At 37.1% G+C, this 57,671-nt stretch carries 62 protein-coding genes (2 of these 62 cut by a window edge); 29 read left to right on the top strand and 33 right to left on the bottom strand.

Translation table 11 applies throughout. From position 1 onward, the window contains the following. Positions 1-77 carry the 5' portion of an acyl-CoA dehydrogenase family protein gene (locus tag MTO68_RS11420; RefSeq protein ID WP_004821461.1) on the bottom strand. The gene continues 1,162 nt to the left of window position 1, outside the view, so the window shows 77 of its 1,239 coding nt (coding positions 1-77); it begins with the start codon at positions 75-77; the stop codon falls past the left edge of the window. A gap of 106 nt (positions 78-183) precedes the next feature. Here MTO68_RS11420 and MTO68_RS11415 point away from each other — a divergent pair, with 106 nt between their 5' ends. The 3 genes from MTO68_RS11415 to MTO68_RS11405 all read left to right on the top strand — a co-directional run bounded on the left by MTO68_RS11415 (position 184) and on the right by MTO68_RS11405 (position 2,912). After that, positions 184-1,101, top strand: coding sequence for a LysR family transcriptional regulator (locus MTO68_RS11415; protein ID WP_244015928.1), 918 nt, complete (start codon positions 184-186; stop codon positions 1,099-1,101). A 217-nt stretch (positions 1,102-1,318) separates the two neighbouring features. Further along, a complete protein-coding gene (locus MTO68_RS11410) occupies positions 1,319-1,660 on the top strand; it encodes a helix-turn-helix transcriptional regulator (protein ID WP_051065603.1) in 342 nt (113 codons plus the stop codon). 13 nt (positions 1,661-1,673) lie between these two features. Then, entirely contained in the window at positions 1,674-2,912 is a 1,239-nt protein-coding gene (locus MTO68_RS11405; RefSeq protein WP_244015927.1) for a HipA domain-containing protein, read from the top strand. 341 nt (positions 2,913-3,253) lie between these two features. Here MTO68_RS11405 and MTO68_RS11400 read toward each other — a convergent pair whose 3' ends face one another. From MTO68_RS11400 to MTO68_RS11385, 4 genes are all read right to left on the bottom strand, one after another. Further along, entirely contained in the window at positions 3,254-4,147 is an 894-nt protein-coding gene (locus tag MTO68_RS11400; protein WP_004821452.1) for a hypothetical protein, read from the bottom strand. Beyond that, positions 4,144-5,214 carry a GNAT family N-acetyltransferase gene (locus tag MTO68_RS11395; protein ID WP_244015971.1) on the bottom strand — a complete coding sequence of 357 codons (1,071 nt, stop codon included), beginning with the start codon at positions 5,212-5,214 and terminating at the stop codon, positions 4,144-4,146. Before MTO68_RS11395 ends, MTO68_RS11400 begins: the two co-directional genes overlap by 4 nt. A gap of 23 nt (positions 5,215-5,237) precedes the next feature. Then, entirely contained in the window at positions 5,238-6,671 is a 1,434-nt protein-coding gene (locus MTO68_RS11390) for an aminotransferase class III-fold pyridoxal phosphate-dependent enzyme (RefSeq protein ID WP_004821449.1), read from the bottom strand. Between the two features lie 76 nt (positions 6,672-6,747). Further along, complete coding sequence (locus MTO68_RS11385; protein ID WP_244015926.1) at positions 6,748-7,503, bottom strand: MipA/OmpV family protein; 756 nt, start codon at positions 7,501-7,503, stop codon at positions 6,748-6,750. 367 nt (positions 7,504-7,870) lie between these two features. On the opposite strand from MTO68_RS11385, the gene MTO68_RS11380 reads away from it, so the two are divergent. From MTO68_RS11380 to MTO68_RS11360, 5 genes are read left to right on the top strand one after another with little or no spacing between them, the layout of a single operon-like run. Next, positions 7,871-8,590 carry an MtnX-like HAD-IB family phosphatase gene (locus tag MTO68_RS11380; RefSeq protein WP_244015925.1) on the top strand — a complete coding sequence of 240 codons (720 nt, stop codon included), beginning with the start codon at positions 7,871-7,873 and terminating at the stop codon, positions 8,588-8,590. Further along, positions 8,587-9,477 carry an alpha/beta fold hydrolase gene (locus MTO68_RS11375; RefSeq protein ID WP_244015924.1) on the top strand — a complete coding sequence of 297 codons (891 nt, stop codon included), beginning with the start codon at positions 8,587-8,589 and terminating at the stop codon, positions 9,475-9,477. Before MTO68_RS11380 ends, MTO68_RS11375 begins: the two co-directional genes overlap by 4 nt. After that, positions 9,474-9,833, top strand: coding sequence for an EamA family transporter (locus MTO68_RS11370; protein WP_004821440.1), 360 nt, complete (start codon positions 9,474-9,476; stop codon positions 9,831-9,833). Before MTO68_RS11375 ends, MTO68_RS11370 begins: the two co-directional genes overlap by 4 nt. Continuing rightward, the gene (locus tag MTO68_RS11365; RefSeq protein ID WP_004821438.1) at positions 9,830-10,228 is read left to right on the top strand and encodes an EamA family transporter; all 399 of its coding nucleotides are present in this window, start codon (positions 9,830-9,832) and stop codon (positions 10,226-10,228) included. Before MTO68_RS11370 ends, MTO68_RS11365 begins: the two co-directional genes overlap by 4 nt. A 53-nt stretch (positions 10,229-10,281) precedes the next feature. After that, positions 10,282-11,484: a DegT/DnrJ/EryC1/StrS family aminotransferase gene (locus MTO68_RS11360; protein WP_244015923.1), complete on the top strand. Its 1,203-nt coding sequence runs from the start codon at positions 10,282-10,284 to the stop codon at positions 11,482-11,484. 260 nt (positions 11,485-11,744) lie between these two features. Here MTO68_RS11360 and MTO68_RS11355 read toward each other — a convergent pair whose 3' ends face one another. From MTO68_RS11355 to MTO68_RS11320, 8 genes are all read right to left on the bottom strand, one after another. Next, positions 11,745-11,852: a DUF2474 family protein gene (locus MTO68_RS11355; protein WP_004821434.1), complete on the bottom strand. Its 108-nt coding sequence runs from the start codon at positions 11,850-11,852 to the stop codon at positions 11,745-11,747. Positions 11,853-11,959: 107 nt separating this feature from the next. Beyond that, a complete protein-coding gene (cydB, locus tag MTO68_RS11350; protein ID WP_004821432.1) occupies positions 11,960-12,964 on the bottom strand; it encodes a cytochrome d ubiquinol oxidase subunit II in 1,005 nt (334 codons plus the stop codon). Beyond that, the gene (locus MTO68_RS11345) at positions 12,964-14,400 is read right to left on the bottom strand and encodes a cytochrome ubiquinol oxidase subunit I (RefSeq protein WP_004720575.1); all 1,437 of its coding nucleotides are present in this window, start codon (positions 14,398-14,400) and stop codon (positions 12,964-12,966) included. Before MTO68_RS11345 ends, cydB begins: the two co-directional genes overlap by 1 nt. Continuing rightward, positions 14,391-14,555 carry a hypothetical protein gene (locus MTO68_RS11340; RefSeq protein WP_244015922.1) on the bottom strand — a complete coding sequence of 55 codons (165 nt, stop codon included), beginning with the start codon at positions 14,553-14,555 and terminating at the stop codon, positions 14,391-14,393. Before MTO68_RS11340 ends, MTO68_RS11345 begins: the two co-directional genes overlap by 10 nt. A 135-nt stretch (positions 14,556-14,690) precedes the next feature. Next, entirely contained in the window at positions 14,691-15,131 is a 441-nt protein-coding gene (locus tag MTO68_RS11335) for a DUF2946 domain-containing protein (RefSeq protein WP_244015970.1), read from the bottom strand. Between the two features lie 500 nt (positions 15,132-15,631). Then, entirely contained in the window at positions 15,632-16,234 is a 603-nt protein-coding gene (locus tag MTO68_RS11330) for a nitroreductase family protein (protein WP_244015921.1), read from the bottom strand. A 945-nt stretch (positions 16,235-17,179) separates the two neighbouring features. Continuing rightward, positions 17,180-17,671, bottom strand: a complete 492-nt coding sequence (locus tag MTO68_RS11325) for a hypothetical protein (RefSeq protein ID WP_004821426.1) — start codon at positions 17,669-17,671, stop codon at positions 17,180-17,182. Between the two features lie 200 nt (positions 17,672-17,871). After that, positions 17,872-18,768 (bottom strand): LysR substrate-binding domain-containing protein, encoded by an 897-nt coding sequence (locus MTO68_RS11320; RefSeq protein WP_004821424.1) that lies wholly within the window; start codon positions 18,766-18,768, stop codon positions 17,872-17,874. A gap of 129 nt (positions 18,769-18,897) precedes the next feature. Between MTO68_RS11320 and MTO68_RS11315 the strand changes: the two genes are divergently transcribed. Next, positions 18,898-19,578 (top strand): hydrolase, encoded by a 681-nt coding sequence (locus MTO68_RS11315; protein WP_004821422.1) that lies wholly within the window; start codon positions 18,898-18,900, stop codon positions 19,576-19,578. 129 nt (positions 19,579-19,707) lie between these two features. On the opposite strand, the gene cpaB is transcribed toward MTO68_RS11315, so the two are convergent. Both cpaB and cpaA read right to left on the bottom strand, forming a co-directional pair. Next, positions 19,708-20,415 (bottom strand): metalloprotease secretion chaperone CpaB, encoded by a 708-nt coding sequence (cpaB, locus tag MTO68_RS11310; RefSeq protein ID WP_244015920.1) that lies wholly within the window; start codon positions 20,413-20,415, stop codon positions 19,708-19,710. Continuing rightward, positions 20,415-22,211, bottom strand: coding sequence for a metalloendopeptidase CpaA (gene cpaA, locus MTO68_RS11305; protein WP_244015919.1), 1,797 nt, complete (start codon positions 22,209-22,211; stop codon positions 20,415-20,417). The genes cpaB and cpaA overlap by 1 nt, the downstream gene beginning before the upstream one ends. Positions 22,212-22,774: 563 nt before the next feature. Here cpaA and MTO68_RS11300 point away from each other — a divergent pair. Then, positions 22,775-23,698 carry a metal-dependent hydrolase gene (locus MTO68_RS11300; protein ID WP_244015918.1) on the top strand — a complete coding sequence of 308 codons (924 nt, stop codon included), beginning with the start codon at positions 22,775-22,777 and terminating at the stop codon, positions 23,696-23,698. Between the two features lie 164 nt (positions 23,699-23,862). On the opposite strand, the gene fumC is transcribed toward MTO68_RS11300, so the two are convergent. Both fumC and MTO68_RS11290 read right to left on the bottom strand, forming a co-directional pair. Next, positions 23,863-25,257, bottom strand: coding sequence for a class II fumarate hydratase (gene fumC / locus MTO68_RS11295; RefSeq protein WP_004821410.1), 1,395 nt, complete (start codon positions 25,255-25,257; stop codon positions 23,863-23,865). A gap of 156 nt (positions 25,258-25,413) precedes the next feature. Then, complete coding sequence (locus MTO68_RS11290; RefSeq protein ID WP_244015917.1) at positions 25,414-26,418, bottom strand: SDR family NAD(P)-dependent oxidoreductase; 1,005 nt, start codon at positions 26,416-26,418, stop codon at positions 25,414-25,416. Between the two features lie 69 nt (positions 26,419-26,487). On the opposite strand from MTO68_RS11290, the gene tusD reads away from it, so the two are divergent. From tusD to MTO68_RS11270, 4 genes are all read left to right on the top strand, one after another. Continuing rightward, on the top strand, positions 26,488-26,856 hold the full coding sequence (gene tusD / locus MTO68_RS11285; protein ID WP_034610427.1) for a sulfurtransferase complex subunit TusD: 369 nt from the start codon (positions 26,488-26,490) through the stop codon (positions 26,854-26,856). A 43-nt stretch (positions 26,857-26,899) separates the two neighbouring features. Then, positions 26,900-27,250 carry a hypothetical protein gene (locus tag MTO68_RS11280; RefSeq protein WP_096734067.1) on the top strand — a complete coding sequence of 117 codons (351 nt, stop codon included), beginning with the start codon at positions 26,900-26,902 and terminating at the stop codon, positions 27,248-27,250. Between the two features lie 20 nt (positions 27,251-27,270). Continuing rightward, positions 27,271-27,555 (top strand): DsrH/TusB family sulfur relay protein, encoded by a 285-nt coding sequence (locus tag MTO68_RS11275; protein WP_244015916.1) that lies wholly within the window; start codon positions 27,271-27,273, stop codon positions 27,553-27,555. A 101-nt stretch (positions 27,556-27,656) separates the two neighbouring features. Further along, the gene (locus tag MTO68_RS11270) at positions 27,657-27,968 is read left to right on the top strand and encodes a TusE/DsrC/DsvC family sulfur relay protein (protein ID WP_244015915.1); all 312 of its coding nucleotides are present in this window, start codon (positions 27,657-27,659) and stop codon (positions 27,966-27,968) included. Between the two features lie 89 nt (positions 27,969-28,057). Here MTO68_RS11270 and MTO68_RS11265 read toward each other — a convergent pair whose 3' ends face one another. The 3 genes from MTO68_RS11265 to MTO68_RS11255 all read right to left on the bottom strand — a co-directional run bounded on the left by MTO68_RS11265 (position 28,058) and on the right by MTO68_RS11255 (position 31,724). Further along, entirely contained in the window at positions 28,058-29,356 is a 1,299-nt protein-coding gene (locus MTO68_RS11265) for a reprolysin-like metallopeptidase (RefSeq protein WP_244015914.1), read from the bottom strand. A gap of 419 nt (positions 29,357-29,775) precedes the next feature. Then, positions 29,776-30,255: a helix-turn-helix domain-containing protein gene (locus MTO68_RS11260; RefSeq protein ID WP_004821399.1), complete on the bottom strand. Its 480-nt coding sequence runs from the start codon at positions 30,253-30,255 to the stop codon at positions 29,776-29,778. A gap of 251 nt (positions 30,256-30,506) precedes the next feature. After that, positions 30,507-31,724 (bottom strand): alkane 1-monooxygenase, encoded by a 1,218-nt coding sequence (locus MTO68_RS11255; RefSeq protein WP_244015913.1) that lies wholly within the window; start codon positions 31,722-31,724, stop codon positions 30,507-30,509. Between the two features lie 191 nt (positions 31,725-31,915). On the opposite strand from MTO68_RS11255, the gene MTO68_RS11250 reads away from it, so the two are divergent. Then, positions 31,916-32,836: an AraC family transcriptional regulator gene (locus MTO68_RS11250; protein ID WP_244015912.1), complete on the top strand. Its 921-nt coding sequence runs from the start codon at positions 31,916-31,918 to the stop codon at positions 32,834-32,836. A 116-nt stretch (positions 32,837-32,952) separates the two neighbouring features. On the opposite strand, the gene MTO68_RS11245 is transcribed toward MTO68_RS11250, so the two are convergent. From MTO68_RS11245 to MTO68_RS11235, 3 genes are all read right to left on the bottom strand, one after another. After that, positions 32,953-34,827 carry a SurA N-terminal domain-containing protein gene (locus tag MTO68_RS11245; RefSeq protein ID WP_244015911.1) on the bottom strand — a complete coding sequence of 625 codons (1,875 nt, stop codon included), beginning with the start codon at positions 34,825-34,827 and terminating at the stop codon, positions 32,953-32,955. A gap of 129 nt (positions 34,828-34,956) precedes the next feature. Further along, positions 34,957-35,229, bottom strand: a complete 273-nt coding sequence (locus MTO68_RS11240) for an HU family DNA-binding protein (RefSeq protein WP_004720620.1) — start codon at positions 35,227-35,229, stop codon at positions 34,957-34,959. 160 nt (positions 35,230-35,389) lie between these two features. Next, entirely contained in the window at positions 35,390-35,875 is a 486-nt protein-coding gene (locus tag MTO68_RS11235) for a phasin family protein (protein ID WP_004821389.1), read from the bottom strand. Positions 35,876-36,143: 268 nt separating this feature from the next. Here MTO68_RS11235 and MTO68_RS11230 point away from each other — a divergent pair, with 268 nt between their 5' ends. The 8 genes from MTO68_RS11230 to fdx all read left to right on the top strand — a co-directional run bounded on the left by MTO68_RS11230 (position 36,144) and on the right by fdx (position 42,398). Beyond that, positions 36,144-36,797 (top strand): hypothetical protein, encoded by a 654-nt coding sequence (locus MTO68_RS11230; RefSeq protein ID WP_244015910.1) that lies wholly within the window; start codon positions 36,144-36,146, stop codon positions 36,795-36,797. Positions 36,798-36,947: 150 nt separating this feature from the next. After that, complete coding sequence (locus MTO68_RS11225) at positions 36,948-37,421, top strand: Rrf2 family transcriptional regulator (RefSeq protein WP_004720625.1); 474 nt, start codon at positions 36,948-36,950, stop codon at positions 37,419-37,421. A gap of 1 nt (position 37,422) precedes the next feature. Beyond that, positions 37,423-38,640 carry an IscS subfamily cysteine desulfurase gene (locus MTO68_RS11220; protein ID WP_004720627.1) on the top strand — a complete coding sequence of 406 codons (1,218 nt, stop codon included), beginning with the start codon at positions 37,423-37,425 and terminating at the stop codon, positions 38,638-38,640. 110 nt (positions 38,641-38,750) lie between these two features. Further along, a complete protein-coding gene (iscU, locus tag MTO68_RS11215; protein ID WP_004720629.1) occupies positions 38,751-39,137 on the top strand; it encodes a Fe-S cluster assembly scaffold IscU in 387 nt (128 codons plus the stop codon). A 45-nt stretch (positions 39,138-39,182) separates the two neighbouring features. Then, positions 39,183-39,503, top strand: coding sequence for an iron-sulfur cluster assembly protein IscA (gene iscA, locus MTO68_RS11210; RefSeq protein WP_034610390.1), 321 nt, complete (start codon positions 39,183-39,185; stop codon positions 39,501-39,503). Positions 39,504-39,603: 100 nt separating this feature from the next. Next, the gene (gene hscB, locus MTO68_RS11205; RefSeq protein WP_004720634.1) at positions 39,604-40,119 is read left to right on the top strand and encodes a Fe-S protein assembly co-chaperone HscB; all 516 of its coding nucleotides are present in this window, start codon (positions 39,604-39,606) and stop codon (positions 40,117-40,119) included. 65 nt (positions 40,120-40,184) lie between these two features. Continuing rightward, on the top strand, positions 40,185-42,044 hold the full coding sequence (gene hscA / locus MTO68_RS11200; protein ID WP_244015909.1) for a Fe-S protein assembly chaperone HscA: 1,860 nt from the start codon (positions 40,185-40,187) through the stop codon (positions 42,042-42,044). Between the two features lie 15 nt (positions 42,045-42,059). Then, on the top strand, positions 42,060-42,398 hold the full coding sequence (gene fdx / locus MTO68_RS11195) for an ISC system 2Fe-2S type ferredoxin (RefSeq protein ID WP_004821379.1): 339 nt from the start codon (positions 42,060-42,062) through the stop codon (positions 42,396-42,398). A gap of 101 nt (positions 42,399-42,499) precedes the next feature. Here the strand turns inward: fdx and MTO68_RS11190 are convergent, their stop codons facing one another. From MTO68_RS11190 to MTO68_RS11150, 9 genes are all read right to left on the bottom strand, one after another. Next, a complete protein-coding gene (locus MTO68_RS11190) occupies positions 42,500-43,948 on the bottom strand; it encodes an adenylate/guanylate cyclase domain-containing protein (protein ID WP_004720640.1) in 1,449 nt (482 codons plus the stop codon). Positions 43,949-44,002: 54 nt separating this feature from the next. Beyond that, entirely contained in the window at positions 44,003-44,437 is a 435-nt protein-coding gene (locus MTO68_RS11185) for an HIT domain-containing protein (protein WP_004720642.1), read from the bottom strand. Positions 44,438-44,666: 229 nt separating this feature from the next. Then, positions 44,667-48,128, bottom strand: a complete 3,462-nt coding sequence (gene mfd, locus MTO68_RS11180; protein WP_154129758.1) for a transcription-repair coupling factor — start codon at positions 48,126-48,128, stop codon at positions 44,667-44,669. 296 nt (positions 48,129-48,424) lie between these two features. After that, entirely contained in the window at positions 48,425-48,781 is a 357-nt protein-coding gene (locus tag MTO68_RS11175) for a hypothetical protein (RefSeq protein ID WP_244015908.1), read from the bottom strand. Positions 48,782-48,890: 109 nt separating this feature from the next. Beyond that, positions 48,891-49,832 carry a Dyp-type peroxidase gene (locus tag MTO68_RS11170; protein WP_244015907.1) on the bottom strand — a complete coding sequence of 314 codons (942 nt, stop codon included), beginning with the start codon at positions 49,830-49,832 and terminating at the stop codon, positions 48,891-48,893. A 182-nt stretch (positions 49,833-50,014) separates the two neighbouring features. Continuing rightward, positions 50,015-50,398, bottom strand: coding sequence for a DUF6678 family protein (locus tag MTO68_RS11165; protein ID WP_347814813.1), 384 nt, complete (start codon positions 50,396-50,398; stop codon positions 50,015-50,017). A 150-nt stretch (positions 50,399-50,548) separates the two neighbouring features. Further along, complete coding sequence (locus MTO68_RS11160; protein WP_244015905.1) at positions 50,549-51,334, bottom strand: glutathione S-transferase N-terminal domain-containing protein; 786 nt, start codon at positions 51,332-51,334, stop codon at positions 50,549-50,551. Positions 51,335-51,376: 42 nt separating this feature from the next. Continuing rightward, complete coding sequence (gene rraA / locus MTO68_RS11155) at positions 51,377-51,889, bottom strand: ribonuclease E activity regulator RraA (RefSeq protein ID WP_004720654.1); 513 nt, start codon at positions 51,887-51,889, stop codon at positions 51,377-51,379. A 12-nt stretch (positions 51,890-51,901) separates the two neighbouring features. After that, positions 51,902-52,567 (bottom strand): nucleoside-diphosphate sugar epimerase, encoded by a 666-nt coding sequence (locus MTO68_RS11150; RefSeq protein ID WP_244015904.1) that lies wholly within the window; start codon positions 52,565-52,567, stop codon positions 51,902-51,904. A gap of 213 nt (positions 52,568-52,780) precedes the next feature. Between MTO68_RS11150 and rpsT the strand changes: the two genes are divergently transcribed. After that, entirely contained in the window at positions 52,781-53,047 is a 267-nt protein-coding gene (gene rpsT, locus MTO68_RS11145; RefSeq protein ID WP_004720657.1) for a 30S ribosomal protein S20, read from the top strand. Positions 53,048-53,200: 153 nt separating this feature from the next. Here rpsT and ispF read toward each other — a convergent pair whose 3' ends face one another. Further along, positions 53,201-53,692, bottom strand: coding sequence for a 2-C-methyl-D-erythritol 2,4-cyclodiphosphate synthase (gene ispF, locus MTO68_RS11140; RefSeq protein WP_004720660.1), 492 nt, complete (start codon positions 53,690-53,692; stop codon positions 53,201-53,203). A 100-nt stretch (positions 53,693-53,792) separates the two neighbouring features. On the opposite strand from ispF, the gene MTO68_RS11135 reads away from it, so the two are divergent. The 5 genes from MTO68_RS11135 to MTO68_RS11115 all read left to right on the top strand — a co-directional run. Then, positions 53,793-54,443 carry a hypothetical protein gene (locus MTO68_RS11135; protein WP_004720662.1) on the top strand — a complete coding sequence of 217 codons (651 nt, stop codon included), beginning with the start codon at positions 53,793-53,795 and terminating at the stop codon, positions 54,441-54,443. A gap of 26 nt (positions 54,444-54,469) precedes the next feature. Beyond that, on the top strand, positions 54,470-55,153 hold the full coding sequence (locus tag MTO68_RS11130; RefSeq protein ID WP_244015903.1) for a hypothetical protein: 684 nt from the start codon (positions 54,470-54,472) through the stop codon (positions 55,151-55,153). A gap of 47 nt (positions 55,154-55,200) precedes the next feature. Then, positions 55,201-55,800 (top strand): hypothetical protein, encoded by a 600-nt coding sequence (locus tag MTO68_RS11125; RefSeq protein WP_244015902.1) that lies wholly within the window; start codon positions 55,201-55,203, stop codon positions 55,798-55,800. 21 nt (positions 55,801-55,821) lie between these two features. Further along, positions 55,822-56,463, top strand: coding sequence for a DUF4304 domain-containing protein (locus tag MTO68_RS11120; protein ID WP_244015901.1), 642 nt, complete (start codon positions 55,822-55,824; stop codon positions 56,461-56,463). A gap of 198 nt (positions 56,464-56,661) precedes the next feature. Next, positions 56,662-57,671: the 5' portion of an ATP-binding protein gene (locus MTO68_RS11115; protein ID WP_096734050.1), read on the top strand. The gene runs 31 nt beyond the window's last position; 1,010 of the gene's 1,041 nt are visible here — the first part of the coding sequence; the start codon lies at positions 56,662-56,664; its stop codon lies beyond the right edge, outside the window.

Genomic DNA, 57,671 nt, shown 5'->3' with positions numbered 1-57,671 from the left:
ACAGGTTCAATTTCATTTTTAATAAAGGCTTTGGTACGTTCTACAAATTCTTGCGCACGTGCTGAAAGTTCAAACATGCTTATCTTCCTGTAAATATATGGATAAATATTTGAATAGTGACTCTTTACTTTACCTTAGCTGAAAACCTATTATGAACCAAATGATTTAATTCAATACCTCACTATGAATATGATTCATAATAAAACTAATCTTGATATGTCGATTTTCAATCATATTGATATTAATTTATACCCACTTTTTATCACCATTTATGAGCAAAGAAATATTTCAAAAGCGGCAAAGATTTTATGCATTACTCAGTCTGCTGCAAGTCATGCTTTACAAAGACTTAGGCTGCATTTGCAAGATGATTTATTTGTTCGCGCTGGGAGTAAAATGCTGCCTACCCCTTTTGCTGAACAGATTTATCCATCTGTACAAAATGCTTTATTTGCTTTTCAAAATATCTCCAAACAAAAACAACAGTTTGATCCCAGTTCAGTACAAACCTTACGCATTGCAATACATGATGAAATTGAACCAATTATTTTTCCCAAATTGATTCACCATTTCCAAAAATTGAATTCAACCATTCAGTTTCTAAGTACCAAGCTTGACCGCAAAAATGTAATTGCTGATTTAGCTGCTCAACAAGTCGATTTTGTCATTGATCTAGAACAAAATTATGGTGATAAAATTAATTATCAAAATTTGGTTCAAGATCATTTTGTGATTTGTTCTCAGCATACAAATATCAATTCTGAACTGTATTTTGCATCACCTCATATCGGTGTTTCTTCACGCCGTACAGGTTTGCTTTTAGAGGACATATATTTAAATCAAGCGCAATTCCGCCGTCAGATTTTTATGCGTTGTCAACATTATTCAACTGCTCTACAAGTTTTAGCACAGTATCCTGATGCGATGTTAACTATTCCAAAGCAAATACTGGCACATTTACATGTTGATCAAAGTATCAATATTTTTGAGCATCCAATTGATCTACCTGTATTAAATATGGGAATTTATTGGCAGGGTGCGCTAAATGAAAATTCTAGGCACATTTATTTAAGAGAAGAAATTTCTCAAATTTTTGCTTAGGCTATTTTATAAACGATTGATTTAACATGCGGTTAAGCCGCTTACGTACGATCATCCCTATTCTTAATGATTTTCTTCATTCTAGTAGGTGAAATTAAGCCACTTATCTATTCCATTCGACATTTCATACATTGAACTCAAATTATAAAAATAAGACATAAAATCCATGTTAACCATGATAATATACATTTTATGTCATGTTTTGGATGATGTTGCGATGAGAACTTCGGCGCATAATTTTATGCTTGATGGTGTGGAAGACATGTTGACTCAAATTGGGACGAATATCAAAAAAGCCCGACTTCGACGTAATATGACCATTCATGATTTGGCCAACCGCATTCATGTAGATAACCGAACGATCTCACGTATGGAAAAAGGTGATCCAAGTACCAGCCTAAAAAATGTGATTTCAGTTTTAGTGATTTTTGGCCTTGAACATACCCTAGGCTCACTCGCGAATCCTGAGTTGGATGAAGTTGGCTTGGCACTCGAAAATCGTAATAGTTCAGTACGTGCAAGATTAAAAAAACAGTCTGTGATTAGTGATGATTTCTGATAGGTAAATGAACATGGATGAAGTTAAAGGATGTTATGTTTTCATAGATACAGGCTCCCAGCCAACAATTGCTGCACACTATTCTTATGAAAAGCCGGTTTATCGCTTTCTTTATGGTCAATCATACTTACAACGTGCAGATGCCTTCCCTTTAGATCCACTTAATCTAAGCTTTCAGTCTTATAACAAACCATATGAAACTATTTCTAAAGATGGTTTTGGTGTACTTGCAGATGCAACACCAGACAATTGGGGTAAACGCTTAACCAATGCCTTACACCGTAGAACACCATTAAATCAATTGGAATGGTTACTCGCTTCACAAGGAAATTCAGTCGGCTGTATTGTTGGAAGCTTGTCTAAATCGCATATAAAAAACAATTCAAATATCATTCAATATGCAGAATTAGAAACCTTTATACAAATTACTGAACTCATCGAAAAAAAACGAGATCCGTTTGAGATGAAACTTGAGCAACTCGAATTAAACAAGCTGTTATATAATGGGGCTTCAATGGGCGGTGCCAGACCCAAAACCCTTGTGATGTATAAAAATAAAGAATGGATTGCCAAATTTAATAAAAGTGATGATTTGTTTGATACCTGTAAAGTTGAATATGCTTCGCTGAATATGGCACGAGACATGGGGCTCAATACATGTAATGCCGAACTAACAGAATGTGCCGGCCGCCCTATTCTCTTAGTTGAACGCTTTGATCGAAACTGCCCTGAACGTAAAAAACACTATATAAGTGCCAATAGTTTGCTCAATATTCAGAAAATTCGTATAGGAGATCCTAAAATGTCCTATATGAGTATTGCCAAAGTCTGTAGTCAGATTTGTTTTGATGCTATCAGTAATCAAAAAGAACTCTATAAGCGGATGGTGCTGAATGTCATGATTAGCAATACTGACGATCATTTAAAAAATCATGGTTTTTTAATGTATGACATGAAAAAGCAACATTATGCTTTAAGCCCGCTTTTTGATGTTTTACCACATGGTATGCCAAGCTCATTTCCAAATGAACATGCTCTGGTTTTAGGAAATGATGGACGTTTTGGAAGCTATGACAACCTTATCAGTCGTAGCAATGCCTTTGGACTCAACCTAGATCAAGCCAGAGAATGTATTAAGGATGTCCGTGATGTTCTCGCAAATAGAGAAAAATACTTGTTAGATGCGGGTCTTAAACCCACAGAAATTCGTCAATTAGAACCCTATTTCTATTTAGATATCCTCAAAAACTAAAGTTCAACAATGCCAGCCATTTATATACTATGGATAATGAAAACATTGATCAGAATGAATCGGTATTTAACCATTCATCTTGGCAAGAAAATGATCCAAACATGACATAAAATCCATTTTAAATTAGATAAAGTACTTTTTATGTCATTATAAAAGAGAAAATCTAATTGCATTTATATAATTTTGCTTAGGCTATTTTGTTGTTTTACAATGTCCCTTAGTCTAACTTTTTTGCGATAATAAGCTCAAACATCAGAAAAACCTCTTGCTTCGGTATACATGATCAAGATCGTAAATCAAAAATAATTGTTGTTATAACATGAGACCGAATACGATCTGTTTTATTCATCTATTTTCCAGGCGTGATGAATACTGTTAAGCAATCTTTGATTTAATGCTTGCTGATGTATTTGCCATTGAGCAATTTCGATTTGCGTCGGCTCTTGTTGCCCATCGGATTCACTTAAAAACCTTTTCAATCGACTTTGATAATGAAAAGCTGAGACATCTCCAGTAATATCGGCTCCGATTAGACGCGCTGAACAAGTTTGAATTAGATCCTGCAAATGTTTTTCTAAAAAGTGCCCTTGATCCCAATTGGTCATCACCACATCTTTAGACAACACATCCTTATCTATAGATAAATATATGGGTAGATCAATTTTTTGTATTTCATTAAAAAAATCTGACATTAATTGGTCTGGCTCATCATAACCATGCCATGCATGTTGTGCGCCAATCCATTGGGTCCAATTCGCCTTTTGTTGAATACTCCAATAATGCAATTTGCCCTTATATAAAGGAGACCAATGGTTTTCCCATGCATGTTTTAAGCTAATATCACTTGAGCTGATGCCGATCACATCGATCCGGGCAACCTGTGGCAATTGACTGGCCCAATACACCCATGAACCACAGTGTATTCCAAACGGATAACGCATATTGTCAGGGTGATTGTCACAAACAATTAAATGAACAGGTTCATTGTTTGTTATCCGTTTTAAAAGCAGCTGGGTTATATGATGATAATCACCACTTCCCATAAATACACAACCCAATTGATCTGATGGAGGTAATTGCTCGGCTAGATAATCTTCAAGTTGCTGAAATTTTTTCCAGTGACATCCAAAACGGATTTGTTCTTGCCAACTGGCAAGATCGATGTTTTGAGCAGCATTCGAAATCTCGACTGAACCATCAAAATTGAGAACAACATGTTGCCTAATGCTATTCATGATTTTGACTCCTGCATACTTTCATGCCAATGTGCATCTGCTTCAAACAAATGGCGTAGTCGTCTGAGTACAAATCTTAATATAGGTTGTTTAATCCATACTAAATGCCGTGTAAAAGTAAACTTAGCACCCAACTGAGCCTTTACTTCTGGATCTGTCCAGCCAGCAATATAAAATTTTAAATGATGTTGTTTGGCATAATCCAGATTGATGAACCAACTGATAAAATAAAGATTATATTCAATGGCTAAGGGATAATTTAAACCAATATATTTATCAACAAGATTCCCTTGGTACTCAAAACAAATGTTATATCCCACTAAAATTTGCGCTTTCCAATACAAAAAAACTTTGCCACCATTCTCAGCATCTTGCAAAATTTCATCAAAAAACTCAGCAGTGAGTAAGTCAAAGTGAACCTCACTTTGATTGTAAACATTTAAAAATAACTGATATAACTGCGCTCGAAATGCGTGCTGTGTAAATTGTTGTGCACCTGTATCGAGTATCTCAACCCGTAAATCGTCTAAGCTTTTCAACTTGCGTTTCAAATTTTTACGGCGGCTTTTTGAAAATTTTGCTAAATAATCTTCTCGATTTTCAAAATCAATTGGCACATAAGCCAAAGCTTGCCCTTCTATCGCCAGAAAACCGGCACGCTCTGCAACTTCAATGAATTGCTGACTATAGAGATTCTCCCGCGCAGTTAATAAAGGCGAATTTATCGGTAAATCTTTAATAATCGTTAAACTTTGCTGGCCTATACGTTGCTTGAGTTGTTGCAGCAAATTACTGACCGGTAAACTACTGATAAGCGGGCTATATTCGGTTACTGTCGTTCCAATAAAACATGTTTTTAAATGCAAAAACCGACCCCAATATGAATAACCTAATGTAGATTCAATGCGTTTTTTTACAGGAAGATCTAAAGTCGTGAGTAGATTAAAATCTGTTGTAAAAAAAGTTAAAAAATCGCTTGAATCATTTACATCAAACATCTTAGGTGGATGCTGAATAAAAGCATCTACCAGTGAATGTGGTTCCAATTGATTGAGATCGGTTTGCATTGTCATAAATTCAACCTACTGAATCACAGCTCTTTTTTAGCACGTAGTAATAACTGCTCTAATAAAACCATTGCTTGATCAATTTCAGCACGTGAGATTTCCAAGTTTGGTGCAAATGTAATCACATTTTTGTAATAGCCGCCCACATCCAAGACTAGACCACATTTTTCACCTTGATACTCCAAAGTACCTGAAAGACCAATATCTACCATTTTGTCCAATAATGCTTTATTTGGAGTAAAGCCATCCACTTGACATATTTCTGCACGTAAAGCTAAGCCTAACCCATCAACATCACCAATTTCAGGATGGCGTTTCTGTAGATCTTTTAAGCCTTCAAGGAAATATGCACCACTTTCCATAATTTGTTTTTCATAATCTTTCTCGGCCAGCATTTTCATGACTTCAAGCCCCACTGCCGTACCCAATGGATTTGATGCAAAAGTCGAGTGCGTTGATCCAACAGGGAAAACTTCAGGATTAATGATTTCTTCTTTTGCCCAAACGCCTGCAAGCGGATTTAAACCATTGGTCAGAGCTTTACCAAATACCAATACATCTGGGGTAATACCGAAATGTTCAAACGACCACAATTTACCAGTACGATAAAAGCCCATTTGGATTTCATCAACAACCAATAAAATTCCATGCTCATCTAAAACTTTTTTTAACTCTGGATAAAAATTCATAGGTGGAATGACATAACCACCTGTTCCTTGAATCGTTTCAATATAGAAAGCGGCAAATTCACTTTCGCGAACTTTAGGATCCCAAACACCATGATATTCATTTTCAAATAAGCGTTTAAACTCAGCCACAAGTTTTACTGCATACTCTTCAGCTGTCATCCCTTTAGGACGTCTAAAAGGATATGGGAAAGGGATAAATTGAGCACGTTCACCAAAATGACCATAACGACGGCGATAGCGATAGCTTGAGGTAATTGAAGAAGCCCCTAAAGTTCGACCATGATAGCCGCCTTCAAAAGCAAACATACGGCTTTTACCATGACAGAAATTTCGCACCAATTTCAATGAATCTTCGATCGCTTGTGATCCACCAACATTATAGTGAATACGTCCCTTTTCGCCGGTCTTTTTCAACATATCTTCGGCAATGACTTTGCTCAATTCAATTTTAGTTGGGTGTAAATATTGGCTGGCAATTTGAGGTAAGGTATGAATTTGATTAATTAATGCTTGGTCTAGGCGTGGGTTTTTATAGCCAAAATTAACTGCTGAATACCACATTTGCAGATCAAGAAACGGTGTGCCTTGGTCATTATAAACATAGCTACCTCGACAATCTGTAAAAATATTAGGCGGATTGACATAATGCACGGTATCGCCATACGAACAATATTTGGCTTCATCCGCCAAGAGCTGTGCTTCATCTAATGGTTCACGTTTTGTCATGGCCTGACCTTCTGAAAAAAGATGGTTTTCTTTGATATTCATGTTGTTACCTTTTTCGAGCTTTTAATTGATTCAGTTTTGTTTTGAAACAAAATCTGAGTGGAGAAATGAGTTACATTCAAAATTTATATTTGATGCCGATGGATGGATAAATATCTGTACGTCGGTCAATCATTGGACTATTTGTTTGTTCCTTTGAAAGAAAATCGACGTTTAAAGTGCCAAAAGCACTCCAATCTTTTGAAATCTGGTAATCAGCTGCCATCCCTAAAAAAGGATGAAAGCTTGAGCTGGGTTGATAAGAACTGATACCTGTGCGTTGGGCTTCTAATGAACTTACGCCATAGTAATATCGGTTATATTTAGCATTGTTCCATTGCACGCCGATTTCAGGATAAAAAGACCATTTACCACGACTGATTTCGGCCAGATAAGATACTGTGGCAATCGTGCCCTTACTTCGAGAAAGTACGTCTGTTCCAATCTGGGCCTTAAAACCCCCAAATGGCGTTATTCGCATATAACTACCACCCGCCATGACTGACCATTTACGCCGTTGTAGTCCAGTCAGCTCCCCACTCGGGTCATAACTGCTGCCATCGTATGCAGCATTTAACCGCAGTTCATTGTGATCATCATTTAAAAGATAAACACCGGCTTCATCGCCTTCTAAATAAACGCGACCGTTATCATAGAAAGCTGTAGGTAATAAGCTCTGATAGGTACGTTTTCCTTTATATGGCTGAAAATCGACAGTGTAATTTGCACCAATACTTAAAGCTGCAGGCTGATCATCATTTGCATATACATAGGATGAACTAAGTAGTATTCCGATAATCGGCACAAGTTTCATGGGTTTTAAATGATTGTTCATATTTCGGTCCATTCAACGCATTTTTATAATGACTTCAAATCTGAAATCAGCATATTTGCGATGTGGGCTAAATATGAATTTGCTTTCTTATGCGAATCTTAAAAAAAAGTAAAATTCCATTAACATTGTTTTGTTTTGTGACCCGAAACTTAATTCAGTCAAAAATATGAATTTTAAATTCCTTCAATTTGAGGCGATAAAAAAATAAGTTATTAATTTTTATTAAATTAAATAATTTTAATAAATTACACTTTTTTACAATACAGCAACGTCATCTTTTTGCCACTAATTTCCCATAAGATTTAATTAAGAATCGAAAATTAATTTATGTGACAAGTTTATTAAAATAACAGTGGTAAAACTTATTATGTTCCTGATAAGCCCGCAACAGAATACGACCTCACAAAACCTTTGGCATATATTATGTGATTTTGATGGGACTATTAGTTTAAATGATACAACTGATCATTTATTGGAAACTTTTGCCTTAGATGGATGGCAAGCCATTGAGCAGCAATGGGAACAAGGATTGATTGGCTCAAAGCAATGTATGCAACAACAAATCGCTTTATTGCATATGAATCAACAAGCGTTTTATCAATGTTTAGATCAAATAGAAATTGATGCTGGTTTTTTAGATCTGGTGCAATTGAGCGCCTTACATAACATACCACTGACCATTGTTAGCGATGGTTTAGATCTGGTGATTCAATATATTTTATCTAAGTATAATCTTGGGCATCTTCCAGTTATCGCGAATCATTTGGTTCAAGTAAATGAATACCAATGGCGATTAGAATTTCCAAATACCAATTTAGCCTGTAAAAGTGCAAGTGGCACCTGTAAATGCAAAATTGCTGAGATGAATCATCAGGCAAATATTATTTTAATTGGCGATGGTCGTTCAGATTTTTGTCTTGCCGAAAGTGCAAATTATGTCTTTGCAAAAAAATCCCTGATTGAACATTGCCGCGAAAAACAAATTTTATATATGCCTTTTAAAAATATTACAGAAATTCATCAACCTTTAGAAAAGTTATTGATGAGTGATTTTGAACTTGATCCAACGATTATGGTGCTTGCATGATTAAAGATAACTCATTCTTCATCAATGGAAGTCGTACTGGTGTACTACTGATCCATGGTTTAACAGGCACACCTAATGAAATGCGTAGTGTGGCAAAGCCCTGTCAGCAAATGGGCTATAGTGTCTTAGCCGTACAGCTCGCAGGACATTGCGGAACAATGCAAGACTTAGTCCAAACCAAATGGGAAGACTGGTATTCAAGTATTTGCCAAGCTGCTGAAGAATTAAAAAAGCATACTGATGAAATATTTGTCATTGGATTATCTATGGGCTCGTTATTGGCACTTAAATATGCTTCAGAACATCCAGTTTCTGGAGTGATTTGTTATAGCCCAACTTTTAAATTTGATGGTTGGAGTATTCCACGATGGTCAAAAATACTCGCCCCTATCGTTTTACCCATCGTTTCGCATTTAAATATTTTTAAAAATAGTGCCTTTGATGAAACTGAGCCTTACGGCATTAAAAACCAACAATTGCGTATGCGTATTCTAGAAGCCATGAAAAGTGATGATAGTAGTAAAGCTGGATTGCCAGGTAATCCTTGGCATTCACTTTATCAGATGCAACGCTTATCCAAAAATGTTGGTAAAAATTTATATAAAATTACCGCTCCGACGCTTTGTTTACATGCATTTCATGATGATATTGCGGATAAAAAAAATAGTCAGTTGATCTATGACAAAGTATCGGGCCAAAAACAATTAATTTGGCTTTACGAAAGCTACCATATGGTCACGATTGATAACGATCGTAAACAAGTCATTGAAGCATCATTAAATTTCATCAAGCAACATCAACAATTGGCTGTTATTTCCAACCCTGTAGAAAAGTCAGCTGAAATAAGCACTGTTGAAGCGAATCTAAAACATGGTGAACCTGCGTGAATTTAGCTATTGCTGCTGTCTGGTTTCTAACTATTGTCATTGATACTGTCGGTCAACTGGCTTTTAAGGCAGCAGCGTCAGAAAATACTCAACATGATGGCATTGCACATTGGAAAGCAATGGCAATACGTCCCTGGATTTGGATTGGTATCACCAGTTATATCATTGAGTTTTTCACTTGGCTTATTTTCCTTTCCTTAGTCCCATTGTCTGATGGTGTGATGTTAGGCAGTATCAATATCGTTGTCATCCTTATCGCTGGGCGTTTATTTTTCAATGAAAAGCTCACACGTAATCGACTGATCGGTGTCATCTTAATTAGCTTAGGCGTCACTGTTGTGGGATTAGGCACATGAAGTTATTTTATATCATCGGTTTTATCATATTAATGTCTTTTGACACCTTGGCCCAAATCAGTTTTAAATTTGCGTCCATCCATGCAATGCCACTGACTTATGATATGGCTTGGTTAATCCGTATCTTGAGTCATTATTGGATTTATGGGGCAATTATTGGCTATATCGGGGCCTTTTTTACATGGATGACTTTACTCAAACATGCACCTGTTGGACCTGCCTTTGCTGCATCACATTTGGAGTTGATTAGCGTCACGCTTCTGTCTATATGGTTATTTAATGAACCACTCACCTTTGCAAAAGTACTAGGCGCAACACTGATTTTAATTGGTGTACTTTTCTTAGCAAAAGATGAGTCAAAACAACATCTTTCAACCAATGAAGTACTGAAGTAAAACCACCCCCTATTTGAACCAATACATAGGAATATGACTTACGACATCTAAATATGAAAAAAGAAATCCCACCGACCAATGGCCTCACGATTAATTTTAGAGATCTGTTTCCTTCTGCTCGTCAAACAGATCTATCCACATATCTAAGCCATTTACTCAATATTCCTCAACCGAGTTTAACTTGCTCAGGTACAGTTGCTCTAATTCTTGCCTTGCAAACGCTAGAAAAAAGACAGCCACAACGTAAACAAGTCATTATTCCAGCATGGACATGTCCGTTGGTGGCACTGGCGATTGAGAAAATAGGATTAACGCCCGTTCTATGTGACATAGAAACCAATAGCTTAAATTTTGAAATTCAACAACTACAACAATTAACCAATGCAAATACCTTGGCAATTGTGGTGACTCATTTTGCTGGTCTAGTTTATGATTTTAGCTTAGTCCAAGAAATTGCCCGACATTATCAGACCTTTATCATTGAAGATGCTGCTCAATCTATGGGTGCTAAAACCCATTATCAAAGCGTAGGGCTAATTGGAGATATTGCATTTTTTAGTCTGGCTTTTGGCAAAGGACTAACCAGTGCTGAAGGAGGTGTATTGTTTAGTCGGGATCTAGAAATCAACCAGCAACTTTATGAAAGTTCCTTAACACTACCTCTGCTCAAGCAATGGGAGCTGAAACGTTGTTTGGAGTTGATGGCGTATAGTTTGCTTTATCGTCCTGCAACTTTAACATGGCTCTATGGCAAACCTTTGCGTAAGGCGCTAGAAAACCATGATGAAATCACAGCTGTAGGTGATAACTTTGATCTCGACAGTATCCCTATTCATCAACTTGGAAAATGGCGCAGTCAAGTCGCAGCACATGCCAGTACACGCCTTCCACTACATTGGCAACAAGCAAGACAGCGAGCTAAAAAGCGTATCTTACAATTAAGATTATTGCCAAACTTACATATATTTGATGAACAGATAAATACTCAGGCAACTTTTCCCTTTTTGATTTGTTTTGTAGAAAACGAAAGATTATGTCAAAAAATATTAGATGAACTTTGGTGCTCAGGTTTAGGCATAACCAAACTTTTTGTACGTTCAATTTCCCACTATCCAGCGTTATCGCATATACATGCCGATACGCCAAATGCAACGCGCTTCGCAGCACAAAGTTTTACCATTAGTAATTCAGCTTGGTTAGAGGATGATGATTTTCAAATTATTTTTAAAGTACTAGAAAAAATTCTAACCACATAGAATTAAGCCCAATCTGAGTAACATCTATTTAAAAAAACAATTTACCTTTGTCACGTCATATAACCCATTCAATAAAAACCAAACCGTTTTCACCCTTGGCCTGATTTAATCAAAGATGATCATTTTTTGATTGATGAAAAAAATTTATTAATTTGTTAGAAGCCGCTTATATACAGATTATTTTTATTGTCGATTCGCTAAAACAAAAAATTAAATAAAAAATGAGGAACATAGTTCCTCATTTTTTATTCAGTAAAACCTTAGTAGGCCAATTGAATCAACATTCTAAAAAAACCAGCAATAATCGCCAATGTTAGAAATCCACCTAGCCATAACACGACAAACCATTGTGTTTGAGATAGTTTCATACTTGCTTACCTCATTTAAAGCTTTAAATTTTTACCCTGCTGCATGTTTAGTCTTGATTAGGCTATTTTTTACTCAAGCCAAAAGACTAAACATGCTACGTTTAACCTTAGTGATAACCTTCATCACCGATTCGAACTTTGTCTCGGAACACCCAATACGAAAGCCCGGTATAGATCAAAATAATTGGAATTAAAATCAATGCACCAATTAAAGCAAATAATTGGCTGCTCTGTGGCGCGGCAGCTTCCCAGATAGTCACTGATGGCGGAATCACATAAGGCCACAAACTGATGATAAACCCAGTATAAGCAAGGAAAACCAAAGCCAAGGTATAAAGGAATGGACTCAATTCATAACGCTTTTTACATGCGCGAAGCACAAGAAAAGTAAACAGCACTACCAATATTGGTACAGGACTAAAATACATCAATTGTGGTTGGCTAAACCAACGTGCTGCAATTTCAGGATGCGCCATCGGGGTATAAATACTGACTGCGCCAAAGATGACAAACAAAGCAACGATTAATTTAGGCATCAACTGATACATACGATCTTGTAAATCAAGTTCAGTTTTAAAAATTAACCATCCACAACCCAGTGCTGCGTAAAGTACAACAACACCAATACCTGTAAACACAGTAAACGGCGATAACCAGTCTAAACCACCACCTGCATACATATGGTTTTCAACTTTAATCCCTTGGATATACGCACCAAGAATCATCCCTTGGAAAAAGCTGGCAAGAATTGATCCACCAATAAATGCTTTGTCCCATAAATGTTTGGTTCGATTGGCTTTAAAACGAAACTCAAAAGCCACACCACGGAAAATTAAAGCAATCACCATAAGGATAACTGGCATATATAATGCGGATAATACAGTGGCATAGACCATTGGAAACGCCGCATATAATGCTGCACCGCCCAATACCATCCAGGTTTCATTACCATCCCAAACAGGTGCAACGGTGTTCATCATCACATCACGTTCGTGTTGATCTTTAACAAAGGGAAATAAAATCCCAATCCCTAAATCAAAACCATCTAATACTACATAGATGAATACACCAATGGCGATAATGACAATCCAAATCAGAGATAAATCAATCATTATTTACGCTCCTGTTCATTGGAATCAACGCTATCTTCAACACTCGTCAATGGACGTTTAGAGGCCAAAATAACCGCTTCTTCACTATGCGCTACACTTTCTGGTGTGGCGTAGATAAATTGTGGACCTTTGTGCATCAATTTCAACATATAGTAAATGCCGATGCCAAATACGATGCAATACACCACAACGAAAATAATTAAAGTGAGGCCGACTTGTTCCGCAGAAACTGGAGATAAAGCATCTTTGGTCCGCATCACTCCATATACCACCCACGGTTGACGACCAACTTCTGTGGTAAACCAGCCTGCAAGCAAGGCAATAAATCCTGAAGGTCCCATAGCAAAAGCAAAACGGTGTAACCATTTGTTTTCATAAAGCTTGCCGCCTTTGCGTAGAAACAATGCCATCACGGCGAGTAGAATCATCAACATGCCCATTCCAACCATGATTCTAAAGCTCCAGAACACCACAGTAGAATTAGGACGATCTTCAGGTGCAAACTCTTTTAAGCCTTTTACCTCACCATCCAGCGTATGGGTCATGATTAAGCTGCCAAGATTTGGAATACCGATAGCATATTTAGTTTCTTCTGCTTGCATATCTGGAATACCAAACAGATATAGCGGCATGCCCTCACCTTTATTGGTTTCCCAATGCCCTTCAATCGCTGCAAGTTTAGCAGGCTGGTGTTTTAAGGTATTTAGACCATGATTATCACCGATGAGAACCTGTAAGGGTGCAAGGACCAGAATCATCCACAATGCCATAGAGAACGATTTTTTGATTAATGCGTCACGGCGTCCTTTTAATAAATGCCAAGCAGCAGTTGCAGCCACCAGTAAGGCTGAAACAAGGAATGCTGCCGCAGCCATATGGGCTAAACGGTAAGGAAATGAGGGGTTAAACACAATTGCAAACCAATCTTGCGGCACGATAATCCCATTTTCGATACTAAAGCCTTGTGGTGTTTGCATCCAACTGTTTGAAGATAAAATCCAAAACATTGAAATACAGGTACCAATCGCCACCATAGCCGTTGCAAAGAAATGCGCCCGAGGACCTACGCGCCCCCAACCAAAGAGCATAATGCCAAGGAAACCAGCTTCTAAGAAAAATGCACTCAGCACTTCATAAGCCAGTAATGGACCAGTTACCGAGCCTGCAACACGTGAAAATTCACTCCAGTTTGTTCCAAACTGATAACTCATCACCACACCAGAAACCACGCCCATCCCAAAAGCGACAGCAAAAATTTTCACCCAAAATTTAAATAAATCTTGGTAAACAGGATTTTGAGTTTTTAGCCAGCGCCATTCAAGCACAGCTAAAAAGCTTGCAAGCCCGATAGAAATTGAAGGAAAAATAATATGGAAAGAAACAGTAAAAGCAAACTGAATACGCGCCAATTCTAAAGCAGTTAATCCTAGATCCATGACATCACCTTATTGATTGGTAAAGTTGGTAAAGATTGAGTTTTGAATACATTGATAAACATTTTTTGTTGTACAAACTCAGCATACGCCTGAACATTCAGTACAATCTGTTGTTTTCTTTTTGCTGTATTTTTAAACAATACTAAAAATAGCATGCAAAGGCTGCTTTCCTGCAAATCGAGGAAATTTTGAAAAATCATGATCATTCTCTACACAATAAATTCGAAATACGATCGCATGGCTTTAAAGCCTTTATTTAAAAATGCTAAACCTATGGATCGGTGAATGTGTTATGCAAAGACTACAGGTGGGGCTCGCCCTTGAGGAATCAGAAACAGGCGTTGTAATTGAAAATAGACATGCTGAAAGTTTTCAACATAAGCTATTAAACGTACTTGAATACGCACTAGGATTTCTTTTACGCCAATTTCTGGTGGCATCACTAAATTGCCATATACCACACAATACTGACATTGATGGTTAATGTCATGATGATCATGACCTGAGCTGCTTACTTGCTGGGCTTGATCTAAATGCAAATAGTGATGAATAAAACTAGATTCTTGCTCATGATGAAGATGTGCATGTGTTGGTCGCAATAAAGCTTGAGTGATGTCTTCACAGACCGGAGCAATTTGATACTGCTCAGGTAATAACGGCTGTAAAAAAACCGCAAGCTGTAAAAATACTGTTGCAAATGCCAGCAACAGACCACTGCTTCTTAACACAATTGATTGCTCATATTGAGAGAGATAGAAAAAAGTATAAGTATGCTTTTAACTGTAGATCTTTAAATTGAAATAAAGAATCAACTGCATAAAAACCAAGCATATCACTCAACTTTTCTAGTTTTACTATAGTACATTTAAATTTTAAATCAAAGCCTCTTTAGCACTTTTTTGGAAATCGTTTTCTTTTTTAATGATTTGTTTATTATATAGCAATGATCAATAAAACTTAAAAAAGCATCCATCATCGCCTCAGCTGTTAGTTCGTAAATAGCACCAGCTCAACTTTCAAGCTAAATTCAATTGAAAAGCTGATACTCGACGACTGAATCTATAACGATATTCTAAGGGTGTTAAGCCGGTTTTCTTTCTAAACAGTCTACGAAAAGAAATTGGGGCCAGATAACCGACACTTTGTATAATTAGATCAATAGATTGATTAGCATTTTCAATAGCAAAGCTTCTTGGCTGAGCAAGCCAAGAAGCTAGAGAAAATAAAACAATTATTTAAACACTTTAAAACGCACAGCATCATCGATATAGGCTTTTTCAGCAGCCTCCGCTTCAATTGAACCAAACACCAACTGTGCACGAAGTTTCCAAGTTTTGGGTATATCCCATTCCGCATGGACTTGTTCATCGACAATTGGATTGTAGTGCTGTAAAGATGCACCAATGCCCTCGCTATTTAAGGCTGTCCACGTTGAAAATTGTGCGATTGCTGTAGAGTGTTCAGCCCAAATCGGAAAGTTTTCTGCATATGCTGGAAATTTTTCCTGTAAGTTTTGGATCACATCTAAATCTTCAAAGAAAAGAACGGTACCAAAGCCTGCGATAAAGCTGTCCATTTTAGTCTCTGTTTTTAAGGCACTTGCTTCATCTTTGGCATAGGCTTTGAGTTGAACTTTTACAAAGTTCCAGAACTTCTCATGTTCAGCATTAAACAAGATCACTGCACGAGATGATTGCGAGTTAAAAGAAGATGGGCTTTGCTTGATCGCTTGCTGAATCAAATCAGTAAGATGATCAGGAGATTGATTAACATGACGTCCAATCGCATAAATTGTACGGCGTTTATGAATTAAATCTAAAAAATTATTCGACATTGCTGAATATCCTTGGATATATCCTCGGGGAAATCCGATACTTTAAAAAAGATTATCAAGATATTTTAAAAAATCATAACAAGTATGAATTGATTAAAATCAAAAGTATTACAACATAAAAAAACTTGCTAGAAATATCTACTTTTGTCATATGTTTCTAAGCAAAAGTGAATTAGCAGAAATATAAGGGTCTGTTGACATTTCATAAATGGCTTGCGTTGTAGGTTAAAATTGAGCATGAGATGTATACATCGTAAAGCATGAAGGATAATAGCGAGACTATTTTCGAGTTTCATAACGTAGGCTGAGATAATTTTAGCCACAACCCTGAGCAAGAACAAAGCACTGCTTTGTTTGCAGCGCAAGGCGCAGCGGGGGACTAGCGTGTTTTTTGCCGCTACGTGTTACCTTGCGAAACGATGTTTCTCATCATTTAGAATGACTAAATTTCATATTTCGTGCCTTGTATCGCCTAAAAAACACACGTAGTCGCAAACCTAGACGAATTGTCAACAGACCCTAAGCAACTCTTCGACATAGAAATCACGACATACACCATCCATCAATCAACAATCAGAAGTTTTATCCTACAAACGCGTAATAAAGAAGATTGAATAAGAAGTACCAGCATTTAAAATTAAATCATAAAGACTTGCTAAATGAATGACCTCATTTAAATCATTGTCATCATGCTTAAACAACTGCCGAATAAAATCTAAGCATTAAAAATGTTTCCACTCAAAATTTAGATATCGCAATTGGTTAAAAAATGAAAGTTTTAAATATATTAAGTATCATCAGTTCAATATTTATTCTATTTTTTATGTTTTATACGCTTGGGCCTACAATTTAAAAAACTTAAACAGATGAATAAAAAATAAAAGGCAGTTTAAAACTGCCTTTTATACTTGAATTTGATTATTTCAATCTATTGCTTATGTTTGACTAGAAATTAGCATTCAGCACTTTGGCAGGTACAGTATTTTTCCAAATATCTCGCAAAGTAGGTAAATAGAATTTTTCACCTAACTCAACCAATTCAGCGTCAATCAATGCATGTGTTTCATGCATAAATAAGTAGTCCAGTTCAACCGTAGACAATTGTTGCTGCTTTTTTGCAAATTCTTTACGTTTGGCTTGAGCTTGTTTAAGCAGTTGGTCTGCGAAATTTTTATTCTTATATTGGCTAATCGCTTGTAAACGTAACTCAATCACACCCCAACCTGTAAGGAGTTTCTTAAAAATCTCAAAATCTTCAGTTGTAGATTCCCAAGTCATTTTATCCAAGTCTTCATCATCAGGAAGTACTGGGAGTAAAATTTCCATTACACTTGGAAAAATCTTTTTGAAATTTAAAATAAATTTAACAGGGTGCTCACCAGGGTAATCTTTAAACTGCACATTTTCCTGAACATCTGTTAAATAAATTGATAACATTTAAAAATCCTTAATTAAAATACTGTTTACTATAACGTTATTGATCATCTTGCAGCCTAAATACAAAATAAAAATAACATGAAAACAGCGAAAGAAATGCATTCTAACAATTATGACAGTTTATTCAATGCCAATTGCAGTATTCACCTGTTGTCGATCAAAGATATTGGTGGGCGAATAAAGCTGATTCTTGTAAAGAACTAAACTTGATCAAACTCAGTGACCAAAAACTCGATTAAAGCTTTTACCGATGGTAATAGGCCTCTTCTAGAAGTATAGGCCAAATGAATAAGCTCTGGCATCGGTTCCCACTCAGGAATCACTTTAACCAGTCTGCCCGCTTTTAAGTCTTCAGCAATAATTAATTCCGGTAGTTTTGCAATTCCCAAGCCATCTAAAGTCGCTAAATGCAATGCACTTAAATCAGTAGTGGTTAGTCTAGGCTCATCCTTAACCACATATAGTTCATTATTAGAATTATAAAGATCCCAATGATATTCAAAGGACAAAGACTCCATCATTAAAATAGGCAATCTTGTTAATTCTTCTGGTGTTTTAATCAAGAAATGTTGATTCAACAAATCAGGGCTTGCGACAATAAATTGTTTTGAAATGGATAGGCTACGTACAATCAAATCACTATCTTTTAAAGGTAAGGGTCTGATTCGAATTGCAACGTCATAACGTTCATTAAACAAGTCTACCTTTCTATTTGTCGCTTCCACATGTAATTTAACTTTCGGATAACGCGCTAAAAACTTATTCAACATTTTACTGACATTAATATGCAATAAATTTGTAGGGCAAGAAATTTTTACAATTCCAGTCGGCTCTGCGCTTAACAGTGCGATTGCCTCATCAGCTGATTCAGCTTCCACAAGCATTGCTTTACAGTGTTGTAAATATATGTTCCCGACATCTGTAATCGAAATTCTTTTGGTGGTTCGATTGAGAAGTTTTACTCCTAAACGGTTTTCCAATTCCGCAACTCTTCGACTTAACAATGATTTGGTCACACCCAACGCATTACTTGCAGCTGAAAAACCGCCATATTCAATCACTTTGGTAAAGTAATACAGGTCATTTAAGTCTTTCATCATATCCTCCTTAAATATCGCAACTGTTCTCTATATAGGAGAATATGTCATATAAATAGCATAATTCAATATTTGTCCTACTGTTAGTATTAAAAACAGCAAATGATTGCTTAACTAAGGATATATAAAATGTCTACTCCAGCTAATTTTAATGGCCAAGCCCCAGTGATTGATGTAAATGATTCCGTTATGCTGTTAATTGATCATCAAAGTGGTTTATTTCAAACCGTTGCTGATATGCCAATGACAGAACTACGCCAACGTGCAGCAGCCTTAGCTAAAATAGCATCATTATCAAACATGCCTGTCATTACCACGGCCTCAGTTCCTCAAGGCCCCAATGGCCCACTGATTCCTGAAATACACGCAAATGCACCCCATGCAAAATATGTCGCACGTAAAGGCGAAATTAATGCATGGCATAATCAAGAGTTCGTTGAAGCAGTAAAAGCAACAGGTAAAAAGACCCTGATTATTGCGGGTACGATTACCAGCGTGTGTATGGCTTTTCCAGCGATTAGTGCAATTGCTGATGGCTATAAAGTTTTTGTTGTGGTTGATGCATCAGGTACGTATAGCAAAATGGCACAAGAAATTACCTTAGCACGTGTGGTTCAAGCAGGTGCGGTACCGATGGATACAGCGGCGGTTGCTTCAGAAATTCAACAAACTTGGAACCGTGAAGATGCTGCTGAATGGGCTCAAGTGTACACTCAAATCTTCCCTGCTTATCAATTACTGATTGAAAGTTATTCAAAAGCACAAGAAGTTGTGACAAACAAAGAAGTACTTGATTCAGTACGTAAATAATTTTAAATCAATGATGATTTTAGACACCTTTAGAGGTGTCTAAATCTTTGTTATGACGCAATAATGACTATTTTCATTTTGTTGCTACTTCAAGTTTAGAGAATAAATCATGTCTTTAGATTAAAAAAATTAATGTACATGATCCGCCTCCTTTTCCGCTGCCTCAAGTGCGGCAGATTCATTGGCAACATCATTGACCCATCCATAGCCATTTTTCATCAAAATGGCATAGGTTTTACCGTCTGCTGTAATCGTACCCATGGTAAAATTGTCTTTAATGGTTTGAGTAATATGAAACTTCTCACTATTTTGATCTCCTCCTTCTAGTGAGCCTGACCAACTGACAATATCTTCATCTGGATCTACCTCTATACGTTCTATAACGGCCTGTCTATTTAAACCATAACCTGGCACATTAAATACGATTTGATCGCCGACATTCTTCGCCTCTAAGGTATATAGATCATTCCTCAGAAATATTCGCCCATCTTTTTTTTGTGTATCTGTCAAAGGAACAGGATTATGCATAGACACGGTATCAACAGTACTCAAATTGAACATCTGTTGATTGAAAATTCCTGCACGTAATTTGTCTTCATCTAGCGATACAAGTTTACGGCGAGCATGGCTGTCTTTTATACGTTGCAATACTTGTGTTTCGGTTAGTTTTGTATTTAGCTTCGGTGAATTCACTTGATCGATTTGTTCATTTTGTTTAGACGCAATCGCTTTAGCTGTATCAGCTGTCTCCTGTTGACCTGAGATGAACCAAGCCAACAAAGAAACCACCAAAACAGTTAAAACAACGGAAATAATGAGATATATCCGTTTATTCATTATGGATTAACCGCCACTAAAAATTTTGAAATGGCTTCAACATTCTCATTAATTTTTCTTAAGCCATCAAATTTGTCAGTTTCACCTAAACGCACGCCATATTCAGGGCTATAGATATCAGGGCTTGAATATAAGCCAATTTGATTTCCACCCATAATAGTACTGCCTAAAGGATGACCAAATCCCCAGTTATAACCTGTGGTTCGATCAAAGCTATGTCCGAGTCCCATGTTATGCCCTAATTCATGCCGCATTGCGGTGATACCACAACCATAATTATGTGATCCGATCATATTGTACTTACTCGGTGTACTATTTATATAAGCTAAACCGCAACCCGAATGATCTGTAATGGTATATACCGCGTCAGCACCTGTTCTGGTTCTTTCCGCTTGTACGGTGGCATCTGAACGCCCTAAATTAATCGCATCACCGAGTGTCGTTCCAGGGATTCGATAATCCAAGTATCCAACTTCTTTGTAGTAGGCTTTTGCTTGCGAGTTTTCAAGCGCTTCATTGGTTAATCTAAGTGCTTCACGGGCTTGAATTTTTGCAGCAGTTGCACCGAGTTTGTCATTGACTACGGGACTATTCACAAGCAGCAAATCAATCTGATAACTATCGGTGTTCCAAACACCATTGTTAAATACCAAACGGATTTTATCGCCTTTTTTTAAGCTTGCACTAATGTTGCTACCTGAAACTGTAAACGCTGTATCCGCAGAATTAGATAAGATAACCTTGTCACCAGACTGAGCCGCTGGCAAGTTTACAACAGGTGCCCATTGCGCATTATCAGCGGTTATTTCAACAACAGGGGTTTTAAATGTAAAGCCTTGTGCAGCGGTGTTTGCAGTGAATACGGTTTTAGGAGACGAAGCCAACACCCAATACGATTTATCTGCAATATAAATGAACTCGTAACGATTGCCCTTGTTGAGTTTTAGGGTTGCGGTAGTATTGGTATTTTCATTTTCAATCACTGATTGCCAGCTTGCAGTTGAGCTAACAATGATACGATCTCGGTCGTTTGCTGTTTGCGGTAATTTTAATGAAGACACCCACGCCCCATCAGCAAAACGAATTTCTGTTTTAGCTGCAGTTAAATTTTGCAAAGCTGTATTTAATGCCGCAGTATTACCATTGATCACATTGATAATACGTGTCGGAACAGACAGTGGAACCCATTTACTCAGTTCTTGATTATATTGAAAGATATATGCATCATTTTTATTGACAACCAATGTACTTGGAAATAAAGCATTTTGTGAATTAATTTTGGAGGATTTAAGCGCATTAGACTTAACCACAAGGATCTGGCCATTCTGACCTGTTTGCGGTAAATGAATTGTCTCAGCCCAAGCAGCATCACTTAAAACATATTGCGCCTGTGATTGTTGAAATACTGGAATAGTATTGCCATTTTTTTCAGGCGTAAAATTGGCAGTTTCAGGCGCATAAAACTCCCATTTTCCATTACTAAATTTAAAACGATAACTGTTTCCAGACTTTAGTGTGAGAACGCCTTTTTTTTCAATATTTACATTACTTAAATCAATATCACTGTCATAACCCGCAGTTGATTGAATTGTAATTAAGGCACCTTCTTTTGCTACATTCGGTAAGGAAATATTCTTTACCCAATTGCCATTGGATACACTAAATATCAGATCATCATAGCCTGTTGGGATGATTCCACTCTGGTTATTCTGGTTTGGTGATAGTGTGGTTGCGGCTATGGCAAAAGTGACCATACCACTTGTAATGAAGACTGTAATAACTTTTCTTTTATTCATGTTATACCTGAGTCAATATTATAAAGTTGAGCTGACACTATAAATTAATTTTTATTGAAAAATAAAATTAAAAATTGTTAATAAAATTGATAAAACCAACAGCAACCCTAGGTTTCATTAAATTATAAGTATCTTATATATAAGCAAAAGTAAATATTACAACCCAAAAACAATGCAGAACTTATAAAATAAAACTTAGTAAAATCATCAATATAAACCAATCAATAATTCGTGAATTATCTTTTTTTTGTTGAACAATCGCTGAATTCAAATCTCAGTATTGCAATATAGAAATTTGATATTTCTATAGCTGATTCAACCTATTAAAATTATTTTTATATCATCTAATCCACATTGATTTTCACGTCTTTATTTTCTGGATTTTTAAATTAAGAAATAACAATATCAATAACTTAAAAAAATAATATTAAATTTCTAAAGCAATATTTTCTACTCAAAAGAGTAAAAATCACAAAAAAAGTGTCCTCAAAGGATATGGTCGCTAATTATTCTAAATGGTAAAAACTTTTAATCGCTTAACAGTTTCATGTTGGATAACCACAATGATCACGGAAAGTCATCAAATTAAAGCAAGAAAAGTATATTTCGATTTTTCTGAGTCTTCTGTATGTTGGATGCCAGATGATCCACTCTGTTCACATATCGCCAATGGTATCAATATGCTTTTGCCTGCGGGCGAGTTTTGGTTCTGTCGAGTATTTAATAAAACCCTTCCACATATTAGCGATGAAAAATTAAAACAAGACGTTATTGGCTTTGTCCGTCAAGAAGCTGCACATGCACGCGCACATGAAAAAGTACAAGACTTTTTAAGAGAAAATGGCTATGACATACAAGAACCATTAAATCGTGCCCATCTTGTTTTCAACATTCTATTAGGTGACAAACCATTAGGAATCCCTTTTTTAAAAGGGAAAAAATTTGACGAATATTGGTTAATCTTTCGTGTAGGTGTTATTGCAGCGATCGAGCACTTTACAGGTACAATTGGGCAATGGACACTTGATAGCAAATCTTGGGATAAAGCAGATCCAGCTATGGCTGATTTATTCCGCTGGCATCTCGCGGAAGAAGTTGAACATCGTTGTGTCGCTTATGATTTGTTTGAGCATTTATTACAACAAAAGCTAGGTTTTTATGTTTCCAGACAAATCATTATGATGGGAATTTTTCCGCTTTTTATTTACTTCCTCGTTGATTTTGCTCGCAGTCTTGGTCAACAAGATACTGAACATCAGCACATCCAAAAATTAATGCGCCGTGGGTTCTTTGCTTTTATTCGAGAGTTTGAAAAAACTGCAACTAAAACAGATCACCTACCGACCATTAAATACTTATGGAAAGCCACTCTACGTTGGACCTCTCCAAAGTTTAACCCAATTTATGAAGGCGATACTGAGCAGGCTTTAGCCTATATGTCACGTTCACCTGCTGTTCAGTATTTTGAGAAAACGGCGTTCAATTAGAGGGTCATCACATAATAAAAGTGACCATAAGGCTCGGAAGAAACATGGTTAATGCGAGTCCTATAACTCCTCCAAATTCAAAATAAAAAAGCACCTTAAGGTGCTTTTTTAAACGACTGATGCTTTCTCAATAAATCATCAAAAGTATAGTCGCTTATAACTCATTATTTCGCGTTTGGACGTACCATTTTTTCAGGTTGTACCACTTCATCAAACTGTTCAGCCGTGACAAAGCCAAGTTCTATCGCGACTTCTTTTAAAGTCTTATCTTCTTTATAAGCCGTTTTAGCAACTTTAGCAGCATTTTCATAACCAATCACAGGATTCAGTGCTGTTACCAGCATCAATGAATTATGTAAGAAGTAATCAATTTTTTCACGATTTGGCTCAATTCCTACAGCACAGTGTTCGTCGAAGCTGTTACATGCATCGCCAAGCAATTGAATCGACTGAACAAGATTATATGCAATCACAGGCATATAAACATTCAGTTCAAAATTCCCCGCTGCACCTGCAAAATTAATCGTGGTGTCATTCCCCATCACTTGCGCAACCACCATGGTCATTGCTTCACATTGGGTTGGGTTGACTTTACCTGGCATGATGCTTGAACCTGGTTCATTCTCTGGAATACGCAACTCACCCAAACCACAACGTGGTCCACTTGCTAACCAACGTATATCATTGGCAATTTTATTTAAACTTGCAGCTAAGGTTTTCAATGAACCAGAAGCAAATACAGCAGCATCACGACCAGCAAGTGCTTCAAACTTATTTGGATTACTGATAAATGGCAAACCCGTCAGTTTGGCTAATTCTTCCGCTGCTTTGTCTGCATATTCAGGATGCGCATTTAAACCTGTACCAACAGCTGTACCACCAAGTGGTAACTCATAGAGCCACACCAAAGCCTGTTGTAAACGTTTTAGTCCATGATCCAGCTGTGAAACATAGCCACTGAATTCCTGTCCTAATGTAAGTGGTGTTGCATCCTGTAAATGAGTACGGCCAATCTTAACAATATCGTCAAACGCTTCAGATTTGCGATGTAAAGTGTCTCGTAAGCGTTTTACTGCTGGAATAAGCAACTCATTGATTTGTACCGCAGCAGCCACATGAATCGCTGTTGGAAATGAATCATTGGTAGATTGTGCACGATTGACATGATCATTCGGATGCACTGGCTTTTGCGAACCTAATGGATTACCTAATTTTTGATTGGCAATATTGGCAATGACTTCATTACAGTTCATATTACTTTGCGTACCTGAACCTGTTTGCCAAACCACCAAAGGAAATTGTGAATCCCATTTACCTGAAATTACTTCATCGGCAGCATCGACAATGTACTGTGACAGATCATGCGGAATTTGGTTTAAGCTGGCATTGGTTATTGCCGCTGCCTTTTTGACCAGCCCCATCGCTCGAATCATCGGGCGCGGCATATGTTCTGTACCAATTTTAAAGTTTTCTACGCTTCGCTGAGTTTGTGCGCCCCACATTGCTTCGCTTGGGACTTCAACATCGCCCATTGTGTCATGTTCAATACGTGTTTGCATTTTCAACCTCTTCTTTATCCATATCTTATTTTCAAGTTAAAGCTTGTTTTGACAACATCTGCGTAAAAACACCAGCTTCAGCGAAGCGATTATGCTAAACAAATCAACCAAACATGTAAATGATAATTATTTACAATAATCATCTATTCTGGATTTTTATCGATTGTTTAAGGTATTTTGATAAAAACGCCATTCATCTTCAATCATTTGTTTAAGCGAGCGCTGTGCTTTCCATTTTAAAACCTCAAAAGCTTTTTGGCTGGTAGATGCAACCTGATCCAGTTCATCTAATTTATACACCGCATCAATTTGATGGATTTGACTCGCCGTAACCTCTTCGATCAAGTTGATCAGGTTTTGTATCGAACTGACAGGACCTGCAATATCAAAACTTTGATAAACATTGCCCTGCTCATGTAGCCAAAGAATAGTTGATTTAATTGCTTCACATACATCAAGTACATGCACAAAGCTACGCTCAGTCGTTTTATCCGCAGTCTCTGAATTACGTTGTATTTCAATTAGATCACGTTGTTGAGCTGCAACTTGTAAAGCCAAAGGGACAACATTTTTAGGTAGTGGTGCAACAAACTCACCCAAGACGCCATGCTCAAATGCACCGACGACATTTGAAACCCTTAAAATGGCAATTTTCCATTCTTCATCAGTTTTAAAGGTGTCTTTAATGATTTCTTCAATCATTTGCTGAGATTTTATATAAGGATTAGGGTAACTATAATTAAATGCGGTTTGTTCATTCAGTTCTAAACTCGATTGCGCATAAACCATAAGGCTAGAAAGATGTACCAAATTTCTGACACCAGTACGCTGCATCGCGCGTAATAAACTCATAATACAACTGAGATTGTCATTATAATATTCAAGTGGTTTTAGGTTTGACTCTTCAATAGACTTAAAACCCGCACAATGCACAACGGTATCTATTGAATATTGTTCAAATACTTTATTTAAAGCGGGGGTATTACGAATATCAATTTTGACAAAGGTAATATACATTCCTGTAATAAATTCTAAGCGCTCTAAGCATTGCAGATTGGCATTGGCTAGATTATCCACAATGACGACCGCTTGCCCTTGAGCTAGCAAACTTAAAACCACATGCGAGCCTATAAAGCCTAAACCACCAGTCACTAAAATCATTGTATACTACCTATCATTATCAAGTTTGAATGTTGCAAACTGTCCATTCTCCAAGTGAATCGCCATCAAATGAGTACTTTATTACTAATCACTGCAGCACCGACTTCAATCCATGCATGGCATGCATTGGGTTTAGCTCAATCTCTGCAAGCTGAAGATCAAGAATTTCGTGTTTTCTTTTATCAAGATGGTGTACAAGTTGCGAACAACTTGCAATGGGTTCCTGACGATCAACGTAATTTATCTGTAGAATGGCAAAAACTCTCAATTCGACTTCCTGTCTGTGTGAGTGCTGCATTAGCGCGGGGGATAACAGATCAAGAGAATGCCAAACGTCACCAAATTCCAGCCGATAATCTTGCAAAAGGCTTTGAACTTGTGGGTTTAGGCGAACTTGCAGATGCTGTTCAATCTACAGATCGTATCATTCAATTCTAAGTTGATCATCCCATTAGCGTGTTGCATTTAAAAGGTAATTTGTGTGAATACTGTGCTCGTTGTGATAACCCAAGCAAATTTAAATACATTGCAGGTACATGAAAGTTTGTCAGCAACCATGGTGCTTGCAACTTTTGGCAGTAAAGTCAAAGTGTTACTTAAAGACGCTGGATTAAGCCTACTTAAATCAGAAATGGCTTTTAGCCAATTAAATCACGTATTTAAGCTTGCTTCAAATCTGGTCGATAGCTTTGAATTCTATGATTTAACACCAGTTTTAGTAGAAAATATGAATAAATCATCGACTTTTGTTACTCAATCACAACAAGAGTTGGAATTTGTAGAACTGAATGCTGAATTTATTCAGTCTTTTGATCATGTGTTGTATTGGTAAGCTGTGGATGGAAAGTTTAAATGTCAGATAAAACGCTTTATTTAATTCAATCTTCTTTTATACATACAGACCATATATTGAATCAGTTGGATCAACTCTACGGTTCTCATGATCACATTGTTTTAATGGGTGATGCGGTATTGTTTGCAGCAGATCAGCGCTTAACAAACAGACAGAATCTTTATCTTCTTGAAAATGATGCTGAGATTTTATCAGAATCCATTCCTGAAAATTTTAAATCAATTTCTTACCCACAATTTGCACAGCTAGTTTTAGACTTTAGCCGTTGTATCAGTTTAAAATAGTCAGTTAGGTTGTAAATTTATTTCGATTTTTTAAAAATCAATCTTTGATGTTTTGTTGATCAAAAGTTACATTGTTTCTGTTGTTTTGTTTAGGCGGTTTTATGAGTTTAGAATTAGACCAAGACGGTCACTTAGTTGATTATACGGTTTGGAATGAACAGGTTGCTCAAGAGCTGGCACAGAGTTTAGAACTCGAGCTTACACCTTGGCATTTCGAAGTTTTATATGCAGTACGTCAATTTTATACCCAGTTTGGCCACTCTCCTGCAACTCGTCCACTGATTAAATTTTTAATGAAAACGATCAACCCAGCAATTGATAATGCTGTTTTACAAGACAAGTTTAATACAGGACTGGTTGCCCGCCATTTAAGCCGTTTGGCGGGTATCCCTAAACCTGCAAATTGTTTGTGATCAGTTCGTAAATATTAATTCGTTTAACTTAATATGAGATCAACCCCATCAATATAGCGAGTAAATATCTAAACTGGCTATAGCGTAAATTATTTCACTTTCTTCCTGAGAAAATCCCATTGGTATTTAAAAAAATATTTTAATGTTTGATTTGGATTGACTGCAGTTTTATTTTTTAAATTTACGCCATCCGAATGATCATAATCTAAAAAATTAGCTGTAGTACCCTGTATAAATTGAAAGCTCGATCCTTTGGCTGTAATTTTCTGTGATTCAAACAAATGATCTAATCCAAAACGATGCCCTAATTCATGTACCACGACTTGATTAAATATATTTTGAGGACAGTTAAATAAGGTAACGCTGTCACCACCAGCACCAACTGCATTCTTTATCTCTACAGTTGTTACGAAAACATAATTTTTAGTCGCTAAGTTTTTATCTTGATATTTTTTATAAAACTTACTTAAGTCACTTAAAAAATAACCCGTGTCATTTATATTTAATTTATTCAAAGATATATTAACATCATCGTCTTTGCTACGATATTTGTTTAAATCAAATGTTGGGGCATTTTTTATTTCTACATTAATTAAAGCTTGGTTAAATGAGTTATGCTTCAAAAAATTTTCATAATCATGTGAACGGCTTGGTTTTTTTCCATCAGTTATAACGTCTACAAAGATAACCGATATAGTAGGAATCACGGCATTATGATAAAGCATTAGCTTCCCAACTTTCTCTTGGGTCTCTCCTTTTATTGCTGTTACAATGATTTCTTCATGTTTTTGCAAAGCACCTGTGCATTTAATATTCACTATTTCTGAAGCTAAATAATAAATCTCTTCTTCTCTTTTAGTATCTTCGCCTAAATCTCGGGTCATTTTTTTGGCGTAAATAAAATCTTCGACACTGAACTCTGCTGGTTCAATAATAATATTCGGATTTGAAACTTCAAACTTAATCTTTGTTCCATCATTTTTTAATGAAAAATTATTTTCTGAATCTAATAGTCTCAACTCTAAATTAAGCCTAACCCCTTGATTGACAGGATTAGAACTATTGCTATCCCCTTGTGAGCTTGGGTAAATTGCTAACCATGCAGGGATATATTCTGTGCCAAATGGGCTAATTTTGGTAATTTGGTCTTGGGTATATGTCGCTTTTAATGATTGTATCGAACCACTGACTAAAGCAACTTTGTTTCCAAATTTTGTTGTTGCATTCGGTCTATAGTTGGTTAATTTTTTAAAGTATTCTGGTCTGTACCAATCAAAACCATAACTTCCATCATATATGTTATCTTCACATCTTCGAAAATGAATCGTAAACTTCTGTAGGCACGTATCACAAGTACTTCCGACTGTTGGGCTTGAACCAATTCCCATTCGATTACTCCATATTGAATATTTTATAAATTATTAAAATTTTGCATCAGTTAAATAAGTATATAAAAGTGAATGACTTGATCAAAATTATCTGTTTAAAAAATCGCTCTATTCTTTATCAAGCAATAATCCTTATTTTCTAAACTAAGATTACAGTTACTGTTTTTCATACTTTTACTTATTAATTTAAATTATATATTTTTTAAATTGAACAATCACATATTTTATATCTTGTTAACAAAAATCAAAAACAATATCAGTAATTAAAAGTTCAAATTACTTGCAACGCTTCATCTAAACATTTTCACCAACACTAAAGATAATGAGTGCACATGTCTTTATATTTTTATGATATTTACCAACAACTTAATCTAAAATTAGTTCATGATAAATATCGAAAATCATCTAGGGAATAGCAATCAAGCTAATTTTTTCTGCGCTAAGTATTGGAAAAACGCAGAGCTAACGATTGGCTTCACCTGTCTTGCATTCACCGCCTGCTGACATTCTGAGCATACCAATATCGGAGTAAACTCATGACCACAAACGGTATGTTGATACACCATAGGTGCACCCAGCCCCTCATCCATCCACTTATCCGCCCATGCCACCATGGTTAATAAAATAGGATATAGATCTAAGCCCTTTTCAGTTAAGCGATATTCATAACGCTCTTGTCGATCGACATAAGCCACTTTAACCAGTATTTCATGCTCAACCAAACGTTTTAGCCGTTCAGACAATACATGTCTTGTCACACCTAAATTTTCTTGAAAATCATCAAAACGACGTAAACCCATAAAAGCATTACGTAAAATAAGCATGGTCCATCGATCACCCAATACAGATAATGTACGCGCAATTGAACACGGTTGATTGCCTATTTCTTCCCATTTCATACGAAGTTCCAAATTACATTTGTAAATTTAAAATACTAATTAGTGAATACTATGAAATAAACAGAAAAAGAAAGATAGTATTTCAGGGATTTTTTTTATATTCATTAAAATTGAGTGACAAGTGCTTATGCTTTAACAAGGATGACTCACAACTAAAAGTAGCGTTAGTCAACATTTAAAAATGCTGGAATATTTTTAATGCTCAAAAACAATAAAAGCCCAATTCTGGGCTTTTATCTTAAAATTAAATTTTACTTATTCAATAACTTGTCCACGACACCAAATTTTTTGAAAATGCTTGCTCGGCGTTTTGGATAAATACTGGCCTTATTTAAATCACCTTTGTAATGATCAAATACACGCTTATCCATAATTTTAAACCACCACGACGGGATCATCGCTGGCAACAGCATACTTGCATAACCGCTTGGTAATTCAGGTGCTTCATCAAAGTGACGTAACGCTTGGAATGGGCGTGTCGGAAAGGCATGATGATCTGAATGACGTTGTAACTGATATAAGAATAAATTCGTTACGATGTTGTTATTGTTCCAACTATGCTCAGGCATTGTGCGTTCATATTTGCCATTTTCATCTTTTTGGCGCAACAAACCATAATGCTCAATATAATTGATGATCTCAAACAACGTAATACTATAAGCTGACTGGGTTGCCAAATAAGGCAAAATACCTTTACCAAATAACCCGACCATAGATGAATGGAATGCTGCGGTCATTGTCCAGCCTTGCAATAACTCATTATCTTTAGACCAGAATCCAAGACCCTTACGTTTAAGACGGTTGGTTTCAATTTCAATCGCTGATTTAAATGAACCAATGACGGTACGTGGTAAAAACTCATAGAGCGTTTCACCCATTTGCGATGAGGCTGGATCTTCAGGCGTTGCAGCGCGTTTATGGTGTCCATAAGGATGTTCGATACGGAAATGGTTATAACCTGATGGAACCAATGCCAAATGCGATAAAATATGGTCCATACGGTCATGCTTATGGCTTAACTCATGTGCTGTGTTAATGGCAATACCATTAATTGCACCCATTGAGATACCAAGCAAAATCTTATCTAAAAGAGATGTTTGTTTACGTCCCACCAAATAACAAGCATATACATTGGCAACATATTGAATCGGAATAAAGGATTTGACCAAACGTGAATAATACGGATCTTGCTCAAGTAATTTTACATCTTCACTGGTCGGATTGTTTTTATCCTTACCGATCAATGAATCTATGGCTGGAATAATCACATGCAGTACCAGTGGCCCACCCAATGCAAAAACTTTTTTCAGTGGCTTAGGTGCAACATGATATCCCGCTAAGATTCCTAACCCAATCACTGGAAGTGATGGGCTAATCATCCAAAGATAACGCTTTTTATCAAGTGCCAAACCTGACTTTGGTTTTAATTGTTGCAATTGCTGCTCTGTCAGTTGAACTGGTGCATTCATGGCTATATCTTCCCTATCTTTCTACTTAGTTATATATTTATGTAAAATTCAACTTAAAGACAGTTGTAAGCGTCCATAAAACCTATGAAAAAGTCTTTGGCATCTTCAACATAGAGTTTGTCCTTTGCGCACATGTTTTAATAGCATGAAACATTTTTATTATTTGAGAACAGGAAATTTGAACTGAATCTATGGATGCTTTAAGTAAAATTTTTGATGATATTCATCTCAACCATTCAGAATATATTTACCTTCAAGCTCAAGGTGATTGGTCGTTTCAGAGTCCAAAACAAGATGCCGTGATCGCGCATATTGTTCTGTATGGAAATGCTTATTTAGAATTTTCACCCAAAATGACTGCTGCACTACAAACCGGCGATATGTTTTTAATTCCAGCAGGATTAGCACACACGGTAAAAAATCATTTAGACACGCAGTTAGTTGAAAGCCTCAATATAGAATCACTATTTGATGGATTAAGACAAGACGCAATTGAATTTGGTCAAGGAAGCTCAGAAAAGACCCTTATCCTTTCTGTACGATGCCATATGAATGCAATCATGGCTCGTCCATTGATCAATGCACTGCCACCATATTTGCATATACAAAATGCCTTAAGTGATGAGGCACCTGAATGGCTTAAAATTGGATTATATTTTGTTTCTGCTGAAACCCGTAGAACCATGGCAGGTAAAAATAAAATTATGGACCACGTCGTCAGTATTTTGATGATTGAGTGTGTACGTGACTATATTGAGCAAATGCAAGATCACAATAACTGGTTAAATGCCCTTGTACATCCTGAACTTTCAAATGCACTTGCAGCCATTCACAGTCGTCCAGAACAAAGCTGGACCGTAGAAAGCTTAGCTGAAACCTGTTGTATGTCGCGTTCTAAATTTGCCAGCTTATTTAATCAAATTATTGGGGAAACACCTTTAGCCTACTTGCAACAACATCGCTTACGTCTTGCCAGCCAGCTAATCAAACAGGGACAACTGCCTATTCAGCAGATTGCACACCAAGTGGGATATTCATCTGAAACTGCATTTAGTCAGGCATTTAAGAAACAATTTGAACTTAGCCCAAGCCAATATCGCAATCAGATCTAAAAAAGATTAGAGACATCCGCTAATCACATCTTAGTGATATAGCTTCTGTACTCACGATATATTCCATTTCACATAAAAAAAGCGCCGAGGCGCTTTTTTTAATCCGAGAAGATCAATTATTTAATTTTTGCTTGAGCTTTTAAATAACGCGAATAATCATCTAATAATTGTTCACCACGGAACTTCTGATACATTTGCGTAAGTTGCTGAACTTCAGCTGGATCCATCTGAGCAGTATCTACTTTTTTCACATTCGCTACAGCCACAACAACTAACTCATTTGGCAGCTTGGCAGTGCTGACAGACCACATGCCTGCTTTAGGTACTGGCTGGCTAAAGGCAACGCGCTCAATCTCACGCTTAAGGCCTTTTGAACGTGTGAATGTTCCCGCATGGACAAAATTAGACTGATATTTCGCAGTAACCTCTTGAGCCGGCAATTTTTTGAAATCTGCAATCATGGCATTTAATTTTGCATGGGCAGCATCAAACGCTTTTTGTTCAATCAATTGTGCTTTTACACGCGCAGTTGCTTGCGCTAAAGGCTGTACACCTGCTGGATGATACTTACGAACTTTAACCCAGACAACATCACCATTGGCTGTTTGGATATTACTTGAAGCCGTCGTATTTCCGCTTTTCACATCGTCATTAAACAGTTTAGATTTAACAGCAGGATCAGCAAGAACTGGATTGGTTGTCGTTAAATTCACATTATTTGCAGATTGAACTTGAACAGTCTTCACTGCTTGTGAAACCACATCCAATGCATCACTGTTAACCACTTGCTCATTTAAACTATTTACAGTGTCTGAGAAATAGTTGGCTGATTTATTCTTTAAAACCTCAGCAGTCAATTCAGCTTTTTTCGACTCAAATGATGGCACTGAATCTACTGGTGTATTCACTTCAATCAAATGATAACCGAATTGAGTTTTAACAGGCTTAGACACTTGACCATTGCTTGTTGAGTTCACAGCTTTATCAAAATCATCACCAAAAGCACCTGGTGCATAGGCAGCAAGTGCACCACCTTTCGCTTTAGAATCAGGGTCTTCTGAATATTGCGCAGCAGCTTGAGCAAATGACGTACCTGCCTGAATTTTTGCATACACTTCATTTGCAAGTGCAGCAGCTTGCTCAGGCGTACGAGAATCAGTCGTGATCAAAATATGTTTAACATCACGCTTCAAACTTTGCTTATATTTTTCTACAAACTGAGTATAAGCTTGTTGTAATTCAGCATCAGTCACTGCCGCATTTGGCTGTGTCAATATCGCTGGGCTGAGCACCACATAGTCCACATCCACTGAAGCAACTTGTTTAAACTTATTTTGATGCTTGTTGTAATAATCCGCAATTTCCTGATTGGTCACTTTAACATTGGCTTTATAGTCATCAAGTTTAACGCTTGATAAGAATAATTCACGTTGTTCAGATTGCAAATTGGCAATTTGCTGGATATCCAATTTACTGATCAGTGCATTATCCGAAATTGTAGAGCTCAAAATGCTTAAGGCAAAATCTTGGCGAATATTTTGGATAAATGCTTGGCTAGTTAAACCCTGTGAACGTAAATAGTTTGCATATAGTGTATTTGAAAATTTACCATTTTCCTGAAAAGCAGGAATTTGTGCAATTTTCTGTTCAATTTGAGCATCGCTCAAAGTCACACCTAACTTATCAGCTTGTTGTCTTAAAAGACTTTGGCTAATTAGGTAATCAAGTGCTTTATTTGCAATAAATTCTTTGTTCAATAAAGACTCATCCCCATGTATAGCAGGATTTGCCAATAATTGATCTGTATAGCCTTTTGTAACCGTTTCTAACTCTTTTTTAGAAATATCTTGACCATTAACAGTTTTAGCTACGTCTGCTTTTTGCCCACCGCTGAAATAGCCTTCAATACCAACCACAGCAAATGGCGCTAAAAATAACACAAGGAGAACTTTACCAAACCAGCCCCTTATGAGAGTGCGAAACGATTCCATGAGTATTCCAATATTATATTTCGTAAGGATTCTAACTGAAATTGTGAAATGAATGAACGAGCAATCACTGATAATTTAATATATTTCATAAAAAACGCGCCACAAAGGCGCGCTTTTAACAAGCTCAGATTAAGCTACTGAGTCTTTTAAGCCTTTACCAGCTTTAAAGCTAGGTACTTTGCTTGCTTTAATCTGAAGCTCTTCACCAGTTTTAGGGTTACGACCAGTACGAGCAGCACGGTCTTTAACACTGAATGTGCCAAAGCCGACTAAAGTCACTGTGTCGCCTTTTTTAAGCGCTTCACCAATTGAAGCAATAGTCGCATCTAATGCTTTACCAGCATCGGACTTTGACAATCCCCCTTTTTCTGCAATCGCATCGATTAATTCTGATTTATTCATGAAGATTACGTCCTCTTATATCGTTTGTTTAAGTTCCAAGGCTGTAGATCAAAGGCCATGACGACTTTATAGCAATGCTTTGGGGGGAAACGCAAGACTCCAAACACGCTTTTCACAAAAATTACGACTAAAATTTACGATTTTTTTGGATTAATGGTAATTATTTCATTTTTTTTAGCAATTGGTCGCGTAAGTTCTGGTTCTCTTCAGCCAATGCATCGACCTTATTGTGGAGTTGCAGGATCAAGTTTTCCAAATGCTGAAGATCTTTAGCAGTCACTAAACCAATTCTGTTTAATGAATGATTTACACGCTGATCTAAAAGTTTTTCAACCTTGTCTTTGGTTTCTGCAACTGACTCTTTGGTTTTTTCAGTGACTTTATTGACTGTCTGATCTGTGACTTCAACTGTCTTGGATTCAAGCTCCTCACCCACCTTGACTAAAGAATCAAAGAGTTTATTGCCTTCTTCTTCGGCTCTGGAGAATGCTCCCAACCCTGCCAACCAGATTTGTTTTGTATATTTTCTGAAATCTAATGCTGACTTTTTATGATTTCTAGGCTTTATTTGAGATTCATCAAATTCATTTTGATCTTCATAAAGATCCGTTTGTTCTTTGTTGCTCTTTTTCATATCTTGCTCCATTTACCCCAAACTCCAGCGTGTAATGACCTATATGACCAAATTATGTAGAAAATATTGCTATATTATCAAATAAAACTATTGAACCTTTTGCTAAACTGTTCTACAAAGCAAAGTAATTGTTTTAATGTTAAGGAACACTTGGCAATTCGACAATGGTTATTAAGATAATTTTTATATCATTGTTGAAATATTGTGTTTCCAGTCATGGATGAGATTGTTTCAAATTTATTTAGAGATCGGACTCTCTGTTTTGCTATAGGAATTTTTTATGAATGAATCGCAACAAAAGCAAGGTCATTCTCGTTTGTTGCTAAACATTGTCATGATTATATTGGAAACCATTTATTCTTTCGTATTAAAACATGATCGTGTTGTTCGCTTACAGGCAAAAAAATTCGTCGGACAGCAGATTACAATTAAAATGAATAGTTATATTCCTTATTTTGACTTTTATGTTCAATTTACAGATCGTGGTATTCTTTTTGATTTACAGCCTCCAGAAAAAGCCATTGACCTTTCTGTGAGTAGCACACTCATCGATTTCATCCAAATTTTTGTCTTTGCTAATCGTCGTAGCATGAAAAAAATGCGTCTGGAAGGCGATAACCTGCTCAAGGAACAGTTCCGTGATCTAGTTGTACACTTAACTGCCCCTAAATTGCTTTCAGACTGGAAGCAATGGTTAACCAATCCAGATGATGACAGCCAGACAAAAGCATCAAAAAAACGCATTGCCCCTTTGCTTGAAAAGATTGATCAGCAACGCTCTAAGATCAACACACTCCAAGTTGAAGTGAAACAATATCAAAATCGTGTTAAACGCTTGCAGCTCAATCAACAACGTTTATATACGGCTTTAGGCGTATTGGGCTTTCTATTTATGGCATTAGTCGTGTATAATATTTGGCAAATATTTTCATAAAATTTGAACAAAAATTGAAATTTTCCAGTAATTTTTGTTCAAATAATAAATTCTGACTAAATTAGTCAGAATTAAACTTAAAAATACTTGACTATTTTAGTCAGGATTCATAAAATTCATACATCTAGTCTAAAACATGTGTATCGAATCATGCGCCTAACTACTCGCGGTCGCTATGCAGTGACTGCACTACTTGACTTAGCATTGCAGCCACCTGAACAAACGATTACGCTTGCAGAAATTGCAACCCGCCAAACGATATCTGTCGCTTATCTTGAACAATTGTTCGCTAAACTTAAACGTCATGGCTTAGTTTCAAGTGTTCGTGGAGCAAATGGCGGTTACCACTTAGCGCGCCATGCTGAAGAAATTACTGTCTTAGAAATTATTGAAGCTGTAAATGAAACCGTTGATGCGACTCGTTGTGACCACAAAGGCAACTGCCAAAATGGTGCAATGTGTTTAACTCACGATTTATGGCAAGAACTCTCTCTCCATATTGCCGATTATTTAGCTAAAATCACCCTTGCGGATTTAGTAGCTCGTGACAACGTACAAACCGTTGCGGTTCGCCAAAATTCAGCACCTCTTGATTCAGCCCTTTTATCGGTTACAGGTATTTGACATGAAACGTCCGATTTATCTTGACTATGCAGCAACTACGCCTGTTGATCCTCAAGTAGCAGAACGCATGATGGAGTGTTTAACCTTTGATGGTACATTCGGTAATGCTGCTTCTCGCTCACATGCTTATGGATGGCAAGCTGAAGAAAAAGTTGAATATGCACGTGAACAAGTCGCAAATTTAGTAAAAGCTGATCCACGCGAAATTGTCTGGACTTCTGGTGCTACTGAATCTGATAACCTTGCCCTTAAAGGTGTTGCTCAGTTTTACGGTTCTAAACGCAAACACATCATCACAAGTAAAATTGAACATAAAGCAATTTTAGATACTTGTCGTGAATTAGAAGAAGAAGGTTTTGAGATTACCTATCTTGAACCTGAACCTAAAACTGGTTTAATTACCCCAGAAATGGTTCAAGCTGAACTTCGTCCAGATACGCTACTTGTTTCATTGATGATGGTGAACAATGAAATTGGTACTGTGACAGATGTTGCTGCAATTGGTGAGTTAACACGTGCCAATAAAACCTATTTCCATGTAGATGCTGCACAAGCTGCGGGTAAAGTTGAAATCGATCTTTCTACCATGAAAGTTGATTTGATGAGCTTCTCAGGTCATAAGGTTTATGGACCTAAAGGCATTGGTGCTTTATTTGTACGCCGTAGCCCACGTGTTCGTATCAAAGCACAAATTCATGGCGGTGGTCATGAACGTGGTATGCGCTCAGGTACACTTGCAACCCATCAAATCGTCGGTATGGGTGAAGCATTTGAACTTGCTGGCAAATCTTTACAAGCTGAACAAACACGTTTACGTGTACTCCGTGACAAACTCTGGAACGGTTTACAAGATTTAGAACAAGTCTTCTTAAATGGCCACCCTGTATACAATGTTGCAAACTACTTAAATGTTAGCTTCAACTTTGTTGAAGGTGAATCATTGATGATGGCGTTAAAAGATGCTGCTGTATCTTCTGGTTCAGCATGTACATCTGCAACACTTGAACCTTCTTACGTACTTCGTGCCCTCGGTCTTTCTGACGAGTTAGCACATAGTTCAATTCGTTTTAGCTTTGGTCACTATACGACTGAAGAAGACATTGATCATGTAATTAAGATTACTAAAGCTGCTGTTGAGAAATTGCGTGAGCTTTCTCCGCTTTGGGATATGTACAAAGAAGGGATCGACTTAAATTCAGTTGAATGGGCTGAACACTAAGTTCCTTGAAATCAAAACGCGGCATTTTATTGAAAATCAGTAAAATGCCACCAAATTAGATTGTAGAAATACATATTATCAACGCTGACCCCGAGGTTTGGAGAAGCAACATGGCTTATAGCGAAAAAGTAATAGATCATTACGAAAATCCTCGTAATGTTGGTGTGTTGGATAAAAATGCAGAAAATGTTGGTACAGGTATGGTCGGTGCACCTGCATGTGGCGATGTAATGCGTTTACAAATCCAAGTGAATGACAGTGGTGTAATTGAAGAAGCTCGCTTTAAGACTTATGGCTGTGGCTCTGCAATTGCGTCTAGTTCACTCGTAACCGAATGGTTAAAAGGTAAAACGCTTGACGAAGCACAGGCGATTAAGAATATCGACATCGCAACTGAACTTGCACTTCCTCCTGTAAAAGTACACTGTTCTGTACTTGCAGAAGATGCAATTAAAGCTGCTGTTGAAGATTACCGTAGCAAGAAAACTAAAGCCTAATATCTGTTCGTCAAATTTAGCAGATGATTTTTTAACGGAGTTTTCATGATCAATCTAACTGAAAATGCTGCAACTCATATCAGCAATTACTTAAAGAATCGCGGTAAGGGTGAAGGTATTCGTCTTGGTGTGAAAACTTCAGGCTGTTCTGGCTTAGCTTATGTACTTGAGTTTGTTGATGATATCGACACTCACGATCAAATGTTCGAGCAGTTTGGTGTAAAAGTTTTTGTAGATCCAAAAAGTTTGGTTTATCTCGATGGTATGGAAATGGACTATGTTAAAAATGGTCTCAATGAAGGCTTCGAGTTCAATAACCCAAATAAAAAAGGTGAATGTGGCTGTGGTGAATCTTTCACTGTATAATCTGCCCTGCTTTTTCTCATGTTAAAACAGTGTCTTGCACTGTTTTAATCACATTTAATTACACCGTTTTCCTGTAAAACATCGTGGATGAGTATCTCCCATGAGTCATTTTGAGTTGTTCGATCTCCCGGAAGCACTCGATATTGATTTAGCGACATTAAAAGCTAATTTCCTAAAACTACAACAGCAATATCATCCTGATAAAGCTGAAGATAAAGACAAAGCTTTGATTAAATCAAGTGAAATTAATCAGGCATATAAAGCTTTATCCAATGTAGACAGTCGTGCTGCTTATCTACTCTCACTCAAAAAGCAAGATCATCACTTAGATCAATCAATTAGTGATTTTGAGTTCTTACAATCTGCTTTAGAAATTCGTGAGCAGCTTGATGAAGCAACCAATACTGAACAATTGCATTCTTTAAAAAAAGAAGTCCAACAATGGATTGATGGCTTAGTTCGTGAATTCAAAATTGATTTTGAGGATGAAGATTGGGCTGAAGCACGTGACACTGTGCGCAAGTTACGATTCTTTCAAAAAGTCATGAATGATATTGATAAAGCCGAAGATCAGCTTTTAGATGATGAAGATTTTAGTTTAGATGATGATTTCTAAATTTTAACTTTCATTATATGTTTTACCCGAATTTGTTTTTAGTTTTTATTTTAAGGATGTGACAAATGGCACTCTTGCAAATTGCTGAACCAGGACAATCAAGTGCGCCACACGAACACCGTATTGCGATTGGTATCGACTTAGGGACAACCCATTCTCTTGTTGCTACGGTATTATCAGGCAAAGCCAAAGTACTGAACGATGAGCAAGGTCGCGTGTTACTTCCTTCTATTGTACATTATTCTAAAAATTCAACCGAATATGGCGATGCAGCAAAACCGTTTATTACTGCTGACCCTAAAAATACCATTGTTTCTGTTAAGCGCTTTATGGGTCGTTCTAAAGCAGATGTTAAATTTCAACACCCTTACACGCTTGCGGGTGCTGACAATGAAATGCCAGCATTTGAAACAGCGCAAGGTCGTAAAACACCCGTAGAAATCTCCGCAGAAATTTTAAAACAACTGAAAGATCGCGCTGAACAAAGCTTAAGCAATCCGGTGAATGGCGCTGTGATTACGGTTCCAGCCTACTTTGATGAAGCACAACGCCAAGCCACACGCGATGCAGCTGAACTCGCGGGTTTAAATATATTACGCCTGCTCAACGAACCTACCGCTGCGGCTGTTGCATATGGCTTGGACCAAGAGAGTAACCTAACAACAGACCGCAACTATGTCATTTATGATTTAGGTGGTGGTACATTTGATGTATCTATTTTGCGTTTTTCTCAAGGTGTGTTTGAAGTTTTAGCCACAGGCGGTCATACCGCACTGGGTGGCGATGACCTAGATCGCCTTATTGTGAAATGGGCAAAAAAACAACTCAATATTGAAACTTTAGATGATGCAGAATATGCACATTTTATCGTTTCTGCGCGTAAAGCCAAAGAAGCACTCAGTGATGCAACCTCTGTTGATATTAAAGTTCTAACACATCATCTCACGCTAGATCGCACAACATTTGAAGAAATCATTCAAGTGGCATTAGATAAGACGATCAATGTGTGTAAACGTGTCATGCGTGATGCAAAACTTGAACTCGATGATATTCAAAATGTAGTTCTTGTTGGTGGCTCAACCCGCTCTTATGCTGTACAGAAAGTCGTGCGTGAAGTATTTAAGCAAGAACCACTTTGTACCATCAATCCTGATGAAGTTGTGGCGATTGGCGCTGCGATCACTGCGAATCAGCTCATTGGAAATTCTAAAGATGGTTCATTACTGTTAGATGTTACCCCGCTGTCACTTGGCCTAGAAACCATGGGCGGTTTGGTTGAACGTTTAATTTCACGTAATACAGCCATTCCTGTTGCACGCCGTCAAGAGTTCACCACCTATCAAGACGGTCAAACCGCCATGCTGATCCATGTCTTGCAAGGCGAACGCGACTTAGTTGAGCATTGCCGCAGCTTAGGTCGTTTTGTATTACATGGTATCCCACCAATGACCGCGGGTCAGGCACGTATTGAAGTCACTTTTCAGGTCGATGCAGATGGCCTGCTTACTGTTTCAGCCAAAGAAACCACATCAGGGGTCAATGCGCAAATCGACATTAAACCCTCTTATGGATTGTCTGAAACCGATACTGAACGTTTGCTTTTAGAAGGTTATAAATTCGCTGAAGAAGATAAAAATCTTCGTCATCTCAATGAAACTAAAGTTGAAGCACAGCGTGAACTTGAAGCCTTAACACAGGCATTAAAGATTGACTCCAATCTGCTCAGTACTGAACAACTGACTGCACTCACCCAAGCCGCTGAAGCTTTAAAAGCTCAGCTTGAAACAAACGATATCAAATCGATTGAGCATGCTGTTGAACAGTTAAAAACTTATAGCGATGCCTTTGCTGCAGAACGTATGAATCAACACATTGATCATGCACTCAAAGGCACCAAGCTTGATGATTGGTCTAACTCAAACTAATTTAAGGTAACGACTATGCCACGTATTAAAGTACTACCTCATGCAACAATTTGTCCAAATGGTGCTGAGTTTGAAGTTGAACCAAACGCCAATCTGTGCCAAAGCTTGCTCGATAATGGTATTAAAATCGAACATGCCTGTGACATGTCTAAAGCATGTACCACTTGCCATGTAATTGTACGTAAAGGCTTTGATGAGCTCGAAGAGATGGATGATGTTGAAGCAGACTTACTTGATCGTGCTTGGGGCTTAGAACCCGATTCGCGTCTATCTTGCCAAGTTAAAATCACAGACGAAGATATGGAAGTTGAAATTCCAAAGTATACAATTAACCACGCTTCTGAAAACCACTAAATTGCTTTTCATGTAGGCAAAAAAACCACTCTTTATGAGTGGTTTTTTAATGTCTTGATAATTTTTAATGGCTTAGGTATTTAATTTAATATTTAAGGATTTTACAAATAATTTGAGTTGACTTCATCTTCAATATTAAGCTTTGCAACGCCTTGAGAGTTAGTAAGTTTTTGCTGAACCTTGATCCGTTCTACCATTTTTTCCAATACTTCAACCAGCTCTGGGTATTCAAAGTTTTGCACTTCTTCTAAATTCAACACCAAGTGGAAGCCTTTATATTCATAATCAAACCATTGTTGATTTTCATTCTTGGTCGCTGAATATTTTTCCATCACTTGCCAAGTGCGCACCTTACCTTGAATCCCTTTTAGCTCAATCGGAGTTTTTGGTGCACAGAGATAATCGTTTTTAATCAGCTTATAGGTTTCATCTGAAACCAAAATTTCATCAATATCCGCAGCATATTGCAAACGCGCTGCTAAATTGGCATCACGCCCCACAATGGTATACGCCATACGATGTACAGCACCGTAGTTTCCAACGTGGCAATAACCGGTACTGACCCCCATACGAATATGTAAAGGTGCATAGCCCATTTTCACCCAACGTTCACGGAGAAATTTCATTTGCTGGCGCATTGCAATGGACATATCAATACAGTTTTTCGCATCCTGCTCCACACCTTGTGAATCAGGATCACCAAAGAAAATCAGGATTGCATCACCCATAAATTTATCAATGGTTGCACCATATTGTTTGGCAATTTCAGTCATATGACTTAAATAGTCATTTAATACAAAGGCCAAATCATCTGGAATCAAAGTTTCTGATAATTCTGTAAATCCTTGAATATCAGAAAAGAAAACTGTCATCTTTTTACGTTTATATTCAATCTTGGCTTCTGTATCACCACGCATGATCGCTTGCCAAAGCTGTAATGGCGCATAACGACTGAGTTGATTTGACAACTCAATATAGCGATTCATTTCATTGAAATAGGTGTTTTTCTTGGTTTCTACACTTTTGATACGGCGATTTTGATAATAATTTCCGATGTTTACAAACAAAATGATGCTAATAAAAGACAGGACTGATAGCTCTGGGCTGGTTTGCTGAAAATAATCATAAAAACCAAAGATAAAAATAATATTGGTATAAAACACAACAAAGGCAACTAAAATTGCCAGAGAGCCCATCATAAATGAAATTTTGTTGTTAATCGCTGTATAGATCAGTGCAAATAACAATACAAAAGTTACCACGAGGCTTAAATGTACAGCAGCCAATGCGGTAGAAACTACGATGACATCAATTAAGAAATAGATGTTTTTCCGAATTTTAGAGCCATATGAATATTCTAGCCAGCGCGATAGCTTAGGGCTAACAATAAAAATAAAGCCTATAAAAAAAGGAACATAAAATTGATAATTTGCAATTGGGGAGGTGAAATAATAAACCATGACCACCAAAGCAATAATCAAATACCCCATAAATCGCTGGAATATCTCAAATTGCTTTGGCTCTTTATCTAACATACGTTCAAATGGCAAAATATTTTACCTCGAATGTCATTTTATTAAACACTTCCCTTGTGCTGTTTACACTTAATCCATACGCCAATCGAATGGCATCTCACCTTGACCACGTAACGCCAACATCAGTGTTTGACGCATGTGAGCTAATACTTCATTGCTATAAGGAACTGCTTGCAGGCCAAATACAGGTTTAGGCCAAGCTACATCATTCTGATAACGAACTACATGATGAAAATGTAATTGCGGAACCATATTTCCAAGTGCAGCGACATTCATTTTATCTGCACGAAAAACACGAGAAAGCTGACTAGACAACCAGCTTGATTCACGTAAAAACTGCTCTTGGTCAGCTTGACTTAGTTCATATAACTCAGTGATACCAGGAACACGTGGAATAAGAATCAACCACGGAAATTGCATATCATTCATTAAACGACATGTTGAAAGCGGAAAATCGCCTACAAAAAAAGTATCTTGAGCAAGTTGTGGATGCAAACTAAACATATCTTTATAAATGACGCAAAATTAAAAGGATGGCTAATACTAACACATCGGTTTTCGTGTGAATATTGGTTATCTTGTGTTTTGGTACAAATAAACACAGTTTGTTTTGAACCTGATCACAATTACACTTTAAAGAATCACAGAATTTTTTCAAGTGATTTACCTGAAAAAATTCATAAGCACTTTTAATCTCAGATTGAGCATTTTTTAAGCTCAAAATCCTGATAAATTAACGCTTTAATTCTGTCAGTAAATTGTTTAACAAATCCTGAATAAACTGAATTCGCTTGTCATTTTCTTCAAGCATCACCATCACTTTTAAACGTTGTCCACCTTCCATACGGAACCATGTTGGATGCTTCTGCATGAGTTGAATAATACTGATCGCTTGTACAGGTGTATCAGGTGAAAATTCAATCACCCCACCATTAGCCCCAATATCAATTTTGGTAATTTCTAAGGCTTCGGCCTTAACCCGAATTTGATGAACACTAAACAGTTGTTTTACTGGTAATGGCGGCACACCAAAGCGATCAATCAGCTCCATACGGATATTGTCAAGTTTATCCTGAGTATCGGTATTACTAATACGTTTATAGAACATAAGACGCTGATGTACATCACCCAAATATTCATCTGGGATCAAAGCAGGCATATGCAGGGTAATTTCAGAAGTAAGTGAAAGTGGTGTATCAAAATTAGGGGTCTTGCCCTGTTGAATTGCTTTGGTCGCTTTGGCTAACATTTCCATATATAGGCTATAACCAATTGCATTCATTGAACCGCTTTGTTGTTCACCCAGTAATTCACCAGCACCACGAATCTCTAAGTCTTCCGTAGCCAGCATAAAACCAGCGCCAAGATTTGAAGCTCTTTGAATGGCATCTAAACGTTTTTCGGCATCACCTTTAAGGCCTTTAATCGATGGCACCATCAAATATGCATAGGCTTGATGATGGGAACGTCCAACACGACCACGTAATTGATGTAATTGTGCTAGGCCGAGTTTGTCTGCACGTTCAATAATAATCGTATTGGCATTGGGAACATCAATCCCCGTTTCAATAATTGTTGAACAGACCAGCACGTTAAATTCTTTGTGATAGAACTGTTGCATGATTTGCTCAAGTTCACGTTCACGCATTTGACCATGCGCAACCGCGACACGCGCTTCAGGTACAAGTTGACGAATATTTTCCGCAGCGCGTTCTATGGTATCTACTTCATTGTGCAAGATATAAACCTGACCACCACGTAACAATTCTCGCAGAATTGCCTCTTTCATGGTTTCATTGGTTTGTTCATTGACAAAAGTTTTGACAGCTAAACGACGTGCAGGCGGTGTAGCAATAATTGAAAGATCACGCATTCCGCCAAAAGCCATATTCAATGTACGAGGAATTGGTGTTGCAGTTAAGGTTAACATATCAACATCTGCACGCATGGCTTTGATACGCTCTTTATCACGTACCCCAAAACGATGTTCTTCATCGACAATCATTAAACCTAAGTTTTTAAACTGCACATTTTCCTGAAGAATTTTATGTGTGCCGATGACAATATCAACTTTACCATCGATTAAATCATCAATGGTTTTGGTATGACTTTTATTGGTTCCAAAACGCGAAAGTACCTCTATACGAATTGGCCAATCGGCAAAGCGATCTTTAAATGATTCAAAATGCTGTTGCGCCAATAAGGTGGTAGGTACTAAGACAGCCACTTGCCTATTATTTTGAACAGCAACAAATGCCGCGCGCATCGCCACTTCCGTTTTACCAAAGCCAACATCACCACAAACCAGTCGATCCATTGGTTTGGCTTGTTGCATATCATATAAGGTCGCTTCGATGGCATTGGCCTGATCCAGTGTTTCCTCATAAGCAAAACCACTGGAAAATTGCATATATGCACTTTGATCCAGCTCAAAGCTAATCCCAGGTTTAGACTGACGGCGTGCTTGAATATGTAGCAATTCAGCTGCCACATCATGAATCTGTTCAAGTGCTTTACGTTTTGCTTTATTCCATGCATCTGTACCCAATTTATGTAATGGCGCTAAATCAGGATCACCACCACTAAAACGGCTAATCAGGTGTAGATTGGTCACAGGAACATACACTTTTGCATCATCTGCATAGTTTAATTGCAGAAACTCATAGTCTTGTTCATCAATATTTAAGGTGACTAAGCCTGCATAACGCCCAACACCATGATCAATATGCACCACTGGCGCACCAATATTGAGTTCCGTCAGACTTCGAATCAGAAACTCTTCTGAAACCTCTTGTTGACGTTTTCTACGGCGCTGTACTACACGGTGTTCATACAGTTGGTTTTCAGAAATAACCGATAGATCATTGCTGATGACCAATCCACGATCCAAAGGCGCATTGGTAATCGCGACAGAGAAATTAGATTGTTGAAATACAGCAAAACTTTCAACAACTGGAATTTCACCTAAACTTGCACGTAAAGCATCTTTTAAAGTTTCACGGCGTCCAGCACTTTCAGCCACCAGTAATACAGGATGATTGGCCTCATCCACATACTGCTTTACTGCTTTAAATGGTTGGTCTTGTTTAGGGTCTACAGGCAATCGTGGTGGTAATTCAACCGACAAATTGATACAGCCTGCTTTTAATTCAATGGCTTCTGTTGAGGCAATAATTCTTGAAAATTGATTTAAATACTCAAACAGTTGATTCGGTTGTATAAAAATTTCTTCAGGTGGTAATAGCGGTTGATCAGCATTATGGCGTCGGTCTTCGTAACGACGCATCACATCTGTCCAAAAACTCAACAATCCTTCGTCAATGTGCTTATCTGTAATGACAATCGCATTGCTTGGTAAGTACGATACCAAACAACTTTGTGTTTGCATGGCTTGCTGTGAAAAGAATAATGGGAAGTAGAAATCTAATCCTGGAGAAGCAATGCCTTCTAACACATCTTGATAAATTGGGTTTTTCTTGGGATTTGCAGTTGGAAAACTTTCTGCATAACGGTCACGAAATGTTGAACGCGCTTCTTTTAACGGAAATTCTTTTGCAGGAAGTACGGTAAAACGCTCTAACTTTGTTGTTGTTCTTTGGGTTTCAGGGTCAAAGAATTTTAAACTGTCTATTTCATCATCAAATAAATCAATACGAATAGGTGCATTTTGCCCAGAAGCATAAATATCCATGATGCTACCACGTACCGCAAACTCACCATGGTCATAAACGGTATCAACCAGATGATAACCCGCCTGAACCAGTTTTAATTTTTGTTGTTCTAATGCAAATTTCTGACCAACGCGTATATCAAAATGCTCACCCAATACCCATGATGTAGGGGCAACACGTTGTGCCAAGGTGGTTGCAGAGACTAATAAAATACCTTTTTGTGGCATATTGGAAAGTATCGACAGTCTTTCAGAGACAATATCTTGGTGCGGAGATAAACGATCATATGGCAATATCTCCCAGTCTGGAAATATTGTTGGTTTTACCCCATAAAATTCTAATTCACTTTCCAACTGTCCCAAGTGCTGATTATTTTTTGCAACCAATACAAAGAGCTGATCCGATTTCTCTGCGATCTCCTTAAACAATAAGGCTGCAGATGAACCGAGCATTGTGCCAATCCAACGTTTTTCGCCTGCTTTCAGTTGTTTTAAATTGAGGTCAGAGATTTCTTGTTTAAACATAATCGCATAGGGTCTAAAAGACATGAGCAATAGTTTAACATGATGACTTTATTCAGTTGAGTGATTTTGTTTATTCTATTTATCTGTGCAGTGACTCAACAGCAGCATTTTCTTCATCAGGATAGAATTCACATCAGCCTCAAGACAAACTCACAGGATCGTAGACCTGTGGAAGCTCTTGCAAATGAATTGAGAATAGTCATTTGTATAACAGAGAAAAAACTAAGCAACATCACACATTATTCTTTGGTGAAATATTCTGATTCCACTAAATGTTATCCATGCCTTAAGTTGATTTATTTTTCTCGTTTAAACGCTTTATAATAATCATTGAGTTTTCGAATAATTTCTTTAAATTGTTTTAAATTTTCTTCTGTATTGCCAAGTCGTTGCACATAGTTGTTTGTCGCGATTTCTAAATCAATCTTTTCATTGATCAAAATTGTTTTATAGAACAAAGCCTTTAAATCATCAAAATTATTGAGTTTTCGGTTAGAAAAGTATTCCAGCCGTTCAGATAACTCACGATTTAAAACAATACCATCTACAATAAAACCATGCTCAGCATCAATTTGAATATTATTTTCTTGTAGAAAAACTTGTTCAGGACCGTTTTTATTACCCTTAAATAATGCTGTAATTTTATCAAACATCACTAAAACTCAATCAAATCAGAGACTCATCATAACAAAGATGACAAAAGTTCGCAGTAAAAGGCCGTTTTAAAACGACCATTTACCTGAAGAACATAAACCATCAGCGTTATTCGTCACCCAAATCATCTAAGAAGTCGACAGTAGGTACAAAGAATAAGGTTCCAGTCACTGCTGTACTAAAATCTAATAAACGATCTAAATTACCCTCTTCATCACCTTGAAACATATGCTCTAACATTTGTCGAGTCACACTAAATTTGCGTGCATAACCAATAAAGAAGGTGCCATATTCATTTTTAGATGGATTTGAAAACGGCATATTTGCACGCATGATTTTAATTTCATTACCATCGGCATCGTGTGCCTTACTCACTACATTGTGTGCTGTTTTAGGCTTTACATCATCACTCAGTTCAACATCATTAAACTTTTTACGTCCGATGACTTTTTCTTGTTCTTCATCACTGAGCGCACGCCACTTGTCCATATCATGCATATATTTTTGAATAAATGCATAACTGCCACCTTTAAAGTCTGGATCTTCATCACCCACCAGTGCATATTCAGCTGCAATTTCAGGCTCTGGGTTTTCTGTCCCATCAACAAAGCCAATAATCGCTCTACCGTCAAAATATCGAAAACCATTCACTTCATCCACTGGATAACTTACGGCTTTTAATTGCGTATTGATCATATCGGCCATTTCAAAACACAACGCTTGACGATCAGCACGAATATGGAAAAACAAATCGCCTTCTGTTGAAACAGCCGTATATTTTGGCCCTTTAATTTCTTTAAACTGTTCTAATTCTTGTGGTTTAGCCTGATCAGGAAATAAACGCTCCCACGCATTTGCCCCAAATCCCATAACCGCACTAAATTGTGCATCTGGATAACGGTTGGTTAAACTACGTGTTAATGCTGAAAAATTTGCTGCAAAATCGATTACTGTATCTATTACTTCAGCCCCAAGCCTTAATCCTAAAACAATAAATAAGGCATTTTCCCCTGGACGATTTATAACAGGTTGAATTCGAGTTGAAGTCATAATTTATCTCAAAATATTCTATTGGTTACAATCTAACATAGGCTGTTTTAAAGCTTAAGTTTTTATCGTTAACAATCCACTAATTCACAATATTTATATGGATAGAAATGTTGCGAAAAATGATTAAAGCAATCAGTTTTGACTTATTTGTTCAGACACCTCTATTGTCATTATTTTTAAAATTACTTTGAGTAATAAGCATAAATTTTAAAACAACTGTTTTTTTCATCAAACATAATATTCAAATGCTGCAACAAAGTACGAAATTGGTCTGTTTGATCTAAGACCAAATCATCGATCAATCTTCCCCTCGGTTTGCTCAGCATAGGCTTTACCATTAAATATTCAATTGCAATAAATACAGGCATGGCATCGTGATAGAAAGGATGCCAATCACCTAAATACCATGGAATTTTCTTCACAAATTGATCTTCAGCTTGTAGATCTTTATTTTCAGTCACCAATTTAACAATAAATGCAGGTGGAAAATCCAAGTCTGTCATTGCATGCAGAAGTTTGAGCCATTTTGAATCACTCATACAAGATACCAACTGCCGTTGATGCACGACCTGCTGAATTTTCAAAATATACTTTATATAGCCTTGGTCAGCCTTTAAAGTATTTATATGATTTCGATATTCAAGATAATTTTCTTGTAAACCCACATTTATCCTTCAATTAAAAGCACCTATGTTAGGTGCTTTTAACACATAGAGTTAACCATATTGTTTCTGTAAATAAGATACGATTGCTGCTGACTCAAAGAGTTTTTCACCTGTATTTGGATCTTCTAAATAAGGCACTTGAATGTCTTGCTTTGCGCGGCCCATAACTGGAATAATTTTTTCACGTTTGCCACCGACCAAAGGAACATATTTACCGGGTTTTAAACGTAAAACTGCTGGGCCTAGATCTTGCCAACACTCTTTCGCCACATTATGAAAAATAAATGGAATTTCTAATTCAGTTAACACAGCACGTACAACACGTGTATAAGGACTTGCTTCAAACCCCCATAATTCCAATAATTGCGCTGGACTTGCACGATCAACAATTTTTTTATTAACCCAAACCCCGCGTGCACCATTAATAATGGTTCCCACCATAGCAACCGTTGGGTATTTAGAATAATGAGAATATTTCTTTGGTGTTTTGCCTGTTTTACCATAATGCTTAAATAAGTAATCAACAATCTTTTGCGATTCGTACATTGCTGTTCCCGTATTTTCATCAATGAAATACGGAAAACGTAATTTCCCCCCCTTTTCTTTTACAACCTGACGATATTTAGTCCCACCTTTAGGGCATGGATAGACTTCATAATCCAAATTGAGCAAGGTCATTACTTCTCGTACACGGCGGCAAAATGGTGAACCTTCAAACTCATATAACTTTAAAGCCTTTTCTGGCTGGTTTGGAAACGGAGTTCCTGTTACACCACGGCCTCCCTCAGTCAGTGATGAAGCCAAAGCTTGTACAACTTTAATTTGATGATGCACCATTTTATACCCCCTAGATGATTGTTTTCGCTTAAATAAAGCTTTTTATAAATCCACTAATTTTTCTTTTGAAACCACAATGCCATTGTTATCTGCATAGATATATTCACCAGAATTGAAAGTGACACTACCAAAATACACAGGAATATCGACCTCACCTATGCCTTTACGATTGCTTTTTTGTGGAATTGAAGCCAATGCATGGACACCTAGATCAAGTTCAACTAGTGCATCTACATCACGTACACAGCCGTAAATCACTACACCATTCCAGTGATGCTTAACCGCTGACTCTGCAATCATGTCACCCATCAAGGCACAACGCATGGATGCTCCACCATCGACAACCAAAACCTTGCCTGTTCCATCTGTAGCAAGTAACTCTTTCACTCTTGAGTTATCTTCAAAACACTTGACTGTCACGATTTGACCACCAAAGGTTTTACGCGCCCCATAACTTCTAAAAAACTTGCCATCTAGAGATGGAATCAAGGTTTGGATGTCTTGGTCTGGATGATCATCTAATAAATCACAAGTTACAAAAGGTACTGTAGTCACGTTATCACTCCATTATTTGCTATTTTGTATACGCAAATTATCATAAATTTCAATTTTTTGAGTTTGTGTTTGAGCAGCCTCGACCATAGTATGAGCCACTTGTTGTGCTGTCACTGGCTTATATTTAAAAGAATTGGGTACCAAATGCGAAAATTTACTATACAGCTTTTGCGTTACGTCTTCTAAGAATCGCTTTTCATTTCGTTCGCCAAGGAGTAACGATGGGCGAATAATAGAAAAACGATATAAGTTCAACTTTTGTATATAGTCCTCAAGTTCACCTTTCACTTGATTATAAAAAATTGGCGAGCTGGCTTTTGCCCCCATCGCACTGACTAAAAGTAAATGAGTTTCAGTCATTTCAAATAAATCTGCAAAATGCGCATTGATCTCAAAATCAATATTATAGAAAGCTTCTTTAGAACCTGCCTTTTTAATGGTCGTTCCCAAACAACTGAATGCATGAGTGTAACCGCTGACATCTTGATCATTGAGTAGAAGGAAGTCATCCAATACAAATTGTTCAACTTTTTTAAATTTTGAAAAGTCGGGATTTTCTCGTCGCACAACAACTGTAATTTTTTCACAATCAGTCAATAAATCGAGCTGTTCAATGAGACGCTGCCCCACTAAACCTGTTGCTCCAATCACAATCGCATTTTTTATCGAATTAGTCATTTTTTAAACAATCTCCTAGATTTATTACTAATCTAACGTTTTATTTCAAATTTTTCTTCAACAAAAATGTTGTCAAAGCATGTCAACACTTGACTTTACTGGCCTCTTTAATCACAATATGGCACTTGTTTACGGGCTGGTGATAATCCTCTGATGTGGTTTTCAGATGTGGTTTCAGCCCGCCCAGACCCATCTAATTCAAGGAGTGCACGAGTGGCAAACTCTGCTCAAGCAAAAAAACGTGCTCGTCAAAACGTTAAAGCACGTAAACACAACGCAAGCTTGCGTTCAATGGTACGTACTTATATCAAACGCACAATCGCTGCTATCGCTACTGGTGAATATGCTGCCGCAACTGAAGCTTATAAAGCTGCAGTTCCAGTTATTGACCGTATGGCGGATAAAGGTATCATCCATAAAAACAAAGCTGCTCGTCACAAGAGCCGCTTGAATGCACAAGTTAAAGCGTTAGCTAACTAATTTTTGCATGTGAAAAGAGCCCTTTAAAGGGCTTTTTTTGTAGCTAAAATTTGACTATAGCGCTTTAAAATCGGAAAACATCAAAACTTATCTACCACCGCATCAATATTTCTCAGTAGATAGATAAGTAAGAGTTCTAAACAATAAAAATAATTACTTTGCTAAATGTGAAATTAAGACTGTTGCAGTAGATAAAATACCTTCCTGACGGCCAGTAAAACCCAATTTCTCTGTGGTTGTTGCTTTAACACTAATTTGAGTCACATCAACATCTAACACATCTGCAATACTTTGACGCATTTCCAAATTGTGTTTGGCTAATTTAGGCCGTTCACATGCCACAGTAATATCAGCATTATTTAATTTATAACCACGGTCTAAAATTAATTGATAAACATGTTTTAAAAGTTTACGGCTATCCGCACCTTTAAATTCAGCATCTGTATCTGGGAAATGTTGTCCAATATCCCCTAAAGCCAATGCACCCAATAAAGCATCACATAATGCGTGTAATACGACATCACCATCAGAATGTGCTTTTAAACCATGCGTATGTGGAATTTGAACGCCTGCCAAAGTTACAAAATCACCTTCTTCAAAAGCATGTACATCCATTCCCTGCCCAATACGAATCGGTATGATCATTCTTAGCTCCTTTTGCAGTTTTTAAAATTTAAAAATCTTGTATTCGTACTTTCTCTTTCGCTATAGTACGTATGCAAACATTGTGAAAGTATAAGCGATCATGCTGTTGAATACAGAATTTAATCAAATTAAAACACTCTTGTCTGGTCTCATTTTGAGCTGTATCAGTACATCAGCTGTTTACGCCCTGCCTCTTGACTGTAAGCACCAAGATTCATCACTTTTAAAAAAGTTATGTGGTTCGCAGTATAGTGAACTACGCGCTCAATTAAACGAGAGCTATCTCACTGCATATCTGGTCACAGATGCACCAATACGCTTAATCAATGATACACATCGTTTATGGCTCAACCGTTTAAGTCAATGTAAAAGCAACGATTGTTTTAAACAACAGTTCGATATTCGCCTAGAAGACTTAAATTTTTACACTTCAATGAATCAAAGTTTAACCCAACATTTCATCAAATATGAACATGGTAAAATTTCGAAGCAACCCGCCCATTTACAAATCCATCAACTGACTAAAGATCGGATTAAAGTTGAAGGCATCGCCTACCGAAATCCCAATAACCGTAAAGATAGTCAAATTGTCTCATTGTTGGCTTACACCACGCCTGAAAAAAAGAATCAAATTTTGGACAATGAACATGACTGTAAATATGTGCTTAATTTCCAAAAAGCAATTTTGTCTGTGACGACAACACAAAAAGGCTGTGAGCGCTTTACTGGAATTTACCGTTTATATGATTAAGATTTATCATTAAATTTGGCAAAATCATGAATATAAAACTAGCGTTAAGTGAAGAAAGATTAAAAATATTATCTGAATGTATGCAGAATTATGATGTGGGTGCTGATACAGATGAATGGCCTAACAATATCATTTCGCGCTTTACCAGCGTTTATAATGATGGGGCTATTTCAAAGCACAATATCCCATTGCAGCATGAAATTGATTCCGATGAATTAAAACTTTGTCAAAAATTGAGCGCTGAAATCACCAATATCATGGCAAATGTTGAAGTTGGCATGGGTTCAAACTCGGGTGATTATTTTCAAGATTTTTATATCATGCATTCACACAACTCAGCTAGCCAAAAAATTACGCCTCAACTGATTCAACAATACTTTGCCAATACTATTTTTCCTTTGGCGAACATTACGACTGAACCGCTTACAACCAATACACAGTGGTGGGAAGAAGTAGAACAAGATGGTGAAGAATCTCCAGCAGAATATTTTCAGCCTTGGCACAAGATGATGGATTGGTTTGCAGCACAACACGATTTTATCGACTGTGCATTTGTTCGAATTGGTGACTCAGCACTTTTAGAACAAATCAATTCGGATGATTACCCGAAAGGAACAATCATTACAGGTTGTGTCTTACCTCGACTTGCATTGGGCTTAACCCAGAATAGAAGCTTGGTTGGAATCTTTGGATATGTTGTACACAGTTAAGATCTAACACCCCCAGAGCTAAAATAGAAATAAAATAAGGTATAAACATGACTCAACTGTTAATTTTAGACCAAGTCTCACAACACCTTGATCAAACCTCTTTTGGCGGTCTTCCTGTTAAAACGATTGGCTTACAGGTTGAATGGCCTCACTGCACAAATTGTAATGATGCAATGCAATACCTTGGCAAAGTAAAAACTGATCTCGGTTTAGAACTGATCTTTATGTGTAGCCAAGATCCAGGTATGTGTGATGACTGGGATGCAGACGTTGGTGGCAATAAAGTGATTGTCATTACAGAGGTTCAAGCTCTCGAAAAATTCCAACCGTTAGAACCTGAAAATACCTTACGTGAAGCGGAATATGGCGCCAAGATTTTCCAAGATTCGCAAGTAGAATATTCACAATCACGTGAACTTTGGCAAGGGCCCAAGAGAGAAATTTTAGGTCAGCTTTCTGGCCAAGCTGAGTGGCTGCAAAATGATGAAACACCAGAATGTGATTGCTGCCAAAAGCCTATGCGCTTTGTTGCTCAACTAGAGACTGGACCTGATCATAGAACTGAGATGAATTTTGGTGGAGGAGGTTCCGCCTACCTATTCGATTGCCCTCAGGGTAAAACTGCTAAATTTCTATGGCAATGCTAGCCTCTACCATGGATATATCTAATGGATAAAAAAGTCATTTCCAAACTATTACAACGTCAGTTTTATCCCATTTTAAAAGCACAAGGCTTTATAAAAAAAGGCGATGTATTTAGGCAGGTTGAGGGAGAAGTTGTTCGAATCATCGATATACAACACTCCATTAAAAGACATTGTTTCCAAGTTAATCTCGGTATTCACCTTATCCCATTAGGTGAATATGTTATGCGATGTACAGGTAAAGCTTTAGATATTGAAAAAATGCGTGATTTCGATTGTGCATGGCGTAGTTCGATCCTACCTTATTTAATCAATGATCATGACAACGATTGGTCATATACCTCAAATGAACAAGATGCTAACGAAATGGTGCAATTTCTAGTATCTGAGTGGAATCGTCAAAGCCAAAATTTCTTTAATGGATTGGCACATTGGCCTGAAGATTTTCTCAAGAAAGCGCATCAGGCCTGTATAAATCCCTTACATCCCGCACACATGTGTACCCTATGCTATGTAGCTGGTGCTGCTGGTGATTTACAATTGGTCAAGAGGCTCGCTGAGATTGCAATTGATGCTGTTCCAGAACGAGCCACCTCATTAAAAGAACGATTGGCATCATTTATCCAAGATCCAAGTTCGGCAATTCCGCAAATTATCGATGAATGACGAAATGAAGCTGTCAAATGCGCTAGTCACCAAATTGAAATATTTGTTATATTTTCTAACAACTTTCACGATCCGATTTAAAGTTTTACGCTTTATTTCCTGACTTAATTAACTTATAAATAACTATATATAAATAGTCTGATGACATATTTGTTGTAAATACCGAACACCAAACAATAGAGGATCAAAGGTGTTGCTATGGATTTGAACATGTATCTCACCAATAAATTTAAGAATTTTAATGAGTTTCTAGAAACGCATTGGCATGACTACCCCAATAAATACAAAGAAATCCAAACACTGCTGTTTTTTCAAGCCTATACCACTAAGCCACTTTCTGAGAAATTTGAAATCAATATTGATCAGGCCTTAAAGTATCCAACCTTAAGATATTACTTTCAACAGATTGAAAAATATATCCATATACCGCCCAAGCAACTGTTTCCTAACTCATTTCATCGCCCTTATGAACATATTTTAAATGAGTTTAAATATTTAAGCTTTTACCAAGAAGCTTTTGAATTTCACAAAAACTTAGAAAAAATAAGAAATACCTTTAATAAAATTTCCATTCCAATTGCCAGTCATGCTATTTACACAGAAATTTTACAATATCTCAATTTGAGCTTTGAATACCTTGCTGATCCAAACTTAGCCAACGAGTTAAAGATTAAATTAATTTACCAATGGCAAGATATTCATAATTTAGAAACTGTTGCCGCATATAAATCATTAGAAAAAATTAAGACCACACTCAATCATTATCGGCAAAACTCCTGTTCAGAGTACTATTTTAATTTAATTCAACTGGGTGAAAATCAACGGATTGAATTTAAAGAACGTACCACAGACCTATTAACCAACCGCAAATCAGATAAATGGGTCAAAGCGTGCTTTGCATTTATGAATACCCGCAATGGCTATGTCTTTATAGGCGTTGCTGATGATTTAACCATTGTAGGGATTGAAAATGAACTTGCGGAACACTTTAATAATTCACTCGACTTAATGAAGCGGAGTTTGATTGATAAACTGGCGCACGAAAGTAACAAAATTTCAAATATTTATACCACACTAGAAGAAATACAGATTCAAGGAAAAACCATATTGGTCTTTAAATGTAATAAATCGGACCGTCCGTTGTATTACAAAGGCGAATTGTTTATGCGCACCAATGGACAAACAACACGTGTTCCACCTGAACTGAT

Source organism: Acinetobacter sp. NyZ410 (assembly GCF_022828975.1).
In the GTDB taxonomy this organism is placed as follows: domain Bacteria; phylum Pseudomonadota; class Gammaproteobacteria; order Pseudomonadales; family Moraxellaceae; genus Acinetobacter; species Acinetobacter guillouiae.
Note: the sequence above shows the minus strand (reverse complement) of the source record. Positions and strands in the feature narration are given on the sequence as shown.

Excerpts from the sequence above, each read along its gene's own strand:
- MTO68_RS11230 (WP_244015910.1), top strand. The coding sequence starts at position 36,144 with ATGAATGAATCGCAACAAAAGCAAGGTCATTCTCGTTTGTTGCTAAAC.
- MTO68_RS11330 (WP_244015921.1), bottom strand. The coding sequence starts at position 16,234 with ATGTCGAATAATTTTTTAGATTTAATTCATAAACGCCGTACAATTTAT.
- MTO68_RS11300 (WP_244015918.1), top strand. The coding sequence starts at position 22,775 with ATGATCACGGAAAGTCATCAAATTAAAGCAAGAAAAGTATATTTCGAT.
- MTO68_RS11315 (WP_004821422.1), top strand. The coding sequence starts at position 18,898 with ATGTCTACTCCAGCTAATTTTAATGGCCAAGCCCCAGTGATTGATGTA.
- MTO68_RS11150 (WP_244015904.1), bottom strand. The coding sequence starts at position 52,567 with ATGACTAATTCGATAAAAAATGCGATTGTGATTGGAGCAACAGGTTTA.
- MTO68_RS11220 (WP_004720627.1), top strand. The coding sequence starts at position 37,423 with ATGAAACGTCCGATTTATCTTGACTATGCAGCAACTACGCCTGTTGAT.
- MTO68_RS11250 (WP_244015912.1), top strand. The coding sequence starts at position 31,916 with ATGGATGCTTTAAGTAAAATTTTTGATGATATTCATCTCAACCATTCA.
- MTO68_RS11375 (WP_244015924.1), top strand. The coding sequence starts at position 8,587 with ATGATTAAAGATAACTCATTCTTCATCAATGGAAGTCGTACTGGTGTA.
- iscA (WP_034610390.1), top strand. The coding sequence starts at position 39,183 with ATGATCAATCTAACTGAAAATGCTGCAACTCATATCAGCAATTACTTA.
- MTO68_RS11120 (WP_244015901.1), top strand. The coding sequence starts at position 55,822 with ATGGATAAAAAAGTCATTTCCAAACTATTACAACGTCAGTTTTATCCC.
- MTO68_RS11360 (WP_244015923.1), top strand. The coding sequence starts at position 10,282 with ATGAAAAAAGAAATCCCACCGACCAATGGCCTCACGATTAATTTTAGA.
- MTO68_RS11385 (WP_244015926.1), bottom strand. The coding sequence starts at position 7,503 with ATGAACAATCATTTAAAACCCATGAAACTTGTGCCGATTATCGGAATA.
- MTO68_RS11235 (WP_004821389.1), bottom strand. The coding sequence starts at position 35,875 with ATGGAGCAAGATATGAAAAAGAGCAACAAAGAACAAACGGATCTTTAT.
- MTO68_RS11365 (WP_004821438.1), top strand. The coding sequence starts at position 9,830 with ATGAAGTTATTTTATATCATCGGTTTTATCATATTAATGTCTTTTGAC.
- MTO68_RS11255 (WP_244015913.1), bottom strand. The coding sequence starts at position 31,724 with ATGAATGCACCAGTTCAACTGACAGAGCAGCAATTGCAACAATTAAAA.
- MTO68_RS11380 (WP_244015925.1), top strand. The coding sequence starts at position 7,871 with ATGTTCCTGATAAGCCCGCAACAGAATACGACCTCACAAAACCTTTGG.
- fdx (WP_004821379.1), top strand. The coding sequence starts at position 42,060 with ATGCCACGTATTAAAGTACTACCTCATGCAACAATTTGTCCAAATGGT.
- MTO68_RS11405 (WP_244015927.1), top strand. The coding sequence starts at position 1,674 with ATGGATGAAGTTAAAGGATGTTATGTTTTCATAGATACAGGCTCCCAG.
- MTO68_RS11245 (WP_244015911.1), bottom strand. The coding sequence starts at position 34,827 with ATGGAATCGTTTCGCACTCTCATAAGGGGCTGGTTTGGTAAAGTTCTC.
- MTO68_RS11390 (WP_004821449.1), bottom strand. The coding sequence starts at position 6,671 with ATGAATATCAAAGAAAACCATCTTTTTTCAGAAGGTCAGGCCATGACA.
- tusD (WP_034610427.1), top strand. The coding sequence starts at position 26,488 with ATGAGTACTTTATTACTAATCACTGCAGCACCGACTTCAATCCATGCA.
- MTO68_RS11225 (WP_004720625.1), top strand. The coding sequence starts at position 36,948 with ATGCGCCTAACTACTCGCGGTCGCTATGCAGTGACTGCACTACTTGAC.
- MTO68_RS11320 (WP_004821424.1), bottom strand. The coding sequence starts at position 18,768 with ATGAAAGACTTAAATGACCTGTATTACTTTACCAAAGTGATTGAATAT.
- MTO68_RS11410 (WP_051065603.1), top strand. The coding sequence starts at position 1,319 with ATGAGAACTTCGGCGCATAATTTTATGCTTGATGGTGTGGAAGACATG.
- MTO68_RS11340 (WP_244015922.1), bottom strand. The coding sequence starts at position 14,555 with ATGCTATTTTTAGTATTGTTTAAAAATACAGCAAAAAGAAAACAACAG.
- MTO68_RS11355 (WP_004821434.1), bottom strand. The coding sequence starts at position 11,852 with ATGAAACTATCTCAAACACAATGGTTTGTCGTGTTATGGCTAGGTGGA.
- MTO68_RS11175 (WP_244015908.1), bottom strand. The coding sequence starts at position 48,781 with ATGTTTGATAAAATTACAGCATTATTTAAGGGTAATAAAAACGGTCCT.
- MTO68_RS11135 (WP_004720662.1), top strand. The coding sequence starts at position 53,793 with ATGCTGTTGAATACAGAATTTAATCAAATTAAAACACTCTTGTCTGGT.
- MTO68_RS11170 (WP_244015907.1), bottom strand. The coding sequence starts at position 49,832 with ATGACTTCAACTCGAATTCAACCTGTTATAAATCGTCCAGGGGAAAAT.
- hscA (WP_244015909.1), top strand. The coding sequence starts at position 40,185 with ATGGCACTCTTGCAAATTGCTGAACCAGGACAATCAAGTGCGCCACAC.
- MTO68_RS11270 (WP_244015915.1), top strand. The coding sequence starts at position 27,657 with ATGAGTTTAGAATTAGACCAAGACGGTCACTTAGTTGATTATACGGTT.
- MTO68_RS11415 (WP_244015928.1), top strand. The coding sequence starts at position 184 with ATGAATATGATTCATAATAAAACTAATCTTGATATGTCGATTTTCAAT.
- fumC (WP_004821410.1), bottom strand. The coding sequence starts at position 25,257 with ATGCAAACACGTATTGAACATGACACAATGGGCGATGTTGAAGTCCCA.
- cpaA (WP_244015919.1), bottom strand. The coding sequence starts at position 22,211 with ATGAATAAAAGAAAAGTTATTACAGTCTTCATTACAAGTGGTATGGTC.
- MTO68_RS11160 (WP_244015905.1), bottom strand. The coding sequence starts at position 51,334 with ATGGTGCATCATCAAATTAAAGTTGTACAAGCTTTGGCTTCATCACTG.
- MTO68_RS11185 (WP_004720642.1), bottom strand. The coding sequence starts at position 44,437 with ATGTTTAGTTTGCATCCACAACTTGCTCAAGATACTTTTTTTGTAGGC.
- MTO68_RS11290 (WP_244015917.1), bottom strand. The coding sequence starts at position 26,418 with ATGATTTTAGTGACTGGTGGTTTAGGCTTTATAGGCTCGCATGTGGTT.
- mfd (WP_154129758.1), bottom strand. The coding sequence starts at position 48,128 with ATGTTTAAACAAGAAATCTCTGACCTCAATTTAAAACAACTGAAAGCA.
- MTO68_RS11325 (WP_004821426.1), bottom strand. The coding sequence starts at position 17,671 with ATGTTATCAATTTATTTAACAGATGTTCAGGAAAATGTGCAGTTTAAA.
- cpaB (WP_244015920.1), bottom strand. The coding sequence starts at position 20,415 with ATGAATAAACGGATATATCTCATTATTTCCGTTGTTTTAACTGTTTTG.
- cydB (WP_004821432.1), bottom strand. The coding sequence starts at position 12,964 with ATGATTGATTTATCTCTGATTTGGATTGTCATTATCGCCATTGGTGTA.
- MTO68_RS11130 (WP_244015903.1), top strand. The coding sequence starts at position 54,470 with ATGAATATAAAACTAGCGTTAAGTGAAGAAAGATTAAAAATATTATCT.
- MTO68_RS11400 (WP_004821452.1), bottom strand. The coding sequence starts at position 4,147 with ATGAATAGCATTAGGCAACATGTTGTTCTCAATTTTGATGGTTCAGTC.
- hscB (WP_004720634.1), top strand. The coding sequence starts at position 39,604 with ATGAGTCATTTTGAGTTGTTCGATCTCCCGGAAGCACTCGATATTGAT.
- iscU (WP_004720629.1), top strand. The coding sequence starts at position 38,751 with ATGGCTTATAGCGAAAAAGTAATAGATCATTACGAAAATCCTCGTAAT.
- MTO68_RS11395 (WP_244015971.1), bottom strand. The coding sequence starts at position 5,214 with ATGCAAACCGATCTCAATCAATTGGAACCACATTCACTGGTAGATGCT.
- MTO68_RS11345 (WP_004720575.1), bottom strand. The coding sequence starts at position 14,400 with ATGGATCTAGGATTAACTGCTTTAGAATTGGCGCGTATTCAGTTTGCT.
- MTO68_RS11265 (WP_244015914.1), bottom strand. The coding sequence starts at position 29,356 with ATGGGAATTGGTTCAAGCCCAACAGTCGGAAGTACTTGTGATACGTGC.
- MTO68_RS11260 (WP_004821399.1), bottom strand. The coding sequence starts at position 30,255 with ATGAAATGGGAAGAAATAGGCAATCAACCGTGTTCAATTGCGCGTACA.
- MTO68_RS11275 (WP_244015916.1), top strand. The coding sequence starts at position 27,271 with ATGTCAGATAAAACGCTTTATTTAATTCAATCTTCTTTTATACATACA.
- ispF (WP_004720660.1), bottom strand. The coding sequence starts at position 53,692 with ATGATCATACCGATTCGTATTGGGCAGGGAATGGATGTACATGCTTTT.
- MTO68_RS11240 (WP_004720620.1), bottom strand. The coding sequence starts at position 35,229 with ATGAATAAATCAGAATTAATCGATGCGATTGCAGAAAAAGGGGGATTG.
- MTO68_RS11125 (WP_244015902.1), top strand. The coding sequence starts at position 55,201 with ATGACTCAACTGTTAATTTTAGACCAAGTCTCACAACACCTTGATCAA.